This window comes from Sphingorhabdus buctiana (assembly GCF_042680825.1).
GTDB classification, from domain to species: domain Bacteria; phylum Pseudomonadota; class Alphaproteobacteria; order Sphingomonadales; family Sphingomonadaceae; genus Sphingorhabdus_B; species Sphingorhabdus_B buctiana.
On record NZ_JBHUEL010000009.1, the window covers coordinates 114096 to 158396 of the forward strand.

42 protein-coding genes and 1 pseudogene (1 of these 43 cut by a window edge) are annotated in these 44301 nt (G+C 59.1%); 28 read left to right on the plus strand and 15 right to left on the minus strand.

Annotation, left to right across the window (positions count from 1 at the left end; translation table 11 throughout):
* From ACFSAG_RS10360 to ACFSAG_RS10390, 7 genes are all read right to left on the minus strand, one after another.
* Positions 1-833 carry the 5' portion of a PAS domain-containing sensor histidine kinase gene (locus ACFSAG_RS10360; RefSeq protein ID WP_381514523.1) on the minus strand. Its footprint begins 703 nt before the window's first position, so only the first 833 of its 1536 coding nucleotides appear in the window; the start codon lies at positions 831-833; its stop codon lies off the left edge, out of view.
* A 307-nt stretch (positions 834-1140) separates the two neighbouring features.
* A complete protein-coding gene (locus tag ACFSAG_RS10365) occupies positions 1141-2442 on the minus strand; it encodes a glycoside hydrolase family 130 protein (protein WP_465270197.1) in 1302 nt (433 codons plus the stop codon).
* Positions 2443-2517: 75 nt separating this feature from the next.
* The gene (locus tag ACFSAG_RS10370) at positions 2518-4860 is read right to left on the minus strand and encodes a glycosyltransferase family 4 protein (RefSeq protein WP_381514395.1); all 2343 of its coding nucleotides are present in this window, start codon (positions 4858-4860) and stop codon (positions 2518-2520) included.
* Between the two features lie 387 nt (positions 4861-5247).
* Positions 5248-6531, minus strand: coding sequence for a SulP family inorganic anion transporter (locus ACFSAG_RS10375; protein WP_381514398.1), 1284 nt, complete (start codon positions 6529-6531; stop codon positions 5248-5250).
* Positions 6532-6827: 296 nt separating this feature from the next.
* Complete coding sequence (locus ACFSAG_RS10380) at positions 6828-7577, minus strand: HAD-IIB family hydrolase (RefSeq protein WP_381514401.1); 750 nt, start codon at positions 7575-7577, stop codon at positions 6828-6830.
* Between the two features lie 210 nt (positions 7578-7787).
* The gene (locus ACFSAG_RS10385) at positions 7788-8267 is read right to left on the minus strand and encodes an SRPBCC family protein (protein WP_381514404.1); all 480 of its coding nucleotides are present in this window, start codon (positions 8265-8267) and stop codon (positions 7788-7790) included.
* A 118-nt stretch (positions 8268-8385) separates the two neighbouring features.
* Entirely contained in the window at positions 8386-9189 is an 804-nt protein-coding gene (locus ACFSAG_RS10390) for a glutaredoxin family protein (RefSeq protein ID WP_381514407.1), read from the minus strand.
* Positions 9190-9260: 71 nt separating this feature from the next.
* Here ACFSAG_RS10390 and ACFSAG_RS10395 point away from each other — a divergent pair, with 71 nt between their 5' ends.
* Entirely contained in the window at positions 9261-9650 is a 390-nt protein-coding gene (locus tag ACFSAG_RS10395) for a MerR family transcriptional regulator (RefSeq protein ID WP_381514409.1), read from the plus strand.
* Here ACFSAG_RS10395 and ACFSAG_RS10400 read toward each other — a convergent pair.
* The 4 genes from ACFSAG_RS10400 to ACFSAG_RS10415 are packed head-to-tail and all read right to left on the minus strand — an operon-like array spanning position 9647 to position 12366.
* Positions 9647-10264, minus strand: coding sequence for a class I SAM-dependent methyltransferase (locus ACFSAG_RS10400; protein ID WP_381514412.1), 618 nt, complete (start codon positions 10262-10264; stop codon positions 9647-9649). The genes ACFSAG_RS10395 and ACFSAG_RS10400 overlap by 4 nt on opposite strands.
* A gap of 13 nt (positions 10265-10277) precedes the next feature.
* Entirely contained in the window at positions 10278-10622 is a 345-nt protein-coding gene (locus ACFSAG_RS10405) for a YnfA family protein (RefSeq protein ID WP_381514414.1), read from the minus strand.
* Positions 10619-11953, minus strand: coding sequence for an MFS transporter (locus ACFSAG_RS10410; protein WP_381514416.1), 1335 nt, complete (start codon positions 11951-11953; stop codon positions 10619-10621). The genes ACFSAG_RS10405 and ACFSAG_RS10410 overlap by 4 nt, the downstream gene beginning before the upstream one ends.
* A gap of 11 nt (positions 11954-11964) precedes the next feature.
* Positions 11965-12366 (minus strand): MerR family transcriptional regulator, encoded by a 402-nt coding sequence (locus ACFSAG_RS10415; protein ID WP_381514419.1) that lies wholly within the window; start codon positions 12364-12366, stop codon positions 11965-11967.
* 84 nt (positions 12367-12450) lie between these two features.
* Between ACFSAG_RS10415 and ACFSAG_RS10420 the strand changes: the two genes are divergently transcribed.
* The 11 genes from ACFSAG_RS10420 (at position 12451) to ACFSAG_RS10470 (ending at position 24301) form a co-directional block, all read left to right on the plus strand.
* Positions 12451-13077, plus strand: a complete 627-nt coding sequence (locus ACFSAG_RS10420) for a cation efflux transmembrane domain-containing protein (protein ID WP_381514422.1) — start codon at positions 12451-12453, stop codon at positions 13075-13077.
* Positions 13074-13547, plus strand: coding sequence for an HXXEE domain-containing protein (locus tag ACFSAG_RS10425; RefSeq protein ID WP_381514424.1), 474 nt, complete (start codon positions 13074-13076; stop codon positions 13545-13547). The genes ACFSAG_RS10420 and ACFSAG_RS10425 overlap by 4 nt, the downstream gene beginning before the upstream one ends.
* Positions 13547-14119 (plus strand): methyltransferase family protein, encoded by a 573-nt coding sequence (locus ACFSAG_RS10430; protein WP_381514528.1) that lies wholly within the window; start codon positions 13547-13549, stop codon positions 14117-14119. The genes ACFSAG_RS10425 and ACFSAG_RS10430 overlap by 1 nt, the downstream gene beginning before the upstream one ends.
* A gap of 110 nt (positions 14120-14229) precedes the next feature.
* On the plus strand, positions 14230-14910 hold the full coding sequence (locus ACFSAG_RS10435; protein ID WP_381514427.1) for a DUF3703 domain-containing protein: 681 nt from the start codon (positions 14230-14232) through the stop codon (positions 14908-14910).
* 44 nt (positions 14911-14954) lie between these two features.
* A complete protein-coding gene (locus ACFSAG_RS10440; RefSeq protein WP_381514430.1) occupies positions 14955-15293 on the plus strand; it encodes a hypothetical protein in 339 nt (112 codons plus the stop codon).
* Positions 15294-15358: 65 nt separating this feature from the next.
* The gene (locus tag ACFSAG_RS10445) at positions 15359-16570 is read left to right on the plus strand and encodes a TolC family protein (protein ID WP_381514433.1); all 1212 of its coding nucleotides are present in this window, start codon (positions 15359-15361) and stop codon (positions 16568-16570) included.
* 11 nt (positions 16571-16581) lie between these two features.
* On the plus strand, positions 16582-17766 hold the full coding sequence (locus tag ACFSAG_RS10450) for an efflux RND transporter periplasmic adaptor subunit (protein ID WP_381514436.1): 1185 nt from the start codon (positions 16582-16584) through the stop codon (positions 17764-17766).
* 1 nt (position 17767) lies between these two features.
* Complete coding sequence (locus ACFSAG_RS10455; protein ID WP_381514439.1) at positions 17768-21022, plus strand: efflux RND transporter permease subunit; 3255 nt, start codon at positions 17768-17770, stop codon at positions 21020-21022.
* A gap of 13 nt (positions 21023-21035) precedes the next feature.
* The gene (locus ACFSAG_RS10460) at positions 21036-21443 is read left to right on the plus strand and encodes a hypothetical protein (RefSeq protein ID WP_381514442.1); all 408 of its coding nucleotides are present in this window, start codon (positions 21036-21038) and stop codon (positions 21441-21443) included.
* A 1-nt stretch (position 21444) separates the two neighbouring features.
* The gene (locus ACFSAG_RS10465) at positions 21445-23373 is read left to right on the plus strand and encodes a heavy metal translocating P-type ATPase (protein WP_381514445.1); all 1929 of its coding nucleotides are present in this window, start codon (positions 21445-21447) and stop codon (positions 23371-23373) included.
* A 1-nt stretch (position 23374) separates the two neighbouring features.
* A complete protein-coding gene (locus ACFSAG_RS10470) occupies positions 23375-24301 on the plus strand; it encodes a cation diffusion facilitator family transporter (RefSeq protein WP_381514448.1) in 927 nt (308 codons plus the stop codon).
* A gap of 89 nt (positions 24302-24390) precedes the next feature.
* Here ACFSAG_RS10470 and ACFSAG_RS10475 read toward each other — a convergent pair whose 3' ends face one another.
* Entirely contained in the window at positions 24391-24693 is a 303-nt protein-coding gene (locus ACFSAG_RS10475) for a hypothetical protein (protein WP_381514451.1), read from the minus strand.
* 337 nt (positions 24694-25030) lie between these two features.
* Here ACFSAG_RS10475 and ACFSAG_RS10480 point away from each other — a divergent pair, with 337 nt between their 5' ends.
* The 7 genes from ACFSAG_RS10480 (at position 25031) to ACFSAG_RS10510 (ending at position 29687) form a co-directional block, all read left to right on the plus strand.
* Positions 25031-25324, plus strand: a complete 294-nt coding sequence (locus ACFSAG_RS10480; protein WP_381514454.1) for a TFIIB-type zinc ribbon-containing protein — start codon at positions 25031-25033, stop codon at positions 25322-25324.
* 43 nt (positions 25325-25367) lie between these two features.
* The gene (locus tag ACFSAG_RS10485; RefSeq protein ID WP_381514457.1) at positions 25368-26750 is read left to right on the plus strand and encodes a TolC family outer membrane protein; all 1383 of its coding nucleotides are present in this window, start codon (positions 25368-25370) and stop codon (positions 26748-26750) included.
* Positions 26751-26767: 17 nt separating this feature from the next.
* Positions 26768-27163, plus strand: a complete 396-nt coding sequence (locus tag ACFSAG_RS10490; RefSeq protein ID WP_381514460.1) for a hypothetical protein — start codon at positions 26768-26770, stop codon at positions 27161-27163.
* 20 nt (positions 27164-27183) lie between these two features.
* The gene (locus ACFSAG_RS10495; protein WP_381514463.1) at positions 27184-27639 is read left to right on the plus strand and encodes an SRPBCC family protein; all 456 of its coding nucleotides are present in this window, start codon (positions 27184-27186) and stop codon (positions 27637-27639) included.
* Positions 27640-27686: 47 nt separating this feature from the next.
* Positions 27687-28085: a disulfide bond formation protein B gene (locus tag ACFSAG_RS10500; RefSeq protein ID WP_381514467.1), complete on the plus strand. Its 399-nt coding sequence runs from the start codon at positions 27687-27689 to the stop codon at positions 28083-28085.
* Positions 28082-28738 (plus strand): DsbA family protein, encoded by a 657-nt coding sequence (locus ACFSAG_RS10505; RefSeq protein ID WP_381514470.1) that lies wholly within the window; start codon positions 28082-28084, stop codon positions 28736-28738. Before ACFSAG_RS10500 ends, ACFSAG_RS10505 begins: the two co-directional genes overlap by 4 nt.
* 73 nt (positions 28739-28811) lie before the next feature.
* Positions 28812-29687: an MBL fold metallo-hydrolase gene (locus tag ACFSAG_RS10510; protein ID WP_381514472.1), complete on the plus strand. Its 876-nt coding sequence runs from the start codon at positions 28812-28814 to the stop codon at positions 29685-29687.
* 393 nt (positions 29688-30080) lie between these two features.
* Here ACFSAG_RS10510 and ACFSAG_RS10515 read toward each other — a convergent pair whose 3' ends face one another.
* Positions 30081-30620 (minus strand): phosphatase PAP2 family protein, encoded by a 540-nt coding sequence (locus ACFSAG_RS10515; protein ID WP_381514476.1) that lies wholly within the window; start codon positions 30618-30620, stop codon positions 30081-30083.
* Positions 30621-30738: 118 nt separating this feature from the next.
* Positions 30739-32955: a TonB-dependent receptor family protein gene (locus ACFSAG_RS10520; RefSeq protein ID WP_381514479.1), complete on the minus strand. Its 2217-nt coding sequence runs from the start codon at positions 32953-32955 to the stop codon at positions 30739-30741.
* A 293-nt stretch (positions 32956-33248) separates the two neighbouring features.
* On the opposite strand from ACFSAG_RS10520, the gene ACFSAG_RS10525 reads away from it, so the two are divergent.
* A complete protein-coding gene (locus tag ACFSAG_RS10525) occupies positions 33249-35756 on the plus strand; it encodes a TonB-dependent receptor plug domain-containing protein (RefSeq protein ID WP_381514483.1) in 2508 nt (835 codons plus the stop codon).
* Between the two features lie 42 nt (positions 35757-35798).
* Positions 35799-36269 (plus strand): RidA family protein, encoded by a 471-nt coding sequence (locus ACFSAG_RS10530; RefSeq protein WP_381514485.1) that lies wholly within the window; start codon positions 35799-35801, stop codon positions 36267-36269.
* Between the two features lie 31 nt (positions 36270-36300).
* On the opposite strand, the gene ACFSAG_RS10535 is transcribed toward ACFSAG_RS10530, so the two are convergent.
* Positions 36301-37224 (minus strand): LysR substrate-binding domain-containing protein, encoded by a 924-nt coding sequence (locus ACFSAG_RS10535; RefSeq protein ID WP_381514488.1) that lies wholly within the window; start codon positions 37222-37224, stop codon positions 36301-36303.
* A 92-nt stretch (positions 37225-37316) separates the two neighbouring features.
* On the opposite strand from ACFSAG_RS10535, the gene ACFSAG_RS10540 reads away from it, so the two are divergent.
* The 7 genes and pseudogenes from ACFSAG_RS10540 to ACFSAG_RS10570 all read left to right on the plus strand — a co-directional run.
* Positions 37317-38528: a trans-sulfuration enzyme family protein gene (locus ACFSAG_RS10540; RefSeq protein WP_381514491.1), complete on the plus strand. Its 1212-nt coding sequence runs from the start codon at positions 37317-37319 to the stop codon at positions 38526-38528.
* A complete protein-coding gene (locus tag ACFSAG_RS10545) occupies positions 38525-39556 on the plus strand; it encodes a transporter substrate-binding domain-containing protein (RefSeq protein WP_381514494.1) in 1032 nt (343 codons plus the stop codon). Before ACFSAG_RS10540 ends, ACFSAG_RS10545 begins: the two co-directional genes overlap by 4 nt.
* Before the next feature lie 39 nt (positions 39557-39595).
* On the plus strand, positions 39596-40732 hold the full coding sequence (locus ACFSAG_RS10550; RefSeq protein ID WP_381514496.1) for an ABC transporter permease subunit: 1137 nt from the start codon (positions 39596-39598) through the stop codon (positions 40730-40732).
* A 441-nt stretch (positions 40733-41173) separates the two neighbouring features.
* Positions 41174-41797 (plus strand): annotated as a pseudogene (locus ACFSAG_RS10555) (amino acid ABC transporter permease); the annotation flags it as partial.
* Positions 41790-42527 carry an amino acid ABC transporter ATP-binding protein gene (locus ACFSAG_RS10560; RefSeq protein ID WP_381514498.1) on the plus strand — a complete coding sequence of 246 codons (738 nt, stop codon included), beginning with the start codon at positions 41790-41792 and terminating at the stop codon, positions 42525-42527. The pseudogene ACFSAG_RS10555 and the gene ACFSAG_RS10560, both read left to right, overlap by 8 nt.
* An 8-nt stretch (positions 42528-42535) precedes the next feature.
* The gene (locus tag ACFSAG_RS10565; protein ID WP_381514501.1) at positions 42536-43915 is read left to right on the plus strand and encodes an aspartate ammonia-lyase; all 1380 of its coding nucleotides are present in this window, start codon (positions 42536-42538) and stop codon (positions 43913-43915) included.
* Between the two features lie 110 nt (positions 43916-44025).
* The coding region (locus ACFSAG_RS10570; RefSeq protein WP_381514504.1) for a hypothetical protein at positions 44026-44301 on the plus strand (276 nt) is incomplete at its 3' end.

Below are 44301 nucleotides of genomic sequence, written 5' to 3' on the forward strand. Positions count from 1 at the left end.
ACGTGAACGAGCTCGGCCTGAAGTGTCTTTAGCTGCAGGTCATCACGTTCCTTTGCGGTCAGGTCGCGGACAAAGCCGGTGAAGACCCGGCTGCCCTGCTCGCCAGCCTCACCCACCGAAAGCTCCATCGGGAAAGTCGTGCCGTCCTTACGCAGCCCGACAACGATGCGCCCGATACCGATAATCCGCTTTTCGCCTGTTTGCAGATAATGGGCGATATATTGGTCGTGTCTCGACCGGTCGGGCTCGGGCATGAGGCAGGCTATATTCTCGCCCAGAAGGTCGCGCTCGCGATAGCCGAAAAGCCGTTCGGCGGCAGCGCTGAACGACGTGATACGGCCTGTCTCGTCGATGACGACCATGGCATCGGGCACAGTCGCTAAAATTGATTGTAAATGCTGTTCGCGGGCTTCGAACGACCTGCGCATCGAAACCTCTTCAGTAATATCGCGCGCGATGCAGCCAAAACCCTCAACCGTTCCTGCGGTGTCGAGAAGGGGGTTGATCGTCAGCCTTGCAAGATATTCGGTGCCATCGGTTCTCACACGCCAAGCGTCGCGTTCAAGCATGCCGTTGGCCTGCGCGATGGCAAGATCGGTGTCAGGCTGACCGGTCTCCAGTTCGTCGGGAGGGTAGAAGATTTCATGCGATAGACCGCGCAAATCTTCAATGGGTCGGTGCAGTATGACCGCCGCATCGCGATTGATGTCGAGGATGATACCAGAAGGGTTCAGGCAATAGACAACATAGCCGGTAATGCCGTGCAGCATGAGCGGACCAAGCGCGTGCGCAAAGGGCTGAACCGGAGACCGGATAGTTTCGCGCCGTGCCATCATCGGCAAACCCGAGAGCGAGCCATTTTTTTTGTGCCACCGCGTTCCAGCTGAGAGGGGCCAGCGCGACGAGACGCCTTAACGAGACCCACGCCATTGGCGGCACGCTGCAAAACACGGCTCGTTTTGCAAGCTGACATCCCCGTCAGAAGCTGAGCGAAAACTGCCATTTATAGCGTCGGCCTTCCCGGTGTTCTGGTCTCATGGATAGATACGCACGCCAAGCGCCGATCCCTTGCAATCTGGCGGAAGCAAGCCACAAAAAATAACAAGGTGAGAAAAGAAGGAAAGGCGGTAACTGTAGCCTTCAATCCATCGCTGCAAGGAGCTGGTCTAGCTCGATCGTGACGAAGGTCGTGAAACTGTCAGCCAGCGCATAGGGCAAGACGAGGCGTCGTCCGTGCAGCATCGATCCGCAGCTATAGGCGACATTGGGCACATAGCCCTCGCGTTCGTCCATGTCGGATCGCAGCAGCGGCTGTGTCGTGCGCGCCAGGAGTTTCGCGGGATTGTTGCGATCAAGCAGGCACGCGCCGATGCAATAATTGCGCACCGCGCCGACGCCATGCGTGATAACTAGCCAGCCCTCTTCAATCTCGATCGGAGATCCGCAATTTCCGATCTGCACAAATTCCCAAGGCCAGCGCGGATCGACCGCTTTGGCGCCACCGCTCCAGTCATGCATGTCGGTCGAAGTCAGGAACCAGATATTTTCATTGTCCTCGCGCCCCAGCATCGAGAATTTTCCATCGATGGGCCGAGGAAAGAGCGCCATTCCCTTGCTCGCCGTTGCGTCGCCCTGGAGCGGTCTTAGTTCGAAGTGCCGGAAGTCTGGCGTGCTCAGCAGTTCCTGGCGTATCGCTTGCCCGCTAAACGCGGTATAAGTGCCGTGATACGTTGCGGTTCCGTCATCCGCCATGAACCGCACTAGCCGCAGATCTTCGATGCCGCTGCGCTGGCTCGGCGTTGTCGGGAAGATGACGATTTCGGAGAGATCATGGCTACCATCGCACTTGACCCGTATTCCGGCATCAGGCCCTCGTTCGGCAAAAATATCCTCGGTCGCGAGGACAACCGGCCTTGGACTCGGCGGGTTGATCGTGATGCTGCCATCGGCGAGGCAAAGACCGGTGCGGAAGGTAATCGACGAAATATGGCCCTCGCCGACGCCGCGCAGCGAGAGAACAAAGCGCATGGCGCCGTCCGGAACATCCGACTGGTCTGGGTGAGCGACAATGCTGGGATTGAAAAGTGCGGCCGCTTCATAGGAATATTCGTGGCAAAAATGGGCGCCAATGAGGAGCGCTTGTTCGTCGCTGACTTGGCATTCGCAGATATCAATCCCTTCGACCTCGTGAAAGCGGCGCAGGAACAAAGAGGATACGTTGCGGTGTCGTCCGGAAAAGTCCCGCAACACCCGGTCGAGTTCATCTTTCAGGGTTTGCTCGTCCAAGCCCAGAACGCGGTCCGCAATGCGTTGCGAACGCGGGCGATCTTCCCGTGCATATTTGTAGCCATCCTTCGAAGGCATATAGGGCCTGATCACGGTTCTGGCCGGATTGGGCCGCAGCAAGATGGGCAGTCTTCTGACAAACGCTGCGCTCGACATGAATATCCTTCCTTTCAGATCTTGCTGGTTGCACCCGGCGTCAGGGTTCCCGCTGATCGTCGACGTTCGCGATATTCATGATTTCGCGAGCCGGTGCAGGATCTTCCCGCTTGATCGGGCGTCGCTATGGTGCGGCAAGCCGCAATCGGGTTCCTGCCGGTCTGCTTCGGCTGCGAACCGGGTGAGTGCTGTCAGCGCGGCAAGATAGGCGAGCGTTGACTCGGCACCCTGGTTGGCGTTGCGCCGGTCGGGGTGTAGCCCGTCAAAGCAGGCACCGCGCGCTGGATCGACGAGCGGCAAGCCCAGGTCATTCTCGCCGAAGAACCAGGCGAAGGCTCGCCGGGCTTCCTGTAGCCATTGCGGGTCGTGCGCAGCCTTGGCCGCTGCCAGACAAGCACTGACTGCGGCCCAGGCCTCCAGGGGCTGCTGGTCGAAGGCTCGGGGAAAACTGCGGTCAATGCCGAAGCTTTCGGTTCCTACCGGCCGGAAATGGCCGTCCGGCGCGCGTTGAAGCTCCATCAACCAGCGAAGCGTATCGAGCCCCGCCTCAAGCATAACGCCGTCATGGGTGTCTTGTCCGCAGATGATCAGCGCTTCGCACAGCCGCGCATTGTCATATCCCAAGCGGTCCTCGAACCATGTCCATTGCGGGCCGGCAGCGTCTCGGTGCCGCTGAAGCAACCGACCGGCGAGGTCGTCGCGAATGGCTTCAAATGATCGATGACCGGGGAAGCGTTTCAGGAAGGCGGCGATGCCGAGCAGGCCATAAGCCCATGAACGGGGGGCCTTGCAATTTGGCAGGAGCAGCGCCGTTTCGAGCAGTCGGGTTGCAGCCCAGCTGCCAAGACCGCGCTCGTCATTCATTATTGCCACGTTGCCCAGCGCCCAGAGGGCTCGACCGAGAGCGTCGTCTTCGCCACCCTCTTCGACCCACGTCCGGTCAAAGCGCATGAAGTTTCGCGCTCGCCCCGTCGTCGGGCAAAAAGCGTCTTCGACGAAGGCCGCATAAATGCCGCTGAGCCTTTCTTCGTCAGGTGTCAGGTTGCGATGCATCGCGAGCTGCGCCATCACCAGCAGGCCCCGGGCATTGTCGTCCAAGCAATAGCCGTGCCGACGGTGAGCAACGCCGAATTTTGCGTGCTGGATCAACCCGACATCATCGGTGAGCGAAGCGAGGTGCGCGGTCGAGATCGCCGGCGGGGCAATGGCTTCCGGCACCGGAAAGCAGATAATCTGTGCTCCGTTCGACCGGCTGGCCGACCTGACCTCGTCAAACAATGCGAGATATTGGCGGGCAACGTGTGGCCAGATCATCGCTCGGCCCTGTTCGTAAGCGCGCGTGCGAATTCCGGTGCGCATCTTGTCGTCGTCAATCAGTCGCCCAATTGCCGCGGACAAGGCGTCGGGCTTCGCGAAAGGCACAATCACCCCGCAACCGTTGGCAAGCATTTCCTGCGCATACCAGAACGGTGTCGAAACCACCGCCTTTCCCAACGCCAGCGCATAGGCGAGCGTGCCCGACACGATTTGCGCCTCGTTTGGGTAGGGCGACAGATAAATATCGCACGCGGCAAGATGGTCCAGCAGCTCTTCGAGCGAGAAATAGCGATCAATAAAGCGGACATGATCGCGGACGCCGAGTTTTTCGGCGAGCGATACAAGACCCTGCCGATAATGTTCGCCCTCACTGCGCAGTAGGTTTGGATGGGTTGCTCCAACGATCATGTAAAGGACTTTGGGGTGGCTGCGGATCAGGGCGGGCAGAGCCTCAATGGCCGTCTCGATCCCCTTGCCCGGCCCCAACAGGCCAAAGGTCATAAGCAAGGTGCGATCCGCAAGATCGAGTGCGTGTTTCGCAAGCGCCGGATCGAGAAAGGCGCGATCGGGTACACCATGCGGAATGACCGCAATCTTGTCAGGGGGTACGCCGTATGTGTCCTGCAGAATTTGGCGGCCCTTTTCCGCCATCACCACCAGCCGTGCGGAGTTTTCTACAAGTGCGCGCATGACCTTGAGTTGATCGTGATCGGGCTTTTCGAGCACGGTGTGCAAGGTCGTTACAAGCGGTGCGGTCAGTCCTTCGATCAGGCTCAGGACATGTTCGCCGGCGCGTCCGCCAAAGATCCCGAATTCGTGCTGGAGGCAAATGATCTCTGTGTCGGATACGCCCAGAAAATCGGCGGCAACGGCGTAGGTTCCCGGATCATCCGCTTGAACTTCAAAGGCGACATAGCCTGGATAGACATAGGCGTCGGTGCAATCGTTGATCGCGACCACGCTCATGTTGAGGCTGTGATCAGTACGGCTTAGGGCTTGGTAGAGGTCGTCGGTGAACGTCGCGATACCGCACTGCCTGGGCACTGATGTGCCGACCAAAGCGACACGCCGAAGCGAGGGTATAGGACTTGGATTGCGCATACCGAACCTTTCAATCGCCGAGGGTTTCAGTTCTCGCTGTTCGGCGCTGCGCGGTGGGCGCAGTCGAGAGGAGAATCTTCCGCGGACTGTTTCTGACCGCGCCAGCTATCGCCTGTGGACCATGGTCCGGAGTCAAGGTGGATTATTCAGCCTCGTTTCCATCCAACTGGCGAACGCTAGCGCATGATCATGCTTGTTTAGCGATGGCCGTTGAAACTTGCTGTAAGTAATGTTCCCAGAAAGGGTGCTGACGGAAGAGAGCACTCCACTTCGCTCATTCGCCGTGGCATCGCAGATGAAGCAACACGGCCTGATCAATTTCGATTGGGACGTCGGCTGCGGCCGACGCAAACCTCATCTAGAGCCGGGCCAATTGATGTTCGTTTTTTAATCCTCTTGGTCACCGCGTCGCGAAAACGGTGTATGCCAGCGCGGCGGTTCGATCTTGCCTCGAGCAAACCGCAATGTCATTCCGATCATGGTTCCGACCGCAATGGCGACGGTCAGATCAGCCAAGACGGTCAGCGTCATTGTAAGCAAGAGCAATGCGAGGTCGGCTTTTGGCAGACGGAGCCGCTCGGTCCAGCGGTGCGGCTCGCTCATCGTCCAGGCGGTCACAATGAGCAACCCGGCAAGTGCAGGAAGCGCAAGTGCACCAGCCAGCGGCGCGGCAAACAGCATCGCCAGCAGAATCACAATCGCATGAACCATGCCAGCGACGGGTGTGCGGCCGCCCGCATTCACATTTGTTGCCGTCCGAGCAATTGCACCGGTAGCAGGCAATCCGCCAAAGAGCGGCGAAGCAATGTTCGCGGCCCCTTGCGCAATTAATTCGGCGCTGGAGCGATGAGCGCCACCGATCATGCGGTCGGCGACTATAGCGGAGAGCAGCGACTCGATTCCGGCCAGAAACGCAATGGTCAGCGCGGACGGCAGGACTTCGACGATTGTCTCAGAGGTGATCACGGGAAGCCGCGGCGCGATCAGACCCATAGGCAAGTCGCCATAGCGTGCAGAGACGGTATCGACTGACGGCAAAACCAAAGTTGCAGCGATGCTCGCCAAGACAACGACCGGAACGAGCCAGGGGAACTTGGGTCCCAGATTTCGCAGGATCAGGATCGCAGCTACGCACCCGCTTCCCAGCATCAACGACGCCAGGTCGATCGTTTGTCTCATCGCCCAAAGCGCGCTCACTTTGGGAATGAAATCCGCTGGTAGCTGGAGACCGGTCATTCCGCCAAGATCCTTGATCTGGCTGACAGCGATGATGAGCGCAATCCCGATGGTAAAGCCTTCGATCACGGGTTCCGGCACGTGGCGGATCAACCGACCCGCACCCAGCACGCTGGCAATGAGGAGGATACAGCCGGCCATCAGCGTGGCAACCATCAGGCCGTTCATGCCGTGATCGTGAATGATGCCATAGACGATCACAATGAAGGCCCCGGTCGGCCCGCCGATCTGCACTCGGCTTCCCCCAAGCGCCGAGATCAGGAAACCGCCGACAACCGCAGTCACCATGCCGGCCGCAGGCGGCGCGCCAGATGCAATAGCGATCGCAATGCTCAGTGGCAGCGCAACCAGCGCTACCGTCACGCCGGCAAGCGCATCAGCTGCAAAAAGGCGGGGCGAGTAATCGCGGACAGTGGTGAGAATTTTCGGTTTCATTGAATCGCTCTCTCTGCCCGTGACATGCTATTTTGGACGTGCAGTGCCAACGTCCGCTCTATGCATTTCAAAATCGGAAATGACTGCACTCGGGCAAACGCCAACACCTCACTTTAATCTTTCAACGCCGAAGTTACCTTCAAAAGGCGTTCCAGACTCCACTTTGAAGGCGACAGGTGCGTATGGCTGCGGATGTTGCTTGTAGTCTGCCACAATGGTATTGCCAGCCAATATAGGGATCGCCCCTTTTGCCCGAACTGAATGCGCGGTCACAAATGATTTTGTAGAGCTGCCGCTTACGAGGAATTCATGCAGGCGATGAGTGCCAAAAGTCCGGTTTTGGTTTCGGCCACATCGCGTACGGCGATCGTGTCTATTCCGGCTTCGCGAACCGGATAATCGTTGCCTCCGGGGTAGATGGCGTCGCCGAAAAACAGCATCGCTGCAAAAGGAATACCGGAATACTCTGCAAGCCGCTGCATTCCGTAAGCCTTGTCGACCCCTTGCCGAGTGATATCGACCGATGTCGAGCCGCCGATGTTGATCGACAGCTCGGGCAGGGCTGCGCGGAGCGCTGCTTGAAGGCGCTTGCGCTTGGCGAAGTCGAGGTCCCAACCCGCTTTTGCCGCCAGTGGCGCGAGCTGGCCAAGCCCGGAGAAGGTTATCTGGCTGCCGCGGTCCTCGATCCGCTCGCCCCAGATTCGCGCTTCTTGCAAGCCTGATTCTTCGACGATCCGTTCGATTGATGAGAGTATGTAACGGCGCTCCTCGATCGAAAAGGCATCGACATAAACGGCTCTCCAGCCATGATCGAAACGATAAAGTTTTGTCCCTGTGGTCGGCAGGATGAAGAGCCGTTGAAGCTCCGCATGAACTGGTAAACGCGAAACTAGCTGGGTTTCGAATTGTGGCCAATCGCCGCCCGAGATTATGGCCACATTTGCACGCTGGAGCAGTCTGGTGAGAAGCTCTGCCATTTCCGGATCGATTGGTTGCTTGCTTTCGGCAAGGGTGCCGTCCAGGTCGAAAGCAATCAGGCTCTTCATAAGATATTCCTAATTCTCGCCCATCGACCGTTGCTTTTCGATTGGATCGATCGAGACGCGATGCAGGGCGTCGGTGGTAGGACATCGCATCGGCATTCCGGCAGGTTTTGGCGTTGGGCCGGGTAGATTTGTGGGCACTGACACATCCGCTTTTTCGCAGTGTAGCGCGACCTAAAGCTCGATGATCTAAGTATTGTCCGAGGGACCGACTCAACCGAAATGCCGGGCCACACCGTCGGCCATATTGGTGGTGCACCAGCGGGCATATGCCGGGCCCAGCAAGCGACTGATTCGATTCCCGAACCCAACTGGCGGATCATAGTCTATGAAAATCGTCAGGCGTGAGCCGTGGTCACCAGGTTCGAGCTCAAATCCCATCCGGTAACGGCCGATCACAAGCAATCGAGGGGTTCCGACCGTTTCCCAGACTTTCCGCAAGGGAGGCGTATATTCGATCACAACCTCTTCAACATTGAGTGGGAGACCGAGCACCCGCCCGCGCAAGGTCATTTTTGAACCAGTTTTTCGACCTTTCGCTGCGTCGAGTTCGAGGCGCATGGAGGCTCCAGCCATCATTGCCGAAGAGCGCATCATGTGCACTGACAGGCGCTCATGGTCGTCAAGTTCGGCAAAAACGTCTGCCGGGCTGGCTTCCAGGAAGCGGTTGGTTTCATAGTGATGCCGGTACATTGTCCGCAATCCACCCTACACTGGTTTGAGCTTTTTGAATTCGTCGTCACTTCTTTTGCGCCTTTGACCCTAGGCGCAGGTCAAGTGGTTTTGCGAGCGGCGAACGCAGTCAAAGCAATTATCGTAAGACGCTTGTGTGCAGCATCGCTGGCGCAAGCAGCATCCACAGCGCCATTGCGATCATCATCAGATTTTCGGTGAGCGACACAAAGCCCAATGGCACATTGCTGTCGCCGCCGACACAGGCGCATTTCAGTTCTCGCTTGTCGATATAGACTGCCTTGAACACCGATACCGCGCCGATGCTGCCGATGGTGAGCGCGACCGGGATCGACAACCAGTTGAGCGCGCCTGCCGCCATCAGCACGCCGGCCAACCCTTCGGCAAACGGGTAGATGCGGCCATAAGGCACCCAGCGCTGCGCCAGCAGATCGTAGTTCAGAAACATCGTCGCAAACTTGTCGACATTTTGGAGCTTGAGCATCGCGAGGATACACATGCTGAATGCAATAAACCATTCAGCAGCGCGAATGGTGACGGGCGTGCCATAGACCGCGAAACTTGCCGCAAGCGCCATCAGCGCGGTCAGGGCGAACAGCGCGATCACCGGCTGATACGTCGTTGCCTTAGGATCGGCGACCTTGAGGCCAAGATAGCGGCGCAGATCGTCATGCCCGCCGATGCGTTCGCCGCCGATGAAGATTTGTGGCGTGGTTTGCACATTGTGCTTAGCCTTGAATGCGTCAACTTCCTCGCGCGTGGTTAGCCAGTGGTCCTCGATCACGAAGCCCTTGCGCTTAAGGAGATCGAGCGCCTTGAGGCCATAGGGGCAGATATGGTTGGGCATAACCATCCTGTGGATGACGGCCGTTTTTGTAACAGCGCTGTTTTGCGCCAGCGTTGCAATGGCGGTTTCAGTCATGGGTGATTCCTTGCTGGTAAATAACATCACCCGACCTATATAGGTTCCGTATCATAGTACGGAGTCAAGCGATGAATGCCATGACCATCGGAAAACTTGCGGCAGCAGGCGGCGTGGGCGTGGAAACCATACGCTTTTATCAACGCCGCGGATTGCTCGCGGAGCCGGATCGCGACGCTGGCATCCGCCGCTATGATGGCAATGACCTGCGCCGACTTCGCTTCGTACGGCAGGCGCAAGCGGCGGGCTTTACCTTGGATGAGATCGGACAGTTGCTGGCACTTGATGCAACCGATGACCGAAATAGGGCGCGCGCAATGGCTGAGGCACGGATAGTGGCACTCGACCAGAAGATTGCAGAATTGCAGCACGCGCGAAATGCTCTTGCCGGGCTAGCCACCGAATGCACCAGCGGCAGCAGCGGTGCATGTCCGATCATTCGGGCCTTCGAACGGAGCTAGCTTGTTCGGCGAAATGTGCTGAACTGGAATTTCTGCACCGCACCGCCGGGCGTTCTGTGCTCGTGGCGTCGTTCACTTACCAGTTCGAATTCCTCGCCTAAAATGGCAGCGATACTGGCGGCATCGTGTCTGGCGACTGGCAATCCGCTGCACCGCTCCGGCCCGTCGGGCGCAAATGTGCCGATGATTGCAATCCCGCCGGGGCTAAGGGCCGAGCGCAGTGTTTGAGCATAGGCGCGCTGCTGCGCCGGTTCGGTGAGGAAATGAAATGCCGCGCGGTCATGCCAGACATCGAAGCGCCTCGCAGGTTGCCATTCGGTTACATCGGCGACGATCCATTCGACAGCGCTGGCCTTGGTGCCAAGTTTGGCCTTGGCAACGGCGAGCGCATTAGCCGACAGGTCAAGAACCGCAACCGGCGCGTAACCCGCCTCAACAAGCACACCTGCGAGCCCGGAAGCACCGCCGCCGATGTCGATGACGCTACCACGCCCGTCATAGCTCTCGGCAATAAGTTCAAGCGACAGCGCTGGGGTTTCTTCGAACCAGCTGACTTGGCTCGCATCCTTGTTTGCATAAACATTTTCCCAATGGGCGCTTGGCTCGTTCGTCATCGCTCTACTCTTATCATGCCATCCGACCCGGCGCGAACAGGATGACTGCCGCCCCTGCCAGACAAATCGTCGCGCCAATGAAATCCCATCGGTCGGGTCGAACACCCTCGATGCTCCACAGCCAGATCAGCGATGCGGCAATGTAAACGCCGCCATAGGCCGCAAATGCGCGTCCGGCGGCGGCGCTGTCGATCCGAGTGAGCAGCAGCGCGAAAATCGCCAGCGAAATCAGCCCCGGCAATGTCCACCATGCCGATTTGTCCAGCCGCAACCATGCCCAGAAAGCAAAACAACCTGCGATTTCGGCAAGCGCCGCGGCGGCATAGATGAGCGCAGTGGACAGGACGGGCGAGGTCATGCGTTTCGCGGCCATTGGGGATGCAGGTCGTCAATGACAAAGACATGTGCTGCGGTCTGCCCGCCTTGATGCTCTTGCCTGATATGCGGATGGTCGGGTGGTAAGTCGGCATGGTCATGCGCGACGGTTTCCGGGTCGGAGCGCGGCCACAGCAGGATTGCTGCGGCCGTTCCCAAAGCCGAGACCGCCGCCAATATAGCAAAAGCGGTTGCTTGTCCGAATTGTGCGCCAATCTGCCCCGCGAGCGGGTAACACAGCAGCCATGCCGCATGGCTAAGCGCGAATTGCGCTGCAAAAATCGCGGGGCGGTCGCTTTCTCCGGCGGAGCGTTTGAGTAGACGACCCGAAGGCGTGACGCTCATCGAATAGGCAATGCCGAGGACGATCCATCCGGCGAGCACAACCGACCAGATGGCAAAGCCGCTCGCGAACGCGGCGGCCATTGTGCCGAGACCAACCGATAGCAGTATCGCGGCAAACAGCATGACCTTGCGGTCGCTCATCCGGTCGAGCAGGCGCGGCAGCGCGAACGCCGCGAGCATCGATCCGCCGCCATAGGCCGCGAGCGTGAGCGCGACCTCCCGCTGGCCGAGCCCTAGCATCTCGCGGACGATGACGACGGTGTTGACGATCACCATCGAACTCGCCGCCGCTGCGGCAAAGGTGATGGCGAGCAGCCCCTTCAGCCGGGGCGTTTTTAGATAGGCGCGGATACCGCGCGTGGTGCGCGCATAGATGCCGCCGCTTTGCGGTTTGGCTGGCGACGTCGGCAGCACCACCGACAGCACGAAGAAGGCGGAGATCGCAAAGCCCGCCGATGTGCCTGCGAACAGCCAGTGAAAGCTGATCACGGTCAGCAAGGCTGCGGCAAGGATCGGACTGAGCAGGCTTTCCAGATCATAGGCGAGCCGCGAGAGAGATAACGCGCGGGTATAGTCGGCCTCATCGGGCAACACATCGGGGATTGTCGCTTGAAAGGTCGGGGTGAAGGCGGCAGAGGCCGATTGCAGCAGGAAGATCAGCGCATAGACCTGCCAGATCTGATCGACAAAGGGCAGCGTCAGCGCAACGCCCGCGCGCACCATGTCCATCGCAACCAAAAAGGCGCGGCGCGGCAGACGGTCGGCATAGGCCCCGACGATGGGTGCAATGCCGATATAGGCGACCATCTTGATCGCCAGCGCGGTCCCCAGCACCGAACCCGCATTGCCGCCCGCCAGATCATAAGCGAGCAGGCCAAGCGCGACCGTCGCCATCCCGGTGCCGACCAGCGCAATGATTTGTGCGAACAGCAGATGGCGATAGGTGCGATTGGCGAGGACCGAAAACATATGAATGTGCCTTAGACAGCCTCTCCGCGCGGGGCGAGGGTTTCGATGATCTTGCAGTCGGCGACGGTGCCATGGCTGCACGAGCCGAGGACGCGGCTCAGCTCGGAGCGGAGCGCCTTCAGGTCGCCGATCTTGCGGTCGATTTCGGTCAGGTGGATGCTGGCGATGCCGTCGACCGCTTCGCAGGATTGCCCCGTGTCGTCCGAAAGCGTCAGCAGTTCGCGGACCGCATCGAGGGTGAAGCCAAGATCCCGGGCGCGCCGGATGAAAGAGAGGCGGGCAAGGTGGTCAGCGCCATAGGCCCTATAATTGCTGGAAGTGCGTGCGGGCGGTGCGAGCAGACCGATCTTTTCATAGTAGCGCACGGTCTCGACATTGGTGGCCGTGGCGCTTGCGAGTTCTCCGATTTTCACAGCATTTCCTTTGGGCTTGACCCTGTAGTTGCTTCAGGGTGTAGTTAGGCGTCCGACTCGCAAGTTGTCGAGAAGGATTTGGAAATGAGTGATAGTTGCTGCGAAAGCGCCTGCGGGAGCGAAACAGCCAAGGCCGATCCACGCTGGCGGCGCATTTTATGGATCGCGCTGATCGTTAATGCGGCGATGTTTCTGATCGAGATGGCCGCAGGTGCGGCGGCGGACAGCCGCGCGTTGCAGGCCGACGCTCTCGATTTTCTGGGCGATACCGCCAACTACGCCGTCAGCCTTGCGGTGGTCGGCGCGGTGCTGGCGTGGCGCGCACGGGCGGCGCTTGTGAAGTCGCTGTTCATGCTTGGTTTTGCAGGCTGGGTGTTCGGCAGCGCGGTCTTCGCGTTTTTTGCAGGTTCCGCACCCGACCCCCAGACAATGGGCGTGATCGGCGCGCTGGCACTGGCGGCGAATGTTGGCGTTGCGTTGCTGCTCTATCGCTACCGCACGGGCGACGCCAATATGCGCTCAGTGTGGATATGCTCCCGCAACGACGCCATTGGCAATGTCGCGGTGATGCTGGCGGCGCTGGGTGTGTTCGGCACCGGCAGCGCGTGGCCCGACCTGATTGTTGCGTCCATCATGGCGGGTCTGGCGCTGACGGGCGGTTTCCAGGTGTTCCGCCAGGCGACCGGCGAACTCAAGGCTGCAGCAGCATGACTTTCCTTGTGACGCCGATTATCTTTTTGGTCCACATTGCCGAGGAATGGCGGCATTTTCCGGATTGGGCGACCCGTCACTTCGGAGCGACAAGCCGCGCGTGGTATGTTTATTCGCATATCTTCCTGATTGCGGCGATTTCGGGCATTTGCGCGCAAGCGGCAAGCGAGCCGACGCGAATGTGGACCATCTGGGCGGTCGCTGTGCAATGGGGCCTCTTCACCAATGCAATCTTTCATTTCGCAACATGGTGGCTGTTTGGCGAATATTCGCCCGGGCTATTTAGCGCGGCGCTGCTTTTCGTGCCTGTGACAATCTGGCAGTTAGGACTTGTCTCCCTGGCCGGCGTCGATCTGGCAACGGCGATTTCTCTCGGGACCGTCATGGGCGGCGTTGCCGTTGCGAGTTTGTGGCTCAATATGAACATTGGCTGGAATTTCCGGCGCGGCTCTTCGGAAACCCCAGCGTGATGTCCGTTCTCCACTTCATCCCATTGGTCGCGATGATTGCGATCATCGCGGCGACGCTATGGCGTGGCATTGCGATCCGGCGGACCACTGGCGACCGGCCTTGGGCCTTCGCATCGGCAAAGGGCGTCCAGCGGGTCGCCGGTGCCAGCTTTGCGCTCAGTGTGACGGCGCTGTTGATCGCAGCAGCGCTGGCCACAGCGGGCGACCCTTACCGGACTATGTTGGCAGCGGTTGCGGCATCGACGGGCGCGGCGGTAGTGATCACCGCGCAAGCGCAGATGGGCCGGGCTTGGCGGGTTGGAGTCCGGGAGGGCGACGCACCGCTGTTCGTTTCACATGGCCTGTTCCGATATAGCCGCAATCCAATCTTCGTCGGCATGATGCTGGTCGGGCTAGCTGCGGCGGCGATATCCGGCACATGGTGGAGCTGGGCCGCCCTGGCGCTGTTTGTCGCATCCTGCGCCTTACAGGTTCGCATTGAAGAAGCGCACCTCGAAGCCAGTTTTGGAGAGGATTATCGAGACTTTATGGCCTCTGTGCCACGTTGGATTGGAATGGGAGAACGCACATGAAGCTGTCGCGCTCAACTATCATCGCGCTTCCCCCTGAAACCGTGTGGGCTGAGGTTCAGACAGCGAAGCTACTGATGCACATTGCTTGGCCCCTGGTGCGGTTTTCACCAGTGAGCGATGAACCGTTCGAGGCGTTCAAACCGGGCGGGCGTTATCCGATGAAGTTGCGACTATTCGGTGTCGTGCCCTTTGGGACACAGTGGATCGTGACGTCAGTGCATCAGCCCGAGACAGGTGTTTGGCCAAAACAACTACGCGACAATGGACACAGCGCGTTGATATCCAAGTGGGACCATTGGATCACCATAGCGCCCACCGAGAGTGGCGGCACATTCTACAGCGATGAGGTGGAAATCTCTGCCGGGATCGTGACACCGTTCATCTGGGCCTTTGCTCAGCTCTTCTACTGGCACCGGCAGAGGCGTTGGCGCGGGCTTGCGCGTACCCTCAATGCACGTCGCTTGATCGCGGATGAAATGTCGGCATATCGCGCCGCCCGTGCCGCCAATGACGCAAATTGCGCTTGGGTCGCGCTCGAACGCGCGCATATCCTCTCGCAGCCGTATCTCGGTCCACATCTCGCCAGTCACTGGGCTATGCTTGGCTTTGCGGTGCATCTACGCGATCGGCGCGAAGTGACCGGGCAGATCGTCCGGCTTGCTCTCGCCCCGCTCGGAGCGCTCACCGGACGCATCCCGATCGGCAATACTGGACGGTCGAATGTCAGTGCTTTCAAGGCGATGCCGATCCCGGATGATCTGGCATCGGAACTAAATGAGCACGGCAAGTGATTGTTGCGTTGCGAAATAGGAAAGTAAATGCTACCGGCTTCGGCATGCGCATGCGTTTGTTCACCTTTTTGGTAGCATTTGCGGTTCTCTGGGGTGGTACCGGTGGACCTTCGCTCGCATGTAGCGTCGAAGGACCGGCGAATATCCTTGTGGCTGTCGACGCAATCGATCAAGTTACCCCCGGCAACCAGGACGATACCGAACGGCGTTCAAACCCGGCTGGGCACGCGGTTGGGCATCACCATTGCTGCACGGCGGCAAATGCCGTTGACAAGCCCTTTGCAGTTTTGTCTTCACTGAAAGCGGCGCCTGTCAAACCGTCAAGCACTGCCGCTCTCACTTCGTTCGCGCAAGCGCCCCCCGTCCAACCCCCGGCTGCCTGACCTGAGTCCGCTGCGTCGGCGCCCCGTGCGCCTGCGCCTGTACTTCAGGTTCAGGGAGTTTATTCATGCCTATTTCGTTGCGCGCCGCGCTTATGGCGGGAGCGCTTTGTATAAGCGGAACCGCCGTCCGAGCGGAACCCATTTCGCTTTCTCAGGCCCTTACGCTAGGTGCCGAGCAATCCCCGCGGATTTCGCAAGCAAAGGCGCTCGCCGATGCTGCCGAAGCCCGCGCGCGCCAAGCCGGTGTCGGGCCTAATCCCGAAATTGGCGTCACTGTCGAAAATTTCGGGGGTACTGGACCCTATCGAAATTTCCGGACGTCCGAAACCTCGCTGGAATTGAGCCAACGCCTCGAGCTTGGGGGCAAGCGAAGTGCACGGGTCGCGGTCGCCAAGGCCGAACGTGATTTCGCGCTTCTCGCTTTTGCCCGGGCGCAATTCGATCTCGCACGCGATGTGCGCGTCGCCCATGCCGAGCTGAAGGCCGCCGAAGACCGCGCCGTCCTCGCCCGGGACAATGTCGGCCGCGCCCAAGAACTGGCGCGAACCGCAGGTCTGCTTGTCGAGGCCGGACGCGATCCACCGCTGCGCAAACTCCGTGCCGATGCGCTTCTTGCCGAAGCCCAGGCCGAACAGACCCGCTCTTTCGCCGACATGCTGGCGGCACGGCGGTTGCTCGCCTCGCTCATCGGCAGCAACGATCCCGAACTGTCGGCGGGAGATACAAGCGACCAACCGCCTCCGCCCGAAGTCGCCCATGATGTCTCGGGTTTGGACGAGCGGCTGAGCGAGGCCGAGCGCGATGCCGCGCGCGCGCGGATCAAACTCGCCCAAGCAACGGCCGTCCCCGACGTGACTGCCAGCGCGGGCGTTCGCCGTTTCGCAGATGGCAGGGAAACCGCGGTTGTGGCGGGTTTCTCGATCCCGTTTCCGATCCGAGATCGCAATCGCGGCGGTATCGCTGCGGCGCAGGCCGATAGCCTCGCGTCGGAGGCAAGCCTTGCCCAAACGCGTCTCGACGCCAAGCGGGCCAGGCACGACGCCCAGTTCGCTTTCGACGCCGCCCAGATGCGTGTCGAGGCGCTGTCGGGGGCCGGGGCGACCCAGGCCGAGGAAGCCTTACGGATCGCCCGAGCCGGCTACGCAGCCGGCAAGTTTTCGCTCGTCGAGCTCATCGACGCTCAGCAAGCCTATAACTCAGCCAAGCTTCTACTGATCGAGGCGCGTCTCGATCGAGCCCGCGCGGCTGCCGCCCTCGTTCGCGCCAACGCGCAGTAAAGGAATTTATCGTGGATACTGAAATCAACCGAAACAAACTTATCGCAGGGGTCGCTGTCGCAGCGCTCGTGCTTGGCGGCGGCGGCGTGATCCTCGGGCGCACCGTGTTTGCGCCGCGACCAGCCGTGGTCGCCGCAGCCGAGGGCGAAGCGGCAGCAGAAAAAGAGGAGGAAGGCCATGTCGAAGGCCAGATCCTTATGGACGAAGCGCGCGCCAAAGCTGCAGGGATCGTCACCGAGACGATACAGGCGGGTGGGCTTGGTTCGGAAATTCTGGCGCAGGGCGTCGTTGCCTCAACACCCGAAGGCGAGGCCGTGCTGACCGCGCGTGCCGATGGCGCAGTGGTCAGGATCAACCGGCAATTGGGCGATTTTGTCCGCGCCGGTGAAGCGGTCGCGGTCATGGAAAGCCGCGATGCGGCCTCGATATCGGCAGAGCGCAGTTCGGCCTCCGCCAATCTGGCGCTGGCCCGTTCGACCTATGCGCGCGAGAAAAAGCTGTTCGATGCAAAAGTAACCGCGCGACAGGATCTCGAGGCTGCGGCAGCCGCCTTGGCGCAAGCCGAGGCTGAGGCGCGGCGTTCGCAGTCGGCGGCCGCTGCCGCCAAGGTCTCGGGCGATGGCCGGACGCTGGGCGTTATCAGCCTGATTTCGGGCCGAGTCACCAAGGCAGATGCAAAACTCGGCTCCTATGTGCTTGCCGGAACCGAGCTTTTCCGCATTTCCGACCCCAATCGCATCCAGATCAACGCGTCGGTGCTTGCCGCCGATGCCCGCCGCATCAAGCCCGGCGATACTGCGGTCATCGAACTTGTCGGCGGAGACACCGTCTCCGCAGTCGTCCGCTCGGTGACGCCCGGTCTTGACCCCGAGAGCAAGACCGCCACCGTCGTTCTGACGCCGCAAGGCATTGGCGGGCTCACCGCTGGCCAAGGCTTGCGCGCCCGCATCAAGCCGCGTGGCGGCGGTGACAATGCGCTGATCGCCTTACCTGAAGAAGCGGTGCAGACCGTCGAAGGCAAGGAAGTCGTGTTCGTCAAAACACCCAAGGGGTTTCAGGCGACGACCGTAGTTACCGGAAAGCGCGACAGTGGGCGCATCGAGATTGTCGATGGTCTGAAGCCGGGGGCGGTGATCGCGACCAAGGGGGCGTTCCTCCTCAAAGCCGAAATCGGCAAGGGCGAGGCGGAGCATTGAGATGATCGATAAACTTCTAGACGCGTCGATTCGCTTCCGCTGGGGCGTGGTCATCCTCACGCTCATCATATCCGCCTACGGTCTGTCGGAGCTCTTGAAGCTGCCGATCGATGCCGTTCCCGACATCACCAACAAGCAGGTGCAGATCAACACCGTCCAACCCAATTTGGGGCCGCTCGACATCGAACGGCTGGTGACCTTTCCGGTCGAAACTGCGATGGCCGGGATACCGGGGCTCGAAAGCTCGCGCTCGATCTCGCGCAACGGTTTCAGCCAGGTCACGGTGATCTTCGAAGACCATACCGATCTATATTTTGCCCGCCAGCAGGTCGCCGAACGGCTCAACCAGGCGAAGGGCACGTTGCCTGCGGGCGCGGAACCGCAAATGGGGCCGGTGTCGACCGGTCTTGGCGAAGTGCTGATGTATACCGTCGATTTCGCCAAGCCGGGAACCAAGGAGAGCCCTAAGATTGCAGGCAAGCCCGGCTTCCAGCCCGACGGCTCCTATATGACACCGACGGGCGAAATCCTCGTCGATGAGATCGCGAAGCTCGGTTATTTGCGTTCGGTGCAGGACTGGGTGATCCGCCCGCAATTGCGCTCGGTCTCGGGCGTTGCCGGGATCGATTCGATCGGCGGCTATGAAAAGCAGTTCGTGGTCCAGCCCGACGCGTCGAAGCTGTCGAGCTACGGCATCTCATTCTCCGAACTGGCCGATGCTCTGGAGCGGGCCAATATCTCGGTCGGTGCCAATTTTGTCGAGCGCGGCGGGGAAGCTTTCCTTGTCCGCGCCGATGGTCGCATCCGCACACTGGATGAAATTGCGCGTGCGACGGTTGCCAGCCGTGGCGGTGTTCCCGTTGCGGTCCGTGACGTCGCGACCGTTCAGATCGGCGGCGAATTGCGCACGGGTTCGGCGTCGGAAAATGGCAGGGAAATCGTTGTCGGCACCGTGCTGATGCTCGCCAACGGCAACAGCCGCATCGTCGCCTCTGCGGCGGCCGAAAGGCTGAAAGAAGTGACCAAATCCATGCCTCCGGGCATTGTCGTCAAACCCGTGCTCGACCGGTCGCAATTGGTCGACGCCACAATTGGCACGGTCGAGAAGAATTTGGCCGAAGGCGCATTGCTGGTGGCGGCTGTGCTGTTCTGGCTCCTCGGCAACTTCCGCGCGGCCATCATTGCGACTTTGGTGATCCCGATCTCGTTCCTCGTCATGGGAACGGGGATGAACATCACCGGCACGTCGGGCAATCTGATGAGTTTGGGCGCGCTCGATTTCGGATTGATCGTCGATGGTTCGATCATCATTATCGAAAACTGTTTGCGGCGGCTTGCCGAACGACAGCATCATGAAGGGCGATTGTTGACGCTCAACGAACGGTTGCACGAGGTGTTCGAAGCCTCGCGCGAAATGGTCAGGCCGACAATATACGGGCAGGCGATCATCTTTCTGGTGTTCGTGCCGTTGCTGACCTTTACCGGCGTCGAAGGCAAAACCTTCTCGCCCATGGCGATCACGGTCATGCTGGCGCTCGGCGGCGCGTTCATCGCATCGCTGACCTTTGTCCCTGCGATGGTAGCTCTGCTCATTCGCGGCGAGGTTGCCGAAAAGGAAGTAAAGGCGATTGCCTGGGTCAAGGAACGCTATGAGCCGGTTCTCCAGCGCGTCATCGCCCGGCCCTGGCCGTGGATCGGTGCCGGCGGCGGGACCTTCATGGCGGCGGTATTGGTGTTCGGGTTGCTCGGCAGCGAGTTTATTCCAGTGCTAGGCGAGGGCAACCTCGCCATGCAGGCACTTCGTATCCCCTCGACCTCGCTCAACACCTCCCAGGCCATGCAATTGAAGGTTGAAAAGGCCGTCGCCTCGCTCCCCGAGGTCAAACTGATCTACTCGAAGACAGGTACGGCCGAAGTCGCCAGCGACCCGATGCCGCCCAACGCCTCGGATACCTTCATCATCCTGAAGCCGCGCGATGAGTGGCCCGCAGGGGTCGAAACCAAGGAGGACGTCATCGAGCGCGTCGAGGGCAAGATCAAGCCGCTGGTCGGCAATGCCTTCGAGATCAGCCAGCCCATCCAGCTGCGTTTCAACGAACTCATCGCCGGTGTGCGCGGCGATATCGCAATCAAGCTCTATGGCGACAATCTCGATGAGATGAGTGCGGCGGCGCAGCAGGTTGCCGGTATCCTCAATACCGTTCCCGGCGCGGCCGACGTCAAGGTCGAGCAAACCGCTGGCTTCCCGGTGCTGGACGTCAAGTTCGACCGGGATGCCATCGCGCGCTATGGCCTCACGTTGCAGGACGTCAGCGACACGGTTGCCGCCGCTCTGGGTGGGCGCGAGGCGGGAATCGTCTTCGAAGGCGACCGGCGGTACGATATCGTCGTGCGCCTCGACCGGGCCACACGCGATGATCTCGATGCGGTCGGCGCGCTGCCGGTCCTGCTTCCGGGCGAAGGCGGGGCGCGTGCGTCGGTTCCTTTGCGTGAAGTTGCGCAGTTCGGCTTTTCCGAGGGTCTGAACCAGGTCAGCCGCGAAAACGGCAAGCGCCGGGTTGTCGTGCAGGCCAATGTGCGCGGCAACGATCTGGGGTCGTTCGTCGCCGAGGCGCAGGAAAAGGTGAATGCGCAGGTAAAATTGCCAACCGGGGCCTTTGTCGAATGGGGCGGCCAGTTTGAAAATCTACAAGCCGCGTCGGCGCGTCTGTCGATCGTCATTCCGATCATCTTTGCGGCAATCTTCGGCATCCTGTTCATGGCTCTTGGTGGTGTACGCCAAGCGATCGCGGTTTATTCTGCGATCCCCTTGGCGCTTGCTGGCGGGGTGTTCTCGCTGCTGCTGACCGGATTGCCATTCTCGGTATCGGCGGCGGTTGGCTTCATCGTGCTGTCGGGCGTCACCGTGCTCAACGGTCTGGTGGTCATGTCGAGCATCAACCAGCGGATCGACGAGGGCAAACCCGTCGATGTAGCCATCGGCGAAGGCACAATGGAGCGCGTCCGGGCGGTGCTGATGACGGGTATTGTCCCGGCCATCGGCTTCGTGCCGATGGCGCTCGCCACGGGCACCGGCGCCGAGGTGCAAAAGCCGCTCGCGATCGTCGTGATCGGCGGTCTGATTACATCAACGCTGCTCACGCTGTTTGTTCTGCCGGCGATCAGCCACTTGCTGCTGCGCGGACGGCACAAACATCATGTGCCGGGCGACTATACCGATGTCAGTCCGCTTGGCGAAGAATTACCCGCAAAATGAACGGAGAGAGACCATGCATAGATTGGCTTTGCTGGTCGCGGGGGCGCTCGCCGCTCCGGCACCGGCCCAGACGTTCGGCCCGCCTTACATGCCGGGCGTCTGGAGCCTTGGCGAAACCCGCAACTGCGAGACGGGACCCGCCTGGGTCTTCTTGGCAGACGGCTATTATGTTGAGGTCCAGCTACCCGATCGGGGACCATCGGCTACCGGCCTGTGGAAGGATGAGGGCAAGGCCATCGCCTACACGCACAGCCACATGCCCTACAAAGACATGATGACCCCGAACGAGCTGAAACGTCTGACAATCGAGGAGCGCACCGCCGATAAGCTCGTGACCCGCAATTATCGCGGCGTCGCGCGGGTTTTCCACCGCTGCCCGGAAAATGCGTTGAAGGCCAATGCTGCACAGGGCGAGCATTGAGATGGCCGCCACCGCAACCGAACACGGACATAGCGAGCCGAACACGCGCCGAACCTTGTTCGAAAGCGAGGGGCTGAGAACATTCGGCCTGGCCTGTGTGTGTGCAGGCCTTGCTTATGCGATTGCCTGGCTGTCGCCTGCAAATGCGCAGCTTGCCTATGGATTGGGCGCCATCATTGCCGTCCTGCCGTTTGCGTTCTCGGCTGCCCGCAAGGGCGTTGGCGGACAGCCTTTCAGCATCGAAACGCTCGTCACCATTGCGGTCCTCGGAGCCCTGCCGATCGGGGCCGGGGCCGAAGCGGTGGTTGTCGTGGCGCTCTTCTCGCTGGGCGAATTGCTTGAAGGCTTTGCCGCAGCGCGCGCCAGTTCGGGGCTCCGGGCACTTGCCGAACTTCTCCCGTCCGAGGCGGTCATCGAAGACAATGGCGCGCGAAAGACGGTGAGTGCTGCCGAACTGCGCGTCGGAATGATCCTGCTGGTGTCCGCAGGCGACAGGCTGGCCGCCGACGGAAAGATAGTTTCGGGCGAATCGGAACTCAACGAGGCTGCGATTACGGGCGAATCCCGTCCGGTATCAAAAGCCGCTGGCAGCGAGGTCTTCGCCGGCAGCATCAATGGCGACGGCAATCTCCGGGTCGAAGTGACCAAGGATTCAGCCAATAGCGTTGTCGCGCGCATCGGCGATCTCGTCGCCGAGGCGCAGGCAACAACCGCACCCACCGCCCGGTTCATCGACAGTTTCAGCAGCTGGTACACGCCCGCTGCTATAATAATCGCGGCTTTGGTTGCGATCATTCCGCCTTTGGCCTTTGGCGGCGATTGGTCGGTCTGGGTCTACCGCGCGCTGACGGTGCTGCTCATTGCATGCCCGTGCGCACTGGTTCTATCGACCCCTGCGGCCATTGCTACCGGTATCGCCACCGCTGCGCGCTGCGGCATATTGATCAAGAGCGGTGCCGCGCTCGAGATGCTTGGGCGCGTTGGGATCGCCGCATTCGACAAGACCGGAACGCTCACCCTTGGCCACCCGGTTGTCACCGACATCGAAGGTGACAGCGGTGAACTTTTGCGGCTTGTCGCAGCCGTGGAGAGCGGGCTGTCACATCCTGTCGCACGCGCCATTGTCGCAGAAGCGCAAAGGCGTGGCATTGCCATCACCTTTGCCAGCGATGTCCGCATCCGCCAGGGAGAGGGCGTCGAAGGCGTGGTTGAGGCGCGTCGGATCGCGATTTTGAGTCCGCGCGCGGCCCCTCAACTGGACCCTTCGATGGCGGTGTTGATCGAGGCGCGCGAACGCGAAGGCAAGACCGTTGCGGTTGTGCTTGTCGACGGGCAAATATCCGGTTTCATTGCCAGCCGCGACGAAGCCCGGCCGGATGCGGCACGGTCGATCGCCGCGCTGGCCCGACTTGGCATCCGAACATTGATGCTGAGCGGCGACAACCAGCGGACAGCCGAAGCCATCGCCGCGCCGCTGGGTATGCAGGCCGAAGGCGAACTCATGCCTTCCGACAAACTCGCGCGCATTGATGCACTAAAAGCCGAAGCGCCCGTGTTGATGGTAGGGGACGGAGTCAACGACGCGCCCGCGCTTGCCAAGGCCTCGATAGGGCTCGCAATGGGCGGAGGCACCGACGTCGCAATCGAGACGGCGGATGTGGGCTTGCTCCGCGACCGACTGCTCGGCGTTCCCGATGCAATCCGCCTCGCAAGATCGACCCGCAAGACCATTGTGATCAACATTGTGATCGCTGTGGGATTGAAGCTTGTTTTTCTTGTGCTCGCGGTATTTGGGCTGACCAATTTGTGGACCGCAATTATTGCCGATACCGGTGCCACTATTTTTGTAACGCTGAACGCTTTGCTGTTGTTCTGGACATTCAGACCGCTGCCCGAACCCGCAGACACACTTCGCGTTGGAGGAGGTTGATATGGCGGCAGGGCATAATCACGGCGACGAGGGACACGGAACACCGGGCCACAATCACGCCGCAGGCGCGAACACGCGCAATCTTGCAATCGCGCTCAGTCTAACCGGCAGCTTTCTGATCGCAGAACTTGTTGGTGCCTATTGGTTCAACAGCCTCGCTCTTTTGTCTGACGCCGCCCATATGTTTACCGATGCGGCCGCCCTTGCCATCGCGCTGGTCGCGGTGAAGATCGGCCAGCGCTCTGCCGATGCACAGCGCACCTATGGCTATAGGCGATTTGAAATTCTCGCTGCTGCCTTTAACGCGGTCCTGTTGTTCGTCGTCGCGGGCTATGTCCTTTACGAGGGCGTTTCGCGTTTTTTTAACCCGCAGCCAGTTGAATCGCTTGGTATGTTGGCCGTCGCCAGCCTCGGACTTGTCATAAACCTTATTGCTATGCGGGTGCTGGCGGGTGGCAAAGAAACCAGCCTGAATATGAAGGGCGCCTATCTCGAAGTCTGGGCCGATATGCTTGGATCATTGGGCGTAATTGCGGCTGCCATTGCGATCTGGCTCACCGGTAAAACCTGGATCGACCCGATCGTCGCCATAGCCATTGGTTTGTGGGTGCTGCCCCGCACCTGGACCCTGCTTCGTGATACCACGCATATCTTGCTTCAGGGCGTGCCGCGCGGATTCGACCTTGACATGGTCCGCAGCGCGATGGCTGGGGTGCCGGGCGTCGCGGGCGTCCATGACCTGCACTTGTGGTCGGTGGCAGGAGACGATGCCAGTCTGACAGCGCACCTTGTTCTTCAACCAAAGGCAATTGGTGAGACGACCCGCATAGCAGTCGCAGAAATGCTGGAACAGAAATTCAAGATTCACCATGCCACGCTTCAAACCGAAACCGAACCGTGCGGCGATGCCGAGGCGCTACATGCCTGAGGCCATTTCAAATGAAGCGCTAGGACGCTTTACCCCGCTTCAGCTGGCAGGCAAAACGCGGTGCCAGCCTTGCGGAATCAGTCCCGGTTTCAGTGATGATTGCGCCGGTGATGCCGCCGCTCAGCCTTGCGTCCATGCCGGTCATAATAATAGTTTCCGCGGTCAAAGTGCCGGTCGCGGCGGGGTTCGTAATAGCCTTCATAATTTCTGGCGTAGCGCCGATCTGAATGTCCATCATAACGATAGCCCTGATCCCGGTAACCGCCGCGATTGTCTTCATGGTGGCGTTCGCGATATTCGCTATGCCGGTCGCCACGATGATCCCGCGCCAAAGCGGGTTGCGCGACAACGGCCGTCAACAGCACTGCCATGCCAAATATTGCTTTTTTCATCTCACTCTCCTCGACTCACATGCCCATTTTTCAGATCCATCGTCTCGCACTATAACGGTTCTGCTGAACACAGGCCGAACCATTTTTGTAGGCTTCGGCGTCCGCTGCCCCTCATCCTTACACCCTATCGGTCCCCGCTCGACGTCCGGCTTGAGGCTTCCGCCCTAGAAGAAGCCCCGACGCTTTGTGATAGCGGACCGCGCCGTGGGCGCAGGTCTCCCCTGCCGCGCCCACGGCGAAACTACACCGGTGAATTGCGGCATTCTGGCAGAGCCCGAAGCCATCGCCGCACAATCACATCAGCACCGATTGTCGGACAAACCTGAAGGAGGCCGAAATGACGCAGTCATCACCAGAATCTGAAACAGGCATGCTTTGCCCGGCTTGCCGGGTCCAGCTGACCATGTCCGAACGGCAGGGTGTGGAGATCGACTATTGCCCGCAATGCCGGGGGGTCTGGCTCGACCGGGGTGAACTCGACAAGATCATCGAGCGCAGTGAAACCAAGCCTTCCGAGGCTGAGCGCGCCGGGAGCCGGGACGACTATCCGCGCGATCGGCACGGGCGCGAACATCGCGGTCGAGGACACGATGGTCGCCGTAAGGGCTTCCTTGCAGAGCTGTTCGACTGATGAAGAATTCGCGCGGGCCCGTTTCGCGCATGAGGAGAGGATCATGAGAGTATTTGTTGTGACCCCCATTGCTTTGGCGATGCTGCTATTGCCAGGCAATGCGAGGGCGGACACCCTGCAAGAAGCATTGGCGATTGCTTATCAAACCAATCCGAGCCTGACAGGCGCCCGGGCTGCCCTGCGAGCGACCGACGAAGGCGTACCCATTGCGCTTGCGGCGGGCCGGCCGACAATTAGCGCAACCGCTGACTATCAAGAGTTTCTTTTGCGCTCGGCAAACAGCTTTTCAGCCCCACTCAGAGCCGCAAATGCCGGTGCCAATGTCAGTTTTCCTATTTATCAGGGAGGACGGGTCAGAAATTCCGTGAAGGCTGCCGATGCTCGAGTTCTTGCCGGCAGAGCCATTTTGCGTTCGACCGAAGCCGACGTCTTTACTGCGATTGTATCGGTCTACATGGACGTCCTGCGCGACACTGCAATCGTCGAACTGAACAATCGAAATGTTGCCGTCCTGGCGACCAATCTGGAAGCGTCGCGCGACCGGTTCGAGGTGGGCGATCTCACGCGGACCGATGTCGCGCAGTCCGAAGCGCGTCTCCAGGCGGCAAAAGGCCAGCTTGAGCTAGTCCGATCCCAACTCGACGCCAGTCTCGAAAACTATCTTCGGTTTGTCGGAATCCCTGCCCGGGATCTCGAGCAACCAGCCGAATTGCAGGCCTTGCCCCAAACTGCAGACGACGCTTTGGTGGTTGCACTAGATAGCAACCCCCAACTCGAAGCCGCAAAGGCAGATGTGGTCGCGGCGAGGTTCGATATCAAGGTCGCCGGAGCATCGCGTCTGCCCCGGCTTTCAGCAGTCGCTTCGGGTACATACAGTAATTATCTTGGAACCCTGGGCAGCACGCTTCCGGGACGCACCTTCCAACAGCAGCAAACCGCCGCAACAATTGGGCTTTCGGCCAGTATTCCGCTGTATCAGGGCGGCTTGCCGGCGGCGCAGGTTCGGCGGACACAGGCCGTACTCGGCCAGACGCTCGAGCAAGAAGTCTTTGTCGAACGACGCATCGTTGCCGATACCCGCGCCGCCTTTTCCAGATACCGTGCGACGCAGACCGTCATCGTCTCTGCCCAAGCCGCAGTGTCGGCAAACGAACTCGCGCTTGAAGGGGTTCGCGCGGAGAATTCGGTAGGTAACCGCAATGTGCTCGACGTGCTTAATGCCGAACAGGAGTTGCTGAACAGCAAGGTGCAACTCGTTACTGCCCGGCGCGACGCTTACGTTGCAAGTTTCGCGCTGCTTGCCGCCATGGGGCGGGCCGAGGCGCGCTACCTCAATCTTTTCGGCGGACCGCTGTTCGACCCCACTCAGCGCAGCAGCGCTGTCGATACGCCAAACCCTGACGTTGAACCGAAGGAATCACAGTAGCGAAAAGGAGAAGGACGATGAGAGCGACTATACTGAAAACGGTCATTATTGTGGCTGCAGCGGGCACTCTGGGTGGTTGCGCCTCCTATCAAAGTGAGCGGCCCAAGCTTGCCTATTTCATCGTTCCCTGCAGCACTCCTGGTGCCTTTCCTGCACAAGCTGTAAGCGCCCCCGATCAAAGTGTGACGGCCGCACCGCAGGACTTGCTCCCCGATACGATGAAACCCGGTTCTGGGGGGTCGAAAGAGGCAGCCACATGCCTTGTCGCCGCTGCGACAGGCAGACCGTATAGCGGCTATGGCTATGCCCCTTATTACCCCTATCCGCGTCACTACGGCAGCGGGATTGGGTTCGTCTTTCACAGCGGGGGGCATCGCGGTGGCCACCATGGCAGCGGCCATCGCCGTCACTGATCATTCTGATTTGGAGTTGCATGATGAAGATCAGCACTGAAGTGCTCATTTCGGCCAGCCTGAGCAAGGTGTGGGGCGCGTTGGTGGATTTCCCCCGTTACCGCAGCTGGCATCCGCTTGTCGAAATCGAAGGGCCGGCCAAGGAAGGAGCCGAGGTCGACTATTTCTACCGGAGCAGCGTTGAAGCCCCGCGAGGCATGAGCATGAAAGCCAAGATCACGACGCTTCAACCGACGCACAAGATGTCGATGGAATTCGGCGTCAAAGGCGTTGCCATGATCACTGAAAGATATGATTTAGTCCGTGAAGGAACACAAGTCAGGGTTATCCATAGCGCTGATATCGCAGGCCTGTTGCCGTTCTTCGCGGGATATCTGTTTCGCCGGCGGCTTACTGAAAAATTCCAGCTCCCGCTCGACTGGCTGGCTCGACATCTGACACCAAAACAAACACCCAAATTGGGGCAGGGCCGATGATCGACATTGGGCCAAGATTGCATGAATCCGGTCGCGGTGCTTGGGCCATGCTGTTTGCTGCCTGGATAGTAGCGCTGGCGTCTAGCCTGGGTGCGGTCTTTATCGGCGAAGTCATGGGACAGGTGCCGTGTGAATTGTGCTGGTTCCAACGGGCCTTCATGTTTCCGCTGGCTCTCATGCTCGGCATTGCAACCTACAGGGCGGACCGAGCCGTTCTGCCCTACGCCTTCACGCTCGCGTCGGCGGGATGGGCGATCGCGCTCTATCATCTCACGATCTATTTTGGTGTTGTCCCCGAGGCGATCCAACCATGCGGTTCGGGACCTTCGTGCTCGGATGCCGAAATGACGCTATTTGGCCAGCTTCCGATCCCGCTACTCTCGCTGGTTGCGTTCACGGCCATCCTGCTTTTTCTCGTCCTTATCAATCGGAGATTCAAATCATGAACAGGCGTTTTGCAGTCATTTTGACAGGCGTTCTTGCCGCTGGTGCATTTGCGACCGGCGCGACCCTCTACAGCAGCACGGTTGCAGGCAAACCGGCAGCCGAAGTCGCGGTTATAACGGCGGAGGCATTGGTGCGCCCTCATTCGCCGATTATCGGGCCTAAAACTGCCCCGGTCACGATTGTCGAATTTTTTGATCCCTCCTGCGAAGCTTGTCGTGCCTTTTACCCGGCGGTGAAGGAGATACTGGCTGCCTATCCCAAGGATGTCCGCCTCGTCATGCGCTACCTGCCGCTGCACCAAGGCTCTGCCGAAGCGATTGGTATCCTTGAGGCCGCACGCGCGCAAGGCGTCTTGGAGCCGGTGATGGAAGCGCTTCTTGACGCGCAGCCCTCATGGCATGATGGCGACATGACCGGCGCGTGGTCGGCCGCTGGGGCCGCCGGGCTGGATGTTGAGAAGGCCCGTTCGATGTCAGCCGCTGCTGCGAATGCGCTCATGGAAGCCGATATCGCCGATGCGAACACACTCGGCGTCAAGGGAACACCAAGCTTCTTCGTAAATGGCCAACCCTTGGCAAAATTCGGTCCTGAGCAACTCTATGCGCAGGTTCGCGCCGAAGTCGAGGCTCGACGCGGGACTAAGCAAAAGTGAAGGCGGCTTCGAATAGAAATAGTGGGGTCCGGCAGAGCCAGGATCGAACCGCCACAACCCACCAGAATTCAGCATGCCGCAACAACCCGTGATCGAAGCGTTCTTCGACGAACCCGCAAACACGATCAGTTATCTGGTCGCCGACCCCGCCTCCGGGGAAGCCGCCGTCATCGATCCGGTCCTGGATTTCGTTCTGGCGAGCGGTAGAGCCGATGTGCGTTCCGCCGAGCGGATAATCTCGACGGCAGCAGAGCGCAGCTGGCGGATCGTCATGGTGCTCGAAACGCACGCTCATGCCGATCACCTCTCCGCCGCGCCCTACATCAAGGCGAAAACCGGGGCGGCAATCGGCATTGGCGAACATATCCGCGACGTGCAGACAATCTTCCGCCCAGTATTCTCGCTCGAGGATCTGGAGACCGACGGATCGGATTTCGACCGTCTGTTCGCCGATGGCGAGCACTTCAACATCGGCACGCTTGACGTCGAAGTAATGCATGTCCCGGGCCATACACCCGCCGACATCGCCTATCGGATCGGCGATGCCGCCTTTGTCGGGGACACGCTGTTCATGCCCGATTATGGCACTGCGCGTGCCGATTTTCCCGGCGGCGATGCGCGTCAGCTCTACCGATCCATCCGGCGCGTGCTGAGCTTACCCGATGAAACCCGCCTGTTTCTTTGCCACGATTACAAAGCACCGGGCCGAGACGACTATCGCTGGGAAACCAGCGTCGGTGAACAGCGCCGCACAAGCGTCCATGTCCATGACGGCATCAGCGAGGATGAATTTGTAGCAATGCGCGAAGCAAGAGATGCCACGCTCGCGGTGCCGAAATTGCTGCTGCCCGCGATTCAAGTCAATTTGCGTGCCGGTCGTTTTCCCAAGGCGGAAGCCAATGGCGTGCGCTATCTCAAGATTCCTGTCGAATTCGGCTTTAAGGGATAGATGGGTTTCACACGCATCACTCCCAATTGGCTGCCTCATCTGTCTGTGGCGTCCTTAGAGTAGAAAACTCATATCACCCGACGGGTGAAGGTCTGCTTCAGCCTGCAATTGTTGGAAAAGCAGGATGTCTGGAATCCGAAACATTTCCGGCATGCGCCCAGCGGGCAGTTCTGCTCAATTCTGGTGATGGGTATGTTTCTGAATGACGGGCTGGGCCTGGAAGAATAAGCCGTCATCAGCTGAGGAACCTGCGTATATCATACGGTAGAAGGCGCTCAACCTTACGCCTCGCCCATTCGAGACTAAAGATTCCGTCGTGTCCCAGGCTTTCTCGCGGGATAACGGTTAATGACATCACCGTGCGGTGGGACATATTGCCGATGATTTCGGATCCTAGAAACGTATCGCGAGGCTCAAACCTCCACCTTTGTGTTCGACCCAAGGAGACAAGGCTGCCTGATTTCCCGGAGGAGCGGCGTTGGTTATCAGAAAGCCTGCGGCCGTTCCGAGAGCAGCGCCAGCAGCCACGTCAGTCCAATAGTGTTTCTTTCCTTCAACCCGCGCGATGCCGACAAAGCCGGCGACCACAAAGGCAGGAATTTCGATTTTCTGTCCTTGGCGGTTGTAGAGCGTCGCGGCTGCAGCAAAAGCCCGCGACGCATGGCCGGAAGGAAAACTCTTGCGATCGGAGCCGTCAGGTCTGCTTTTGGGAAAAGCCTCCTTCATTCCCTCGGTCACGAGCGATGTGGCGGCAATACTGCCGGCCGCCTGAAAGGCTCCGGGTTTGTCACCCTGCGCCGCTGGCAATCCAATCGAGAGTGCCATAAGGGAATACACGGCTACGTTGCTTGCTGTCTGCCAGTCGCTAGGTTTGGCATGTAAAGGCGATGCGAAAGAGACTAACGCAGCTGCTGACAACAATCGTAGCCTCATGATCCGCCCTTCGTAAGCTTCAGATTAACGCTCGATCTTATGGACTATGGCCTTCCATAACGGTCTAGATTCGCCTGTCTACCAACAGTGAAGCCGGGGTTGGGAAGGACCTTGAGCCCTAGAAGCGAACTGACCCGCCCACTTGCACCAGCCGTGGGCTGCCGGGCAGAATGCCGCGAATCAAGTCGACGATGTAGGTCTTGTTGGCCACATTCTTGACGGTGGCGAACAGCGTTAGTCGATCACCGACATCCCAATTCAGCGCCACATTCCAGATTCCGTATGATGGAATCTGTCCCCTCTGCCCGTTGGCGGAGATTGCGACCGTGTTCAGATTATCCCCGAATTGCGATGCAACGTAGACATATTCCGCTTCGGCGCGGATCGGGCCTGCATCAAAACCGAGCATTGCCGTGATGGTATGCTCGGGCGCATAAGGCAACCTTCGTCCGCGCACATTGACTTCGCCCGCATCGCAAGGCGCCATTGCGGCCGAACCCGCCAGAAGCTCACACCGATTAGCTGCAAATTTTGCATCGGCAAGCCATGTCCATGCGATGCGACCGGTTAGCGCCCAGCCCTCGGTCAGGCCTGCTGCACGCGTATCGCCAGTGGCCAGAAATTCCAGACCCTGATGCAGGCTCTTTCCGGCGTTTACCGCGCCTGCGGGGTTGCCCGCCGCGATACTTCCGGGAATGACTTGGTTCGAAAAATCCAGCCTGAATAACGTGCCTTCGATGCCTAACCCGTCAGTCGGCTGCGCCCGGAAGCCCAGTTCGTAGTTCCAGCTTTTTTCGGCGTCGAGATCGAGCGTCCCGCCAGCAGCCGTGACAATGTCAGCGACACCCGGTGGCGAGAAACCGCGATGGACACCGCCGAAAAGCGTAACCCGGTCAGAAGGCCGCCAGGTCAGCCCGATACCCGGTATGACTTCGGTCACCGAAGTTTTGCCCTGAATCGCGGTCAGGCGTTCGTTGCGACGGTAATTGATGTTTTCAACCCTGACGCCTGGCGTGATGGCGAGCTTCCCTAAATCCAGCCGCGCCTGCACAAAACCGGAATAGGCATTGATTTCACGGAAGCTCGACTCCCTGATGCCGCCATTTGGCCCGGTCCCTGCCGTTCGCCCGTTCGGCGTGTCGGCGTTGATCTGGCGGCGGTCCTGCGTCTCTCTCTGGATGCGGACGCCGGCGTCGATCTGCCCCCAGCCCGGTGTCCACGACAGGCGCGGTTCGAGCCCGTAAACATTATAGGTCCTCAACCGCCCTTCGGTACCACAGCTGGTCGACAGATTGGGCATGCTCGAAACACCGTTCGGCAGAATGATTGCTGCACCGCAGGCGGCGTCGCTCGAATCGCTGGGGCGTTGCGACGAATTTGAAGACTGACGCCACCAATTGCGGTCAAAATAGCTATAGAAGGCGGTGGTTTTGAGCTTCAATTCATCGGCCAGACCCCAGTCATGGGTGGCTGACAGTCCATAGCGCCGGGTATTGAACCGGTCGTTGACGAAAGGGTTGTATCTCGGATCGAAGCGGTATTCGGCGAGCGTCAGTCCGCTATAGGTTTGGCGGCTGTTTTCATCATACATGCTGGCCCGAAGCGTGATCGTGTGGGCCGCGCCCAATTGTTGCTCCAGCTTGATGTTGAGGTCGGTGAGGGCGCTGTGCAGATTGTCGCGCGATCCGTCGCTGGCTTTACGGGTCACGTTAAGATTCACCCCGGTGTCGGACCCGAGGGGGCCACCGATGCTTGCTGTCACATCGTAAAAATCGCGATTGCCTAGAGATGCCCGGACGTTGCCGGAAAACACATCCGGAACCGGTGGAGTGACATAGTTGATGACCGCACCAACAGTGTGCGGACCATAGAGGATTTGTCCGGAGCCTTTTAGCACTTCGATCGCAGCAAAGCGGTCAATGGGAGGATGGTAGTAGGATGCGTTATCACCATAAGGGCCATAGGTTAGCGGAATGCCATCCTCGAGCAGAAGGATCTTGGTCGACCGGGTAGGGTTGAGCCCGCGAACCCCGATATTTGGGCGCAGGCCAATGCCTTCTTCATCACGCACAACAAGACCCGGGACCTTGCGCAGTGCTTCATTGATATTGAAAACACGGGCATTTTCGAGTTCGGTCTGGCTCAGCAAGCTGCTTGCACCAGCCGCCGGATCGTCCAAGCGTTCCGCTACGACCAGGATATGGTCGGGATCATTGGTCGCAGTGTCGTCCGCTGCACAGGCATACTGAGGGAAAGCGATGCCCGTCGGAACCGCAAGAGCAGCGACCAAGGATAGTCGGCGGCAGCCATTTTTCTCTGATGATAGAAAGCGCACGATTACTCCTTTGGCTTGACCTTCGACTAACCAATACCAATCATTAACGCTAATGCAAGCAGTTCTCATTAGCGTTAATGATTGCGCTTGACCGCAGAGCTCACCAACATGGAAGCATTGCCAACAGACCTAAGATTTCTTCGCAATTATATCAATTCTGCATAATATGCCGCAATAACCGTATTTGAAGTTAGGCTAACAGTTGCCCAATACGATTGTGACAATCAACCGGCAGCGATCTTCCGATATGGTTTTGCGGGCAGGGCTGGCCGATGAGGGAAAGGGGACGGAAAATGGCCAAAGATATTGGGACCACTGGTCGGGCTTTAAAACATTCAGCTTCAGTACTCTCATTGGTCTCAGGTGTGTTCATCGCTTGCGCCCCCGCAACGGCGCAGGATACAGAGCCGCAAGCCGAAGACGCTGCGGGCCAAGAAATCATTGTAACCGGAACCCGTCGCGACGGCGTGACAGCAATCGAATCGGCGCGACCCGTTGATATCGTTTCGAGCGACACGCTTGAGCGGCAGGGATCGTCCAATCTCAACGATGCGCTGAAAACCGCCGTGCCTTCGCTGAATGTCCAGAAGTTCGTCGCGCAGGACGGATCTGCCTTTGTCCGACCGTTCAGCCTGCGCGGCCTTCCGCCTGATCAAACCTTGGTGCTGGTCAACAACAAGCGCCGCCACCGGTCCGCTCTCGTTCAGATCACCAATCAGCCGCTCGCGGCTGGAGCGCAAGGCGCTGACCTGTCAACAATCCCGTCGAATGCCATCAAGAGCATCGAAGTACTGCGAGACGGTGCGGCGGCGCAATATGGCTCGGACGCCATTGCGGGCGTTATCAACTTCCGGCTCAAGGATGACCGCGACGGACTGACGGTTAGCGCCAGATATGGCCAATATTATGAAGGCGACGGGCAAGACTTGACCCTTCAGGCCAATGCTGGTCTTCCCCTGACAGCCGACGGCTTCTTCAATATAAGCGGCGAATATGTTCGCGCCAAACCGACGTCACGCGGCGCCCAGCGCCCAGACGCCCAAGCGCTCATCAATGCGGGGAACACAGCTGTTCCCGTGCCCGCGCAGCGTTGGGGCAATGTGAACACCGAGTCCGCGCGGCTGTTTATCAACTCCGAAGTGCAAGCCTCCGATAGCGCGACAGCCTATCTCTTCGGCAATTACAGTTGGAGCACGGGCGACACGGAATTCTTCTATCGAAACCCTGTCACTCGAACCGACATTTTTAGGAGTGTACCGCTCAATACGACGCTGGGCGGGCCGCGCTTTACTTTTGCGACGCAGTTTCCCGGTGGCTTCACCCCGATCTTTGGAACCGAAATCAAAGATCTCAGCCTCGCGGGCGGGCTGAAGGGCGAGACTGGGGGCTTGAGTTACGACTTCAGCGCGGTCCTTGCGCAGAATAGCATCAAATACCGGCTCTCCAATACCGTCAATCCGTCACTCGGCCCGAATTCGCCGACGAGTTTCAATCCGGGCAAAGTCGAACAGCGTGAAACGCAGTTTCATGCGGACTTTGTCTATCCGTGGGAGGTCGGGTTTTTCGAGCCGCTGAATATCGCTTTTGGCGGTGAATTCCGGCGCGAGACATTCGAGATCACTGCCGGTGATGTCGCTTCCTATGTCGCCGGTCCGTTCGCTCGTGTTATCGATCCGAACACCGGTCTTCCGACCGGTCTCGCAGTCGGCTCATCGGGTTTTCCGGGCTACGATCCATCGACCGCAGGCACATTCTCCCGGTCGAACTGGGCGGCTTATCTGGATGTCGAAGGCGAGATCGCCAACGGTCTGACGCTGGGCGTTGCCGGCCGTTACGAAGATTTTTCGGACTTCGGCAGTACGTTTAACTGGAAGGTGTCGGGGCGCTATGAATTGACCGACTGGCTGGCCCTGCGCGCATCTTACAGCACCGGTTTCCGTGCGCCGACGCCAGGGCAGTCAAACATCTCGGACGTCGCGACCAATATCGATCTCGTGACCGGCGGACTATTGCTCACGGCCACACGGCCGCCGACCGATCCTGTTGCCCTGTTTTATGGCGCGCAACCGCTCGACCGCGAGAAGTCCAAGAATATAGCGGCGGGCATCGTCTTTGACCTGCCTGGCGGATGGATATTCACGCTCGACTATTTCAACATCAAGGTCGATCAGCGTATCGCGCTTACATCGCGCATTCCCATATCTGCCGCTGATCGCGCGGCAATGCTTGCCCGAGGGATCAATCCTGGCGACGTTCAATCCGTTCGGTTCTTTGGTAATTTCTTCGACTCCAAAACCGAGGGCTTCGACGCGGTTTTTGCCAAAACGTGGCGTTTCGACAGCGGGTTCAATCTGGGGCTGACCGCGTCACTCAATTACACCTCCAGCGCTGTTACCAATATCCGTGATGCGCGCGCCGTTGACCGCGAGCGCCGCATCGAAATCGGCGCGTTCAATCCGAAATGGCGCGGTAATGTGTCGGCCAATCTCGAAAAGGGACCTTTTTCAGCGCTCGTGAGAGGGAGCTATTACGGCAAATGGACCGATGCGGTCGCCAACGCGGTGCCGACCGCCAACTCCTTTGATCAAACTTTCAGTTCCAAGATCCTCGTCGACCTCGAACTGGGTTATGATATCAACGATACTTTCCGTCTGGCGGTCGGTGCCGACAATGTGTTCGATGTCTATCCAGACAAGGATCGCCGGATCGGCCAAAACAATAACGGTATCGTCTATCCGCAATTCTCGCCTTTCGGGTTCAGCGGCGGGTTCTGGTATGTTCGCGGCACGGCAAAGTTCTGAAGCTCCAGATGCACGGGGCGATCAACCGACATGGATGCAGACATGAATATGGTTGATCGCCAACTTGCCAAACTGGGTATTGCCTTGCCGCATGTGCCGCCGCCGGTGGCAAATTATGTCCCCTTTACCTCGCATAAGGGGGTGGTCACAATTTCGGGGCAGTTGCCGCGTGGAGCCGATGGGCTGTTGACTGGATGTCTTGGCGACGGATTGCCCATCGACCAGGGGGTGGAAGCGGCACGGCTGTGCGCCATTGCTGTGCTTGCGGTTCTCAAGGAAGCAGTCGGCGGGGATTTTGGCCGGTTGGCAGGTTGCATCCAGATTTCAGGATTTGTCCGTTCCACCTCTTCATTCGAGGAACATTCGACCGTGATCAATGGTGCCTCGGATCTTTTGGTAAGCGTTCTTGGTGAAAAGGGGCGTCACGCTCGTGCAGCTATTGGCGTAGTCAGTCTGCCGTTCGGCGCAGCTGTGGAAGTGAGCGCACAATTTCAGCTTGCCGACTACGCTTAACGCGTCAAAAACGCTCGGATATACCCAGCCATCAGACCTTGCCGAAGCGGCTTTCGCAGGCAAGGGCCAATGCGTCGCGTTCCTTCAACAGAATATGGAGCAGGTCGTCCAACTGTCGCGACCTTGCACGCTGCGGCGGTTGAATCAGCAACGCGCGAAACGTAATCGACGGCTCAAAAGCGCGTGCGATCAGACCCCGATTTTCAAATTCGCTGGCGACAAAAGCCATCGCGTTGGTCAGGCCGACGCCGGCGCCCTCGGCAACGAGCTGGCAGACGCTCGCTGCAAACTGGGTTTCAACAACGATCTTGGGTTGCGAGCCCGCACCGCGCAATGCCGTGTCGAGTTGCTTGCGCGCCGTGTCGTCGGGCGCGAGCGAAACCAGCGGCACGCCATCGAGGTCGATCGGGGTGATGGTTTCGAGCGCCGCCAGCGGGTGGGCTTCTGGCATCACGCAGATCCCGCGCGTTGCAATGAACGGCTCAGTCATCACATTGGTCGTATCGATTTCATCGGCGCACAAGCCGATATCGTGCGTTCCGCTTGCGATAAGATTGCGGACGATGCTCGAATTCGCGATCTCGAAGGTTACTGTCACTCCAGGATGCCGGTCGATGAAAAGCTTGATAACGCGCGGGGCGAGCGAGAGCCCCAAAGCAGCTGAAGTCGCTATCCGCAACGATCCCGTTCCGACCGCGCGGATGCGCGCCACCGCCTGTTTAAGGCGATCCATACCGACATAAGTGTCGAGTATCTCCTGATAAAGCAGATGGGCTTCCGGCGTCGGGATCAATCTGGGGCCGGCACGCTCGAACAGCTTCAACCGCGTCACGTCTTCCAACCGTTTCAATGACCTGCTGATTGCTGGCTGCGAAACGCCCATCAGCTCGGCGCCCTTGGTGGTTGAGCCGGTTCGCATGACGGCATTGAAGGCTTCAATGAGGCTCAGATTCATGAGCCATTATAACATAGACGCATAATGAAGCGCCATAGTTCAATTTGAATAAGGTCTCTTCTCCGCCTAGCGTTGTCTCCAAGGAGAATGGAATGCACGACGAGACCAAATGTCTGAAAGTGCCAGCAGCCAATGGGGCGTTTGCGAGCCTGTCGGTGCCGGTGCATCGCGCGTCGACGATCGTTTTCGACAGCGTGGATGCTTATCAGAACCGCCGGTCCGCTATGTATGACGGCTATTCATATGGCCTTTACGGGACGCCAACGACGCGCACATTGGAACAGGCGATCGCTGCATTGGAAGGGGCCTCGCGAGCCTTGGTGGTGCCGTCCGGCTTTGCCGCCATCGCGCTCACTACGCTCACCTTCTGTGCTCCCGGCCAGCGCGTGCTGTTTCCGGATAACGCCTATGATACTGTACGACCCTTTGCCGACCGGTTTCTGGGACGGCTCGGCATCAAGCCGGTCTTCTATGATCCATCGTTGGGGAGCCGCATTGCCGATCTGCTCGATTCGAGTGTACAGCTTGTCTGGGTTGAATCGCCCGGGTCGATGACGCTTGAGGTCCAGGATGTTCCGGCGATCACGGCGGCCTGCCAGGCGCGGGGAATTCTCACTGCTGCCGACAATACCTACGCAACGCCGCTTCGATGCAAACCGCTGAGCCTCGGCGTCGATCTCTCGATCTGCGCCGCATCAAAATATGTCTCGGGCCATTCCGACGTTGTGATGGGCTCGGTTGCCGTCAACAACGAGGATATTTTCCGCCAGCTCAAAGATCATTCGCGGTTTTTGGGCCAAGGCGTTTCCGCTGATGAAGCCAGCCTGGTCCTGCGCGGGATGGAAACCATGGCCGTTCGCCTCGACCGGTGTGAACAAAGCGCGCTGCAACTGCTGCCAATGCTTCAAGCAAGCAATGCTGTCCGCGAAATCCGCCATCCCGCATTGCCCGAAAATCCGGGTCATCAGTTCTGGAAGCGCGACTTCACCGGATCGACCGGCCTGATTACGCTTTTCCTTGAACCCTGGACAAGGCCGCTGCTGGCGAAGGCCATTGAGGCGATGGATCAATTCGCCATCGGCGCGAGCTGGGGAGGCACCAAGAGTGTCGTTGCCGTTCTCGACCAGCCGCCGCTGCGCACCGCGACGCCAGCGCCGCACCACGGCCCCGTCGTCAGGCTCAGCATCGGGATGGAGCACCCGGAAGACCTGCGGGCCAGTTTGGAGAAATGCCTGAGCATCCTGGCGGCTGCGACGCCTGACGGCATAGCTAATGATAAAGATTTGGGGAGAGCGCAGCCATGACAAGAGCGATGAAATGTATCTCTATCGGGCTGCTGCTCGGTACGGCTCTGGCGGGTTGTTCGAATGGTGCCAAGAAGGAAAGCTTGGTTGAGAAGATCAAGGCGCGCGGAAATCTTAATTGTAGCGGTAGTCAGGGCATACCCGGCCTTTCGCGTCCTGATGAGAAGGGAATTTGGCGGGGCTTCGACAGCGATGTGTGCCGGGCAATCGCTGCCGCGATTCTCGGCGATGCCACCAAGGTGCGCTTCGTTCCGCTCAATGCCGCCCAGCGCCTTCCCGCGGTCCAGACAGGCGAAATCGATATCCTGTCCCGGACCACAACGCTGACCTTCACCCGCGACATGGCCATCCGCTTTGTCGTCAATACGCTTTACGATGGCGATGTCGTCATTACCCGCAAGGCCGATGGCATCACCGAGCCGGCAAAGCTCGGCGGACGGACCATCTGCATGCAGGGCGGTGGCAGTCTCGTCGAGAATGCGCTCGACGAGCTTGAGGAAAAGCACAAATTCAAGATGAAGCGCGTCTATTTCGATTCGACGATAACGGCGCGCGATACCTATTTCGCGGGCCGGTGCGACGCCTATGTTACCGATGGATTGGCAGCGCAAAGCCAGATTGCCACTGTCGCCAAGAACCCCGCCGAACACAGCACGATGTATGCAGGCGACGCGATCGAGCCCAACGGGATCGCCATCCCGCGTGGCGATGACCGGCTGTTCGATGTCGCGCGCTGGACCTTCAACGTCCTCATCTGGGCCGAAAAGAACGGCATCACGCAGGCCAATGTCGACGACATGGCCAAGAATGGCGATGCGGTCACCAAACGCATCCTGGGCGGCGATCCTGCTTTCGGCCGGTCGATGGGGCTCGATAGCAAATGGGCATACAACGTGATCAAGCAGGTCGGGAATTACAAGGAAATCTGGGACCGGAATTTGGGCGAGAACACGCCGATCAAGGCGGATCGTCGGCTCAACAAGCTCTATTCCGAGGGCGGCCTGATGTTTCCGCTGCCATGGGATTGATGGTGTGGACGGCCATCGCTTGAAAAAGGTCCTTTTGGTATGAACCGGACACAACGCAATCTCGCCTACCAGGCTGCTGCGCTTCTTCTGGTGTTTGGAGCAGTCGCGCTAGTGGTTGCGACGGCATCGGCCAACCTTGCGGACCGCGGTATCGAATTGGGAACGGAATTTCTCGGCGACCGGGCGGGCTTCACGCTGTCCGAAAGCTGGCTGCCCTATTCGCCCGAAGACAGCAATTTATGGGCGATCGCCGCCGGCATTGTCAACACGCTCGTCATATCGCTTTTTGTCGCTTTTTTTGCGACGTTTATCGGCACCGGGCTTGGCATATTGCGGCTGAGTGAAAATGCCCTGGCGAAATCCTTTGCCCGCAGCTGGGTTGAAATCGCGCGAAACTCGCCGCCGATATTGCTCCTTCTTTTTCTCTACAGCTTTTTGGGGCAGGTGCTGCCTGTCGCCGATGTCGTCGAGCCGATCCAGGGCGTGTATTTGTCGCTTCGCGGCCTCGCGATCCCGGCGCTCGATCTGCAAGGTATGGGTTGGAGCGTCACAGGCGGTGTATTGCTGACACTGATCGGCATTGGGAGCGTCGCAAAGGCAACCGCATCGCGCCAAAGAGAGACTGGCCTTTGCCCCCCTTGGGTCAAATGGGCAATAGCCGCATCAGCGTTGCTCTGGCTTCTGATAATTGTGCTCCTGCTTGCCCCGTCGGCGTCAGTCGAATTACCGAAAGCCAACGGTCCCGATATCGTCGGCGGCTTCATCCTCTCGCCCGAGTTCTTCACGCTGATTACAGGGCTCACATTTTACACCTCGGGATTTGTCGCGGAAATCGTCAGGACCGGATTGCAATCGGTGACGCGTGGCCAGTGGGAGGCAGCTTATGCTTTAGGCTTGTCGCGCGGCCGCACCCTTCGTCTGGTCGTCATTCCGCAAATGCTGCGTGTCATCATCCCGCCGATGACCAGCCAATATATCAACATCGTCAAAAACTCGACCCTGGTCATCGCCATTGGCTATGCCGATTTCATGGTCGTGACCGGCACCGTGATCAATAAGACCAGCCACGCGATCGAAGGCACCGTCATCATCATCGCGGTTTATCTGGCAATCAATTTGAGCCTGTCGGCGCTGATGAACCAGGTCAACCGCCGCGTGCAGCAGGGAGTCGGCTGATGCAAAAGCTGTCATCTGACGCTCCGGGCTGGAACGCCGTTCGCAGCCTTGTGGGTTCTCCGTTCAATGCCGTTTTGACGGTTATATTTGCCGTAATCCTGTTCTTGGCTTTGCCGCCCTTTCTCACATGGGCCGTCTTCGACGCCGCCGTTTTTCCAGCAGTCCCGGAGACGTGCAGAACGGCGGCGGGCGCGTGCTGGAGCTTCATTGTCGCCAAACACAGCCAGATCCTGTTCGGCATCTACCCGTTTGATGAGCGTTGGCGACCGCTGCTCGTCTGCACATTGCTGATCGGCCTGCTTGTTTACTCCATTCGGCCATCGGCCTGGCGCGCGCGGCTTGCAGGCTTCTGGATAGTAGCGCTGATGCTGTCTTGGGGCCTGATGAGGGGGGGGCTTTGCCGGTCTTGCCTCCGTCTCGACCGACAATTGGGGCGGCCTTCCTGTAACGCTCCTTCTCACGGTGGTTGCAATTGGCATCGGCTTTCCAACCGGCATCCTTCTCGCGCTTGCACGGCGCTCCGATCTTCCGGTTATCAGGCTACTGAGCACGCTTTTCATCGAACTGACGCGGGCGCTGCCACTCTTGAGCATATTGTTCATCGCCTCGATCATGTTGCCGCTGCTCGTGCCCGAAGACCTGCTTCCCGACAAATTCTCCCGGGCGGTGATCGCTCTGACTATGTTTGCCTCGGCCTATCTGGCCGAGGTGGTGCGCGGCGGCTTGCAGGCGTTGCCAAAGGGCCAAGCCGAAGCGGCGCAGGCACTAGGGCTCTCCTATTGGCAATGCCAACTCAAGGTGATCCTGCCGCAGGCCATAGCGGTCGTCATTCCGGCGCTGACCAACACGATCATCGTCATGATCAAGAATACGAGCCTCGTCCTTGTTATAGGATTGTTCGACCTCATCAGTTCAGGGAAGGCAGCGCTGGCCGATCCCGAATGGAGTTCGCCCTCGGTCGAAGTATATCTTTTCATTACCGCCATTTATTTTACGCTCTGCTTTGGCTTCAGCCGATTTGCCGACCGCCTTGAGCAGCGAGCCAAAGGACCCAGCCATGAATGAAAACGCCATCTCGCTGTCGAGCGTGTCAAAGAGTTTCGGCGCGTTTCAGGCTTTGAAGTCGATCGACCTGTCCGTCGCGAAAGGCGAGCGCATCGTAATTTGCGGCCCTTCCGGTTCGGGCAAATCGACTCTGATCCGCTGCATCAACCAGCTCGAAACGCACGAGGCTGGCGAGATACTGGTCAATGGGATTAAGGTCGGTACCGAGCCCAAACAGCTCGAAGCCATACGAACGCAGGTCGGTATGGTCTTTCAAAGCTTCAACCTTTTCCCGCACCTGACTATCCTCGAAAACTGTACGCTCGCACCGATCTGGGTGAAGAAGCTTTCGAAAGCCGCCGCCGAAGCCAAGGCCATGCAATTGCTCGAACGAGTCAGAATCCCCGACCAGGCGCATAAGCGCCCCAGCCAATTGTCCGGCGGACAGCAGCAACGGGTCGCGATCGCGCGCGCTCTGTGCATGGAGCCGAGTGTCATGCTGTTCGACGAGCCGACATCGGCGCTCGATCCGGAAATGGTGAAAGAGGTTCTCGACGTAATGCTCGAACTCGCAAGCGAAGGCATGACCATGCTCGTGGTCACGCACGAAATGGGATTTGCCCGCCAGGCTGCAGACCGGGTCATCTTCATGGATCAGGGAAATATTCTGGAATCCGGTCCGCCGACCGAATTTTTTGCCAATCCGCGTCACGAACGGACCCGTCTCTTCCTCAGCCAGATTTTGCATTGATCCCTCGAATGGACGGGCAATCACTAGACCGGTCGGCAGGCTGGCGGATCGAGGCGGATTTGCTCGGCGAAGGCTCCGTGCCAGCGCACGCACTCTATGGCCTTCAAACCCAGCGCGCCATTGACAACTTCCCGATAAGCGGCCGCACCATCGGCTCTCTGCCAGTCCTTCTTAATAATCTCGCGCGTGTCAAAAAGGCCGCTGCGAGGGCAAATTTGGCAGCTGGCGAACTCGATGCAGATGTCACCGACGCAATTTCGCGGGCCTGCGATGAAATTGGCGATGGCATGCATTGGGATCAATTCCGCGTCGATATTCTGCAGGGCGGCGCAGGAACATCGACCAATATGAACATGAACGAAGTCATCGCAAACCGCGCCCTGTTTCTGATGGGCCGCAATGCGGGAGACTATGATCATGTTCATCCAAACGACCACGTGAACCGAAATCAATCAACCAACGATGCTTATGCCACGGCGGTCCGGTTGGCTGTATTCGAATCCAACCTGGCACTGATAGATAGCATCGAACGGCTCGCAGCGATTTGCCGCCAGAAAGCGACCGAGTTTGCCGGGGTTCGCAAGCTCGCTCGTACCGAGCTGCAAGACGCGGTCCCGATGACCGCAGAGCAGGAGTTTCTGGCCTTCGCCGCCGCGCTCGAAGAGGATGTCTCGCGAGGACGGGAGGTCGGCGCACTGTTTCTCGAAATCAATCTCGGGGGCACTGCTGTTGGCAGTGGCACCGGGGCATCCAAGGACTACCGCGAGGCCGTCGTGGAGAACCTCCGGCAAATTTGCGGTTTTCCGGTCGTTCCAGCGGCGAATTTGTTTGAAGCAAGCTGGGATATGGGCGCGTTTGTCTTTTACAGCGGCTTTCTTAAGCGGCTCGCAGCAAAATTATCGAAGATTTGCAACGATCTGCGACTGCTCTCAAGCGGTCCGAGAGGCGGGTTCGCCGAGATGGTCCTTCCCGCCCGCCAAGCTGGCTCCTCGATCATGCCCGGCAAAATCAATCCAGTCATTCCCGAAGCAATTAACCAGATTGCGTTTCGCGTTTTTGGGCTCGACCTTACCGTCACATTCGCAGCTGAGGCGGGCCAGCTACAGCTCAATGCCTTTACGCCCGTTATTGTGTCGTCGGTTGATGAAGCGGTATCATTGTTAATTGCGGGAATGGATATACTGGGAACGGGCTGTATCGCGGGCATAAAAATCGATCAGCAGCGTTGCGAAGAAATCCTTGATGGAAGTTTGGCCAGCGCCATTGAGTTGGTTCCAGTCGTCGGGTACAAAGCTGCCAATGAAATCATGAAGGCCGCGCGCCTTAGCGGTTCTTCTATCGATGACGCGCATGCACTTTGGCAAAGTGAGCGCGTGATTGCTCGCTGATGGTTTCCGCGAGCTTGGAGCGCTTCAGCCGGAACTTGAAAGGTCAAGATCGATCCTGGTTCGAAATAACGATTGCCCTTGTGGGGCGCGCAAGTTAAGGGCTCATCAGCATGAAGTGGTTGGCATTTCTTTTCCTTGGTTTTGCGCTTATCTCGGGCATGGCTCATGCACCCGCGGTTGCCCATACCGGCATGGAACATGCCCACTCAGATCATGGTACCGTTGACATTCTCTCGCTAGTCGAGGACAATGGTGACCAATCAGGCCTACCAGACGTGCAAGGCGACAACGTCCATAGCCACCAATGTCCTGCTGCGATCGATGCTCGTGCAACCAGCCTTGGCCTTAACCTGATCGCTGGTAAGCTTTTGTTGCCCTTTCCACGG

Bases quoted from the DNA above. Each gene is read 5' to 3' on its own strand.
- ACFSAG_RS10510 (WP_381514472.1), top strand. From the start codon at position 28,812: ATGCCGCAACAACCCGTGATCGAAGCGTTCTTCGACGAACCCGCAAAC.
- ACFSAG_RS10500 (WP_381514467.1), top strand. From the start codon at position 27,687: ATGCTGTTTGCTGCCTGGATAGTAGCGCTGGCGTCTAGCCTGGGTGCG.
- ACFSAG_RS10470 (WP_381514448.1), top strand. From the start codon at position 23,375: ATGGCGGCAGGGCATAATCACGGCGACGAGGGACACGGAACACCGGGC.
- ACFSAG_RS10430 (WP_381514528.1), top strand. From the start codon at position 13,547: ATGTCCGTTCTCCACTTCATCCCATTGGTCGCGATGATTGCGATCATC.
- ACFSAG_RS10530 (WP_381514485.1), top strand. From the start codon at position 35,799: ATGAATATGGTTGATCGCCAACTTGCCAAACTGGGTATTGCCTTGCCG.
- ACFSAG_RS10515 (WP_381514476.1), bottom strand. From the start codon at position 30,620: ATGAGGCTACGATTGTTGTCAGCAGCTGCGTTAGTCTCTTTCGCATCG.
- ACFSAG_RS10365 (WP_465270197.1), bottom strand. From the start codon at position 2,442: ATGTCGAGCGCAGCGTTTGTCAGAAGACTGCCCATCTTGCTGCGGCCC.
- ACFSAG_RS10410 (WP_381514416.1), bottom strand. From the start codon at position 11,953: ATGTTTTCGGTCCTCGCCAATCGCACCTATCGCCATCTGCTGTTCGCA.
- ACFSAG_RS10380 (WP_381514401.1), bottom strand. From the start codon at position 7,577: ATGAAGAGCCTGATTGCTTTCGACCTGGACGGCACCCTTGCCGAAAGC.
- ACFSAG_RS10390 (WP_381514407.1), bottom strand. From the start codon at position 9,189: ATGACTGAAACCGCCATTGCAACGCTGGCGCAAAACAGCGCTGTTACA.
- ACFSAG_RS10540 (WP_381514491.1), top strand. From the start codon at position 37,317: ATGCACGACGAGACCAAATGTCTGAAAGTGCCAGCAGCCAATGGGGCG.
- ACFSAG_RS10370 (WP_381514395.1), bottom strand. From the start codon at position 4,860: ATGCGCAATCCAAGTCCTATACCCTCGCTTCGGCGTGTCGCTTTGGTC.
- ACFSAG_RS10505 (WP_381514470.1), top strand. From the start codon at position 28,082: ATGAACAGGCGTTTTGCAGTCATTTTGACAGGCGTTCTTGCCGCTGGT.
- ACFSAG_RS10475 (WP_381514451.1), bottom strand. From the start codon at position 24,693: ATGAAAAAAGCAATATTTGGCATGGCAGTGCTGTTGACGGCCGTTGTC.
- ACFSAG_RS10425 (WP_381514424.1), top strand. From the start codon at position 13,074: ATGACTTTCCTTGTGACGCCGATTATCTTTTTGGTCCACATTGCCGAG.
- ACFSAG_RS10395 (WP_381514409.1), top strand. From the start codon at position 9,261: ATGAATGCCATGACCATCGGAAAACTTGCGGCAGCAGGCGGCGTGGGC.
- ACFSAG_RS10490 (WP_381514460.1), top strand. From the start codon at position 26,768: ATGAGAGCGACTATACTGAAAACGGTCATTATTGTGGCTGCAGCGGGC.
- ACFSAG_RS10525 (WP_381514483.1), top strand. From the start codon at position 33,249: ATGGCCAAAGATATTGGGACCACTGGTCGGGCTTTAAAACATTCAGCT.
- ACFSAG_RS10535 (WP_381514488.1), bottom strand. From the start codon at position 37,224: ATGAATCTGAGCCTCATTGAAGCCTTCAATGCCGTCATGCGAACCGGC.
- ACFSAG_RS10465 (WP_381514445.1), top strand. From the start codon at position 21,445: ATGGCCGCCACCGCAACCGAACACGGACATAGCGAGCCGAACACGCGC.
- ACFSAG_RS10550 (WP_381514496.1), top strand. From the start codon at position 39,596: ATGAACCGGACACAACGCAATCTCGCCTACCAGGCTGCTGCGCTTCTT.
- ACFSAG_RS10495 (WP_381514463.1), top strand. From the start codon at position 27,184: ATGATGAAGATCAGCACTGAAGTGCTCATTTCGGCCAGCCTGAGCAAG.
- ACFSAG_RS10445 (WP_381514433.1), top strand. From the start codon at position 15,359: ATGCCTATTTCGTTGCGCGCCGCGCTTATGGCGGGAGCGCTTTGTATA.
- ACFSAG_RS10400 (WP_381514412.1), bottom strand. From the start codon at position 10,264: ATGACGAACGAGCCAAGCGCCCATTGGGAAAATGTTTATGCAAACAAG.
- ACFSAG_RS10560 (WP_381514498.1), top strand. From the start codon at position 41,790: ATGAATGAAAACGCCATCTCGCTGTCGAGCGTGTCAAAGAGTTTCGGC.
- ACFSAG_RS10485 (WP_381514457.1), top strand. From the start codon at position 25,368: ATGAGAGTATTTGTTGTGACCCCCATTGCTTTGGCGATGCTGCTATTG.
- ACFSAG_RS10385 (WP_381514404.1), bottom strand. From the start codon at position 8,267: ATGTACCGGCATCACTATGAAACCAACCGCTTCCTGGAAGCCAGCCCG.
- ACFSAG_RS10420 (WP_381514422.1), top strand. From the start codon at position 12,451: ATGAGTGATAGTTGCTGCGAAAGCGCCTGCGGGAGCGAAACAGCCAAG.
- ACFSAG_RS10565 (WP_381514501.1), top strand. From the start codon at position 42,536: ATGGACGGGCAATCACTAGACCGGTCGGCAGGCTGGCGGATCGAGGCG.
- ACFSAG_RS10455 (WP_381514439.1), top strand. From the start codon at position 17,768: ATGATCGATAAACTTCTAGACGCGTCGATTCGCTTCCGCTGGGGCGTG.
- ACFSAG_RS10545 (WP_381514494.1), top strand. From the start codon at position 38,525: ATGACAAGAGCGATGAAATGTATCTCTATCGGGCTGCTGCTCGGTACG.
- ACFSAG_RS10405 (WP_381514414.1), bottom strand. From the start codon at position 10,622: ATGACCTCGCCCGTCCTGTCCACTGCGCTCATCTATGCCGCCGCGGCG.
- ACFSAG_RS10480 (WP_381514454.1), top strand. From the start codon at position 25,031: ATGACGCAGTCATCACCAGAATCTGAAACAGGCATGCTTTGCCCGGCT.
- ACFSAG_RS10440 (WP_381514430.1), top strand. From the start codon at position 14,955: ATGCGCATGCGTTTGTTCACCTTTTTGGTAGCATTTGCGGTTCTCTGG.
- ACFSAG_RS10375 (WP_381514398.1), bottom strand. From the start codon at position 6,531: ATGAAACCGAAAATTCTCACCACTGTCCGCGATTACTCGCCCCGCCTT.
- ACFSAG_RS10460 (WP_381514442.1), top strand. From the start codon at position 21,036: ATGCATAGATTGGCTTTGCTGGTCGCGGGGGCGCTCGCCGCTCCGGCA.